This window comes from Streptomyces sp. DvalAA-43 (genome assembly GCF_900091725.1).
Lineage (GTDB): Bacteria > Actinomycetota > Actinomycetes > Streptomycetales > Streptomycetaceae > Streptomyces > Streptomyces pulveraceus.
This window is the reverse complement of record NZ_FMBW01000060.1, coordinates 1-56003: the sequence shown is the minus strand read 5'-3', so window position 1 is coordinate 56003 and position 56003 is coordinate 1. Positions and strand designations below refer to the sequence as shown.

Genomic DNA, 56003 nt, shown 5'->3' with positions numbered 1-56003 from the left:
TCTCAGCAGCGGTTCCGGTCAGGGTGGCCTTGGTGAGGGGCGAGGAGACGGGTCCGCGTGCGGTGGCCGTGAAGGTGCTGGTGGCCGGAGTGACGGAGAAGGCGGTCTCGCCGCTGGTGCCGGTGCCCTTGACCTCGGCAGGGGCGTGGACGCTCTGCGGGGTGACGGCGATCGGGCTGCGGACCGTGGTGCGGCCGGAGGTCCACGTGAGGGAACCTGTGTCGAGGATTCCCGAACGCGCGGTGGTCACATCGAACTTGATGGTGAAGGTGCGCTTCTGCCCGGCGTGACCGAAGTGCAGGACGGAAGGCGAGACGGTGGCCTTGACGCCGGGCAGATCGACCTTGGCCCGGTAGGTGCCGGCCGAGGTAGCGGTGACGGTACGGGTGACTGTCTGGGTACCGAAGAGCTCGCCGACCGCGATGGAGGGGTAGTTGAGGTCGCTGGGATCGATGGCCTCGGTTCCGGTCCGGGTGTCGATGCCGACACCTTCGAGGTACCCCAGCCAGTCCTGCTCGCTGGAGTCGTAGACGAGCCCCGGCCGCAGCATCGCGCGGGCCTCGACCTCTCCGGCGCCCTGGGCGAAGAGATCGCCGTTGTTCTTGCCGTCAGCGGTCTTGGTGGGGGAAGCGGTGGTCATCATGGCCGACTTGATGCTCATCGGGGACCAGGTGGGGTGCTCGGAGAGGTAGAGGGCGGCGAGGCCGGCGATGTGCGGGGTCGCCATGGAGGTGCCGGAGAGGTAGTCGAAGTCGCGGCCTTGGTTACCGGGCGGGGCGACGGCGGCGAGGATGGTGGCGCCGGGCGCGGTGATGTCGGGCTTGAGGAGATCGCCCTTGCCGACGAGGGAGGGGCCGCGGGACGAGAAGCCGGCGACCTGCGGGTAGGTGGCGCCCTTGCCGCCGCTGGTGAGGGTGGCGGTGGCGCCGTCCGTGGCGGCGTAGTCGCGTACGGCGGTGGCCTCCGGGCCGTTCAGGTGCACGGTCGGTATGGAGTGCAGGTCGCCGTCACTGCTCTCGTTCCGCGTGTTGACCAGGACCATGGCGGTGCCGCCGGCCCTCTTGACCTCGGCGGACTTGTCCACGCGCGCGGTGACACCCCGGTCGCAGACGACCGTCTTCCCAACGGTGCGTGCGGGGTCCAGCGTTCCTGCGGCACAGAGGTCGGCGTCGGCGGCGTCGGCCTCGGCGGTCTTGACGGCGGCGGCACGGACGAGCGGTGCGGAGCCGACGGTTTCGTGCACGCTGGTGCTGATACCGGTGTAGCTCTTCCCGTTGCCGAGCGTGACCGTGCCGGTGTGCGAGGCGATGGTTCCGGCGGCTACGGTGGTGGTCCAGGGAGCCGTGTTGTCGAGGCTGGCGGACTCGGGGCCGGCGTTGCCCCCGGCGGTGGCGACGAAGACACCCGCTGCGGCGGCGTTACGGAGCGCGGTCTGGGACGGGTCGTCGTACGCGCTCTCGAACATGCCGCCGAGGGAGTAGTTGATGACGTCCACACCGTCGGCGACGGCTTGGTCGATGGCGGCGACCAGGTCGCTGGTCAGGCCACCGTCCTGCTTGCCGTCCTTGCTCTGCCACAGGGCCTTGTAGACGGCGATGGTGGCGGCGGGGGCGACGCCGGAGACGGTGCCGAGGTCGTGGCCGTCGACGGTGGCCCGGACGCCCGCGTTACCGGCCGCGGTCGATGCGGTGTGGGTGCCGTGGCCCTGGCTGTCTCGCGGGGAGATGTAGCCGGCCCGGTTGGATTCGGGGACCTGCTGGAGCCAGCCGTCGGCGAAGTAGCGGGCGCTGACGATCTTCTGGTTGCAGTCGGCGGCGGCGAAGCTCTCGCCGGTCTGGCAGGTGCCGGTGAAGGTGGTCCCGTCGGCCTTGTGCATGACGGTGGTGGTGCCGTCGAGGTAAGGCCGGTAGAGGTCGTCCTTGGACGGCTTCTTGCCGTGCTTGCCGCCGGGCTTCCTGCTCGTGAGCGCCGGGGCCTTGAACGAGGCGCTCTCGGGCCAGATACCGGTGTCGATGTCGCCGATGACGATACCGCGGCCTGCCTTGGCCGTACCGCCGAGGGCGGCCCACAGACCCTTGTGGCCGGAGAGGCCGAGGAAGTCGGAGGAGTTCCTGTCGTCGGTGGCTTGGTGAATCCGGTCAGGGGAGATGTTGGTGACGCCCTTGGTGCGGGCCAGCTGGACGAGCTGGGCTGCGTTGAGCCGGGCGCTGAAGGTGTTGGTGGTGACGGCGTAGTGCTGGCGGACGGTCGCGCCGACCTTCCTGGCGACATGGCGCTGCTCGGCGATCAGGTGCGTCCGGTAGCGCTTGGCGTCCGAAGCGGTGACGTCGAGCTTCCGGCCCTCGGCGGGGCGGGTGGCGGGGAGGTCGTCGACGTTGCCGTCGTACGTGACGAGGGGCTGGTCAGCCAGCGTGATCAGGTAGTTGCCGACAGCCAGGGGCTCGGCGGGGCCCGTCGCGACGGCTGGGGTGGCGAGCGGCAGGCTGAGTGCGGCGAGGGTGGTGGTGAGCAGGGCACCGATGGTGCCGCGACGGATTCGGGACGCTCTTCGTGGCTGAGGTGTCACAGGATTCCTCACGGATGTTCGGGCGGGCCGGACAGGCGAGCGGGGGTACTCGCCCTGGGTGTGAGTCGGCGACTTGAGTGGCGAACCGCCGTTCACGCAGGGTGATCGATAGGCGATTCGAGAGAAGTGAACGCTGTGCGATCACTTGGTGTCCAGATAACCTGATGGCGTGTTTGGCGCGGTGACCAAAAGCGCCACCTGCGGGGGGACGATCGGCTGGTGACCTGCACTGTTCGCACCTGCCCCAGGCGCCCCGACGCGACGTGTGAGAGCGGAGGCCGGTTGTGCTGGAAGCAGTGGGCGTGAGCGCGTTCGACGAGGGCGTATACCGAGCGGTGCTGACAGGTCCTCAGAGCTCAGTACCTGATCTCGCGGAGAGCGTGGACGCCGGCGCGGCCCGTACCGGGCAGGCGTTGAAACGCCTCGCCGCTCTGGGACTAGTGCGGCGGGTGGGGCGGGGCCGGTGGGAGGCGGTGAGTCCGCGCTCGGCCCTGTCCGCGTTGCTGCACCGCCGCCGGTCGGAGGCGGAGACGGTGTTCGCGGGGGTGGAGACGGAGTTCGCCGATCTGCAGCGCCTGCACCGGGCTGGGCAGTTGCGGTCGGATCCCGGCGCCTTGGTGGAGGTGCTGACGGGCCATGAGGTGATGGCTCGAAAGGTCGAGGAGCTGAGCCGGGCAGTCACCACGCATCTGTGGACGCTGGACAAGCCGCCATATCTGGAGCCGGTGGGAGAGCCGCACCACAACGAGCGGGAAACGGCGACGACTACGGAGTGGCTGGAGCGTGGTGTGGACATCCGGGGCGTGTACTGCCTGGAGTCGATCGAACCGCCAGGGCGGCTGGAGTCGATTCTCAACCTGGCGGCCCTCGGGGAGAAGTCCCGGTTGCTGCCGCATCTTCCCTTCAAGGCCCGGATCGTGGACCGGCGGGTAGCGGTGGTGCCGTTGACCGGGGGGAGCAAGGACTCCATCGTGGTGGTTCATCCGTCTGGGCTGCTGGACGGGTTGATGGAGTTGTTCGAGGCGTACTGGGAGCGGGCCGAGCCGTTGCTCTCCGACGGGCTGGAGGTGGTGGAGGGACCCAGCGAGGAGGAGCTGATGCTGGTCCGCCTACTGCACGCCGGATTCAAGGACCAGGCCATTGCCCGGCAGTTGGGGGTCAGCGTGCGCACGGCGACGCGTCGGGTGGCGGCGTTGATGCGGAGGCTGGACGCGGGGACCCGGTTTCAGGCCGGAGTGAAGGCGCGGGAGCGTGGCTGGGTGTGACAGCTAACGGTGGCTTTTTAAACCGGGGAGTAGAGATCAGGTGGATGGCCTGCGCCGACGGCGTTGACCATGCGGCGCGACCCCGCTGACCGCAGCGCCTCGACGTGCTCGTGCCCAAGGCACGCGCCTGGCTCACCTGCTGTCCTCGCCTCGGTGGTGGGGCCTGCCCAGGCAAGATCGCGGGCCACACCGGTCCGGCGTCGAACTCGGCATCTGGACCAGCCGCCACGTCCGCAAAAGCGGGCTGTTCCTGTCGTGCCGGTTCCGCGAGAGCGAGCCCGACAGCTGGTTCTGCGACGGCGGCCACTGCCGCAACTTCATCCGGCTCCTGCACCTCCTCACCGGAGCGCAGGATCCGAAGCAGGCCGTCAAGCGTCGTTGTCCGTCCCGGCATGCGAGCCCGGGCCCACGTGTGCGACATCGACGCCGCCGTGGCCCCGCTCAAGGCGGAGGGCGGACGAGGACATCGCCCGCCTCTCGCCGCTCTAGCATCGAGACTTGAACGTCTTGGGCAGGTTCGAGCTGGAGATAGCCGCGCACCTCGACATCACGCTGTCCCACCGCGCCCGGCCCCCGCGCCGCTCAGGATGCCGCAACCGGTGCCGGACAACCGGCACCGGACCATACGGAGACGTGGCTCACCGGGGCAGGCGCAAGTTTCAGCAGCTGGTGCCCCGGGCGCCGTCGTAGCGGACGAGAGCCGGGGCGTACGTCTCGGGGGCCGGGCGCCCCGGCCTATCCGCCGCCCGGCCGACAGGTCGTCACGGACTGAACTCGGGATTTGTATCGGGCGGGTATCAGGAAACGCTTCATTGCCCATCGAATCAGCCGGTGAGCCCGGCCGCGGCGAGGGGAGGCCGCGAGCCGACACGCCGTGGACCCGGCATCTGCCGGAGCCGTTCCACCCCATCCGGCCTGGAGGTTTACGGGTGGAAGGGGTGGTGAGGGTGCGACGCGGGTCCGCCGTGTGACGCGGTTGCCGGGTCTGGTGTCTGCCTTATCGTTCCTTTCAGGTCGCCGATCGCGCGTTCAGTGCGTACGGGACCGATGCCTCACCTGAACCGTCTGAAGTGTCTGAGCAGGAGTGATCCGCCCGTGTCCTCGTCCGCCCCGGCTCCGGCCTCTTCGCGCCCTGTCCGTGTGTTGCTGGTGGAGGACGACGACTTGATGCGCCGGTCCTTCACCGTCGCGTTGGAGCGCTACGGCTACGAGATGGCGGCTGCGGCCGACGGTCTCGCGGGCCTTGAGCTCTTCCGCGAGGAGAGCTTCGACCTGCTGATTCTGGACGTGATGCTGCCCGGTCTGGACGGGATCGGTCTGTGCCGCAGAGTCCGGGAGACCAGCCTGGTGCCCGTCTTGATGATGTCCGCTCGCGGCGACGGGCTCGACGTCGTCGCCGGTTTGGAGGCCGGAGCGGACGACTATGTGGTCAAGCCGGTGGAGACCGGCGTGCTCGTGGCCCGCATCCGGTCGCTGCTGCGGCGGGCGGCCTACGCACCACCCGCACCGGAGCCCGGGCGGGCCAGAGGCGACGAGCTGCCACCGGCTGAGGAGGAGGTGCTGGTTTTCGGGGACCTGACCATCGACACCGGCGGCCTGGAGGTGTCCGTCTCGGGAAGCCCAGTGGCGCTGACCCCGACCGAGCTGAAGCTGCTCCTGAAGTTCGCCGCCCACCCGGGAATCGTCCTTGAGCGGCACACCCTGCTACGGGACGTGTGGGAGTACGGCTGGGACGGCGACAGCCGGGTCGTGGACCTGTGTGTGCAGCGGCTGCGCCGGAAGCTGGGCCGGAACCGGATCGAGACGGTCCGCGGCTTCGGCTACAAGCTCAGGCGCTGAGGCCGGTGCATCCCCACCGGCTGCGTCCGGCCCGTGCGTCCCTGCGCTGGAAGATCGCGGGGCTGGCCGCGGCCACGGCCTGCCTGGTAGCGGCGGCTGTGGGCGTGCTCGTGCACATGTGGATCGCGCGGGACATCCACGACCGGGCCGAAGCACAGGCCACCAACAGCGTGTACGCGGCCATGGACGCCTACCGGCGCACCGGAACCCTCACCGACGGTGCCGAGCTCGATCCGGCCGACCTTCCCGCCGCGCTGCGGCACCCGGCCGACAGCAATCGGCACACGGCCTACGACGGGGTCGTCGACGGGAATGTGGGCCCGAGCGTCTGGGGCGCCCAGCGGGTCGACGGTCCGGGCAACCGGGTGCTGGCCGTCCGGGTCAACATGAGCTCGGAGCTCCACACACTGCGCCGGCTCGACGCGGTCATGGTGGCGGCCTCGCTGATCGCCCTCGCGGCGGCCGTACCCCTGGCGGTCTACGGAGCCGGGCTGCTGGGGCGTCGGCTGCGGAGGGTCTCCGAGACCGCCGTCCGGATCTCCGCCGGGGATCTGGATGCCCGCACCGGGCGTACCAAGGGCCGTGACGAGGTGGCGGACATCGCCGCAACCGTCGACCTCATGGCGGACAGTCTCGGCCGACGGCTGCGCACCGAGCGGCAGTTCACTGCGGACGTGGCCCATGAGCTGCGTACCCCCGTCGGCGGTCTGCTGGCCGCCGCCGACCTGCTGCCGCCCGGTGAGACGGAGGATCTGCTCCGGGCCCGGGTGCGCGACCTGCGCGGCCTGGTCCAGGACCTCTTGGAGATCTCCCGGCTCGACGCCGGGGCTGAGCAGCCGGTCCGCGCCCGTGTCCCGCTCGGGGCGGTCGTGTCCGAGGCCGTGACGCGCATAGGCCTCGACACCGAAGTCACCGTCGCCGACGCACTGGGCGAAGAGGCCGCGCGGACCGTGGAGACCGACCCACGCCGCCTCGAACGGATCGTCAGCAACCTCGTCGTCAACGCCCACCGGCATGGGGGCACCCCGGTACAGGTCACGGTCGAGGGCCGTACCGTCGTCGTCCGCGACCACGGCCCCGGCTTCCCCCCGGACCTGCTGCGCGACGGCCCGCGCCGCTTCCACACGGGCGCGACGGAGCGCGGCTCGGGCCACGGCCTGGGCCTGACCATCGCCTTGGGCCAGGCCCGGCTCCTCGGCGCCGAACTGCGCCTGGACAACGCCCCGGACGGCGGTGCCGTCGCCACCCTGCGCCTGCCGACCTGACCGCCCGGTCCCTGCTACAGAGCCGATACGAAGAGGAGTGGCTGCCGATACGCGGTGGCCCAGACCCCGATACGTTCCCCGGACACCCTTCGAAGTGCACCTTCCGCACCCGAAGAGGAGTCCCCTGTGACCACCCACTCCCTTGCCCCGCACGAGCTGCGTACGACGACCGGGATCGCGGCCGCCACCACCGACCTGTCGAAGGTCTATGGCAGCGGTGACACCCGTGTCGTCGCCCTGGACCGGGTCAGCATCGCCTTCCGGGAGGGCGAGTTCACCGCGATCATGGGTCCGTCGGGCTGCGGCAAGTCCACCCTGATGCACTGCGCCGCCGGGCTCGACTCGCCCAGCTCCGGCTCGGTGTGCGTCGGCACCACCGAACTGAGCACGCTGGGCGACCGACAGCTCACCGCGCTGCGCCGCGACCGGATCGGCTTCATCTTCCAGGCGTTCAACCTGCTGCCGACGCTGACCGCCCTGGAGAACATCACGCTGCCGCCGACCATCGCCGGTCGTCGCCCCGACCAGCAGTGGCTGGACCGTGTGATCTCCATGGTCGGCCTCTCCCAGCGCCTTGACCACCGGCCCGCGCAGCTGTCCGGCGGGCAGCAGCAGCGCGTAGCGGTGGCCCGCGCCCTGGCCTCACGGCCCGCGATCATCTTCGGCGACGAGCCCACCGGAAACCTCGACTCCCGCTCCGGCGCCGAGGTCCTCGGCTTCCTGCGCGACTCGGTGCGCGAACTGGGCCAGACCGTGGTCATGGTCACCCACGACCCGGTCGCCGCCGGCTACGCGGACCGCGTGGTCTTCCTCGCCGACGGCCGCCTGGTCGACGAGATGGCACAGCCCACCCCGGACCGGGTCCTGGACCGGATGAAGGACTTCGACACCCGTTCGCGCACCAGCTGACGACCAGCTCGTACGCGACGGCCGCCTGGTCGACGAGATGGCACAGCCCACCCCGGACCGGGTCCTGGACCGGATGAAGGACTTCGACACCCGTTCGCGCACCAGCTGACGACCAGCTCGTACACCGGCACCGCACCAGCCAGCCCATCCGCTCGGCCTCCGTCGAGCCGGCCTCCCAGGATCCGCACCCATGCTCCGTACCGCCCTACGCAACGTGTTCGCGCACAAGGCCCGCCTACTGATGACCGCATTCGCGGTCATGCTCGGCGTCACCTTCATCACCGGCAGCCTCGTCTACGGCGACAGCCTGAACCAGGCCACCACCGCCAAGGCGACCGACGGCTACGAGCGCATCGCCGTCAACGTCTCCGCCGATGCCGGCCCCGCAAGCCGCGGCCGACCGGGCGACCTCGACGCCCGCACCGCGACCGCTCTGGCCAAGCTCCCCGGCGTCGCCGCCGCCGCGGGCCGGGTCGACGGCTTCGCCGCCGTCGCCGACCGCGACGGCAAGCCCCTCGGCAACGGCAAGGACGCCCAGGGCGGCAACTTCGCCCCGGCGGCGGACGGCAAGGACCCCGCGTACCGCTTCACCGAGGGTTCCGGCCCGACCGGCAAGGACACGATCGCCCTCGACGAGGCCACCGCCGCCAAGGGCGGCTACCGCGTCGGTGACACCGTGCGCGTCGGCACGAACAAGGGCGCCTCCTCCTACACCCTCAGCGGTATCTTCCGCACCGACGGGACCAAGCTCCCCGCCGGGGGCAGCCTGACGCTGTTCGCCGGCGCCACCGCCCAGAAGTTCTTCCTCGAACCTGGCCGCTACAAGAACGTCGAACTCACGGCCACACCCGGCACTGACGTGACGCAGCTCCTCAGCCGCGTCGAATCGGTGCTGCCCAAGGGCACCAGCGCGGTCACCGGGGCCCGGCTCGCCCGGATCAAGGCGAACCTCGCCACCAGCGGCACCGACACCATGAGCCAGATTCTGGTCGGTTTCGCCGCGGTCGCCCTGTTCGTCGCCACCTTCCTCATCTCCAACACCTTCACCATGCTGGTCGCCCGGCGCACCAGGGAGCTGGCCCTGATGCGGGCCGTCGGAGCCACACGCGAGCAGGTGCGGCGCATCCTGCTCACCGAGTCCCTCCTCGTCGGCGCGATCGCCTCCGTGGCCGGCCTCACCGTCGGCACCGGGGTCGCCGCCCTGCTCCAGACGCTCTTCGCCGACACCCCGGCCGCGCCGCTCGTCCTCACCCCGACCACCGTGATCATCTCCATGCTGGTCGGCACCCTCCTGCCCATCGTCGCCGCATGGCTCCCGATCCGCCGGGCCGTGGCCATCCCGCCCGTCGCCGCGCTCAGCGCCGCCGAGTGCACGGCCCCCGCACGCCCCGGCTCCCTGCGTACCGGCCTCGGCGCCGCACTGGTGCTCACCGGCACCGCCGCCGTCGTGTACGGAGCCCTCACGACTGGGAAGGACGCCCGGACCGTCATCGGCCTCGGCGCGGCCATCGCGCTGACCGGGACGATCGGCCTCATCCCGCTGCTGTCCCGGCCGGTCGTCACCCTGTTCCGGCCGCTGCTGACCCGCCTGGCCCCGGTGCACGGCGACCTCGCCGTCCGTAACACCATGCGCGACCCGCGCCGCACCGGCGCCACCGCTGCCGCGCTCGCCATCGCCTTCACCCTCGCCTCGGGCCTGTCCGTCCTGGGGGCCTCGGCCACCCAGTACCTCGACCGCGCGACCACCCACGCCCTCAGCGCCGACTACGTGGTGAGGTCCGTGGGCGGCCGACGGATGACCCCCACCACCGCCGCGCCCCTGAAGAAGCTGGCCAGCGCAACGTACAGCCCGCTCGACCAGTCCACCGGATACCGCCTGGGCGGCAGCGAGTCCGTCCTGACCGGCGTCGACCCCGCCACCATCGGCAAACTGCTGCGGTACGACGTGATCGAAGGCTCCCTCGACAGCCTTGTCCAGGGCCAGATCGCCGTGGCCGACTTCAAGGCCGAGCAGACGGGCTGGCACGTCGGGCAGACCCTGCCCCTGGAGAGGCGGAACGGCCAGCGCGGCAGCCTCACCATCGGCGCCATCTACCAGGCGGACGAGCAGAGCGACCTGATGCCCAGCATCACCGCACCCGACTCCCTCATAGCCCGCTACGACTCCACCCCGAGCACCGCCGGGATCCTCGTCGCCACGGACGGCGGACCCAGCCGGGCCGCGCTCGCAGGCGTCACCCACACCCTCGGCGACAACCCCACGCTGAGCGTCCTCGACCAGGCAGACATCCGCGCCCAGGACAGCCGTGGCATCGGCGACCAGCTCAACGTCTTCTACGCCCTGTTGAGCATGGCCCTGGTGATCGCCGCACTGGGCATCGCCAACACCCTCGCCATGTCCGTCCTCGAACGCCGCAAGGAGCTCGGCACGCTGCGCGCCCTCGGTCTGGACCGCGCCGGAGTGACCCGGATGATCCGCCTGGAAGCCCTGCTCCTCGGCGCGCTCGGCGCGACCCTCGGCACACTCATGGGCGTCTTCCTCGGCTGGGCACTGGGACGCACCCTCCAAGCGAACGTGGCGGGCTACGAGTTGGTCCTGCCCTGGGGCCGCCTCGCCCTCACCGTCCTGATCGCCCTGGCTGGCTCGCTGCTCGCCTCGTTCTGGCCGGCCCGCAGGGCCGCCCGCGTCGACATCCCCGCCGCGACAGCAGCCCAGTAAACCCCGCCAGCGGCCTGCCCCGCAGGGAGGAAACCGAGCGTCCGGAGCGGTCCAGACGTGGATCGCTCTTGGCCTCAAGCCATGTTGAGGTTTCAGACTTCCGCCCAAGGGGCGTCCCGACCGATGCGCCGACAGCAAGGAGAACAGCATAAATGCTGACCGCGGTTTCTACTCGATCATCGACTACACCATCGACTGCCGTGAGACTCAGGCCGCGCTGGTGAAGGTCTTCGCCGAGATCCAGGATCAGTGGGTGAGCTTCTACCCTGGCTATTGCTCGGCCCGATTCCATGTGAGCACGGACGGCACCCGCGTCTACAACATCGTGCACTGGGCGAGCGAGGCTGACTACCGCAATTTCGTCGAGAGCTCCGACACCGAGGGCCGGATGGCGGCCATCGAGAAAGCGCTGGAAGGGCTCGTCGGCAAAGCCGAACCCCGCATGGGCGGAGTCCCCACCTACACGGTCGTGCGTGAAGTGGGACCGCGGACGCGTGACTAGTTCCGGTCGCAGCTCCGGATCGCGTCGCCTCCGGGCGAGAGACTCACTCAGCGACCGCCGACGAGAGGGAGGAAGTCCGTGAGGGTCGAGGTTTTCGGGGATGCGCTCTGTCCGTGGTGCTACATAGGGAAGAGGCGCATCGAAGCGGCCGCGAGCCAGGTCACCGAAGCAGGCCGAGTGCAGATCGTATGGCGAAGTCATGAACTTGATCCGGGTGCAGGGCGAATCCTCGGCCCGACGGCGGCCGAGGCGATGTCGACGTGGTGAGGAGAGAAAGCGCCGGAGCGGATCGCCCAAATCCAGACGGAAGGCAGACTCGAGGGACTGGAGCTCACCCTGCATGCTGCGCGTCCGGTGAGTTCGTTCGACGCACACCGTCTGATCCACTTGGCCGCCGAGCACGATCTGGCCGGCGCAGTAATGGAAAGTCTGCTGCACGCCTACCACACTGAGGGCCAGAACATCGCCGATCCGCAGGTCTTGGAACAACTGGGCGTGAAGGCCGGATTGCGTACGGTCGATGTTCGGGACGTACTGGGTGGTGAGGCCCACGCCCTGAGCGTGAAGGCGGATGAGCGCCGTGCCGCGGCACTGCGCGTCACCAGCGTCCCTTCGGTAGTCATTGATGGCGGCCCCCCTACCTCGGGGACTCAGCCGTCGGCTCGGCTTCGTCTGCTGCTGGAAGAGGCGCTGTCCGTGTCTCATGGCCCGGGGCGCTGATTCATCGGTCAGTCAGGGCTTGCCGGTGGTCGGAGCCCGCCAGCCTCGGGCTGCGACCACCGGCTGCTGTCGCATCTCCGTGTCAGAAGCTGGAGACAATGAGGCCGATGCGCTTGCTGTCGAGGCGGAAGGTGCCGTGCGGGTTGCCGTTCGACCAGAACAGGGCCGTCAGCCCGCACCGGTCTCGTCCATGACCTTCATGATGCCGATCCGCCCGAGGCCGGCTCAGGCGGCTTGGCCGAGACCGGCGGCGGTCGGTCCTGGTCTCGGAGCTGGGTGAAGTCGACGCCCAGCTCCGGGTCGTACGCATCGGGCTGGATGCCGAGTTCGTGCGTGCTGTACTCGCCGAACCGGTTGATGTGCTCGGTCAGGTAGGGCGAGATGTGGGCCAGGTCCTCGGGGTCGATCTCCCGTCTTTCTTCCAGTAGTTGCCGCACGATCTCCGCGATGTCCAGGACATTGTGGAAGATCACCGCGTTCGTGAGCAGCGCGTTGAACTTCATCGCCTTCTCCTGCTCGATGGGGTCGTTGTCGGCGATGACGCCACGGTTGCCGAGGCCGGTCCACTGGGAGAGCGCGTTGAACGACTCCGTCCTGTCCGTCGCCGCGGTCACCCGTCGGCGAAGCGCCGGATCGGAGAGGTAGCGCAGCAGCTGCACGGTGCGGATCACGCGGCCAACCTCTCGGAGGGCGGCTTAGGTGGCGTTCTTCCTGGAGCCCGAGCGCAGCCGCTTGAGCGGCGTGGACGAGGAGATTGCTCCCTACCGTACGGAGACCGCGACCTTCATCAGGTGCCGGAACCGGGACTCGATCAGGTCGAAGTCGATGACGTTCTTGCCCGGCTCGCCGAACAGTGCGTCGATGTGCGCGTACTCGGTGGTCTTGCTGGGCCGGCAGAAGGTCAGTTCCTCCCAGTTCATGAGTCTGGGCATGAGATCGAAGCCCAACAGCTGCGCGAGCGTGAACACCGGCTGGGACTGGCCTTGGGCGTCCGCGTGCACCGTGGTCGGCTTCGCCTCGGAGGAGTTCTTCAGCAGGCCCTCGATGATGCAGACGGCTTCCCACACCCCGCACGGGATGAAGTGCGTGAACAGCGCGATGTAGGTGTCGGAGATGTGGTGGCGGGCGACGCCACCCGGCTTTCCGTACCGGACGCTCGTCTCGGACAGCAGGTTGTCGAGGTAGGTGTCCATGTGGGTGCCGTCGGCGGCCACGGCGGTGCCATCGCCCCACGCCTGCGAGATGTCGAGGCGGGCGTGCGCGTTGACCAGGTCGGCGATCGCCTCGTTCAGCAGCACGATGGAGAAGTGCTGGTTCGCCGTGTACGACAGCTCGTACCCCTGCCTCAGACGATCTTGGGATGCGGCACTCAGCCTTCTCCAACCTGAAATTGCAGGTCACGGGGCTGGAGTGGGACGGGAGCGGGGTGCTCGGGCTGGTCGGGTCCTTGATCGACAGCATGTGATGGTCCGCCAGCGGGAGGATTGCGCTGACACGCGGATCGTGCTGCTCTTTCGCGTGCCCTACCAGTACGTGGCCGGTCCCGTGAGGACCCGGCCGGCGTCGGTGGGCCTGACCCGGAAGCCCAATGCCACTCGATTACCTGCGCGCGGTAGGTGATCTCGACGTAGAAATTGCTGCCGGTGTGGCCCCAGTGGAAGTCCGCGAGATTGATTTCGCCGAGCCAGGACAGGTCCTGCTCCCACTCGTCGGCAGCAGGGCTGCCGCTCGCCTCGCCCTCATCTGCACTCGCTTCGACGGAACCGGTCCACAGCGACTTGAGCACATGTCGGACCGGGTGGTCATCGATGAGCTGTTCGGCCTCAGGGATCCTCCCGGCCCGAACCAGGCTGAAGTAGCCGTGAACGACCGCTTCGACGTCGGTCTCAGCAGGGTGCTCCGACCAGATCTTCACCGCGAGATCGTACGAGTACGGTGACGCCACTGAGCGGTTTCACCCTGGACATCGCGGGCGGCGGGGCTGGGGTGCTTCCCCGAGCACCCCAGCCCCCGTCCCACGCCAGCCCCCGAGTTCTGGCACCACTTGGGGGCTGGCTGCCCCGTCGGGCTGTATCTCGGCTGCCCTCTGTCCCTGTTGTCTCATACACTCAGCCGATGGAGACAGCACTGATACTCGGCGGCAGCGGGGTCGCACTGCTCTTCTTGACCATCTTCGCCGTGGTGCTGCTGTGCGGGCGCCGAGTGCGGCGCGGCCGGAAACTCGGCCGCTACCCATACCGTGCCAAGCCCAACGGCACCTACGACAACTGGTGGTAGATGAGTTTTCGACTAGTAGTGCTTCGTTACCTTGGGTGATCTTGCCTGGCGGTGGGCATCTTCAGGGTGTGAAGCTGGGGGATGTCGAGCGGCTCCGGGGTGAGTTGGCGGAGTTCGTGGGTGATGTGTTCGGGTCGCTGCCGCGGCGGGATCAGCGACGGGGAGTGCATATTGTCTGCGGGGCCTGATGCTGGACGGTCGGCGTAAGCCGGTCCAGCCGATGGCTGGGCGACTGCCGGACGGGAACGTGCAGGCCCTGCAGCAGTTCGTGAATCAGTCGCCGTGGGATCCGTTGCCGGTGCGGCGGCGGATCGCCCGACGGCTGTCCGAGGCGATCACGACACAGGTGTGGGTGATCGACGATGTGTCGTTTCCCAAGTGTGGACGGAGCTCGGCCGGTGTGGCCCGTCAGTGCTGCGGAGCCCTTGGGAAACGGACGAACTGCCAGGTCGCGGTCAGTGTCCACGCCGCGACCGATGCTGCGTCCGGTCCTGGACCGGCAGTTGTATCTGCCCCGAGAATGGACGGACGAGCCGGGCCGTTGCCGCCGGGCCGGTATCCGGGACGGCACCGTCCATCAGGAGAAATGGCGGCTCGCGCTCGGGCCGCTGGACAACGTGACCGAGTGGGGCCCGAGAGCCCCGGTGGTGGTCGCCGACGCGGGTTACGGCGTCAGCGCTCCCTTCCGCCATGGCCTGGAGGAGCGGGGCCTGTCCTATGTGCTGGCTCCGAACGGGAAAGAAGTCGCGCCCACGAGCTGGACATCGCGAGCCCCGGCAGCCGGATTACGCAGGACTGGGTCCACCGACGCCGGCCCGGTACCGAACGGCGCCGCGGTCTCTTTCTCTTCACGCTGCCGATGTCGATGCCGCTGCCCCGGCCGCTTTGCCGAGGTGGCCTGGCGGCAGGGCGGCCAGGGCGGCCAGGGCCAAGATCTCGCGGTTCGCGGTCCTGACCCTTCGGACAGCGGGAATGCAGTCGCTGGCCGCCACGCAGGCGGCGTCGGAGGTGCCGAGCACGGCCGGCGTGACCGGCCCGGCCTGGACGGTGACCGACTCGTCGGCCGGCCAGTCGCCGAGGATCCAGGGACGCCCGCTGGGGCGGTGTGGGGCACGGCACTCGGCCGTGCCCCACACCGCGGCCGTCGCGGACCCGGCTTCGGTGTCCGGAAGGCCCACGAACCAGGTCCGCCGGTGACCGCTCATTGGCCCGGTTCCTCAGGGGGCGAGGTAGTAGCCGTGGGCGTCGGACTGGTTGCCGATGTCGAAGCCCCGGGTGAGGTCCCCGAAGTCACCGAGTTCGATCAGCATCGGGGGCTCGTACACGTCGGTCATGACGATGTCCTCTCGTTCACAGGGGAGTTGAACGGAATCATCGGCCGGTCGTGTACAACTGTTCTCTGCCGACTCCCTGATGGACAAACGGTGCCGGAGGCTTCGGCCGGAACCTGATGGTCTCCCACCTGGGGGGCCGGTGCCGCTCCCGGGGCTGCCGGGCACGTGAGTGCCGGTCCACGCGGACGGAGGGCGGAGGGGCTGGATCCGGCCAGAGGGGAACGCGGGAGGACGAGGCCCCCGGTGGCCGCGGCCGCCGGCGGGCGCCGCAAGGCCCTCGGAGCCCCGGACGTCACCAGACGACCGGCAGGCTCCGCAGGCCGAACACGATGTCGTTGTGCTTGAAGGCGGACTCCGCCAACGGCTCGGCCAGCCGTAGCCCCGGCACGCGGCGCAGCAGGGTGGTCAGCGCGACCTGCAGCTCGATCCGGGCCAGTTGCTGGCCGATGCACTGGTGCGGACCGAAACCGAACGCCAGGTGCGTGCGGGGCGGTCGGCGCAGGTCGATGGTGTCGGGGGCCGTGAACACGGCCTCGTCCCGGTTGCCGGACGGGATCGCGGCGACCAGCCAGCTTCCCGCCGCCACCGCGGTGGCGCCGACGGTGACGTCTTCGGTGGCGTACCGCAGCAGCCCGAACTGGATCACGGACAGGTAGCGCAGCAGTTCCTCCACGGAGGTGCCGATGGTGTCCGGGGCGGCGCGTAGCGCGGCCGTCCGTTCCTGGTCCGCCATCAGTACGAGGGCGCTGAGCGCGATCATGTTGGCGGTCGACTCGTGCCCGGCGACCAGGAGCAGTACGCCGAGCGTGGCCAGCTCCGGTACGGTCAGCGGCCGGTCGGTCGCCTTGCCGCGGACGATCAGCCGGCTCAGCAGGTCGTCCTGCGGCTCGGCCAGGCGTCGGGTGATCAGTTCGCCGAGGTAGCCCTCCAGCCGCCGGGTGGCCGCGTCGCGGGTGGCCTCGTCGGCGTCGAAGCCGATCAGCACCTCGCTGTCGCGCTGGAAGGCCCCGTGGTCGTCGTAGGGCACGCCGAGCAGCTCGCAGATCACCAGCGACGGGATAGGCAGCGCGAAGTCCCGTACCAGGTCGGCGCTCGACCCGGCGAGCATCGCGTCGATGTGCCGGTCGGTGATCCGCTGGACGGACGGTCGCAGCGCCTCCATCCGTCGCATGGTGAACTCGCCGATCAGGAGCCGTCGCAGCCGTGCGTGCTCTTCGCCGTCCAGCTGGATCATCGAGCCCGGGGACGGGTCGCGCCCGTCGTAGGAGGGCAGCATGTGCATCGATCCCGCGCCGCGGGAGCTCAGCCGGGGATCCGTGAGCACACTCCGGATGTCCTCGTAGCGGCTGACCAGCCATGCGTCCATCCCGGCCGGGCAGCGCACCGGGGACACGGGCGAGTGGGCGCGCAGCCGGGCGTAGGTCTCGTCGGGGTCGAAGGTGCGGGAATCCGGCCGGGTGACCGGGAATTCGGGGACTTCGGATGCCGGGTCAGGGCGGGGTTTCGTCATGGGTGACGGCTCCAGGATGACGGAGGGAGGGCTCATCGCGCCGACGCGTACGGGGCCGGCTCTCCTCGTGGACCGAGACGGGTCCGGCGCGACGGCCGCGCGGCCGACTGAAGCGTCGGACCGCCGGACGTTCGACCAGCGTGTAGAGGGCCGCCGCGAGGGCGAGGCTGATTGCGGCGGTGAGCAGGATGTGCACCGACCTCGTCGACGGGGTGGCGGTCACCACTTCGCCCGTGGCGTGCACGCCGTCGATCGGGCCGTACTGGATGACGAGGTAGTGCACGAGGTAGAGGGCGAACGAGATCTCGCCGAGCCACACCATGGTCCGACCGCTGAAGGGCGTGCGCGCGGTGCGTACGTCGGCGGCGGCGCCCGCCGCGATCAGCAGGGCGAGTGCGGACGCGGTCGGTCCGGCGCAGAGTCGGAACACGCCGGGCAGGTGGGACTGGACCACCACGCAGGCGATCGTGAGGAGGAACGCCGGCGTCATGCCCAGGCGGATCCACCTCCCCGAGATCACGATGCGCGCCATCAGGATGCCGAGGACGAATTCGAGAATCCTGGTGAAGGGCAGGCTGTAGGCGAACCAGGACTGCAACTCGGCGATCGCCGGGTCCCATGAGGTGGCCGGCCGCGTCGGTAGCGCCTGGGCGGCGAACGGGACAGCGATGATCGCGAGAGCGACGCCCGCCGCCCACGACCACAACCTCGGTGGCCGGATGCGCCCGATGAGGCGGATGAGCCAGGGGAACGCGAGATAGAAGACCAACTCGCAGCCGAGGGTCCAACTCGGCACGTTGATTCCGGTCAGCCCGCCGAGGGCGTCGAAGTCGGGGATCCAGGGCTCGATCAGCAGCAGCGGCGGAATCGTGTTGATCGCCGTGATCCGCACGCCCGCGGCGGCCATCAGCGCCACGGTGGCCGCGAAGGTCACCAGGTGATTCGGAAAGATCTTCACCAGGCGTCGGCGCCAGAACAGTCCGGCGGTGTCGTTCGGGTCGGCGACCCAGGTGAGGATGAAGCCGCTGAGCACGAAGAAGAACGCCACCCCGACCGGTCCGAGGGTCGTGATCAGGTACGGCAGACCGGGGTGTATCGATCCGACGATCTGACCGGCCAGATGGGATACCAGCACGGCGAACGCCGCGATGAACCGCATACCGGTCAACGACGGCAGGCGGCGCGGACGAGCGGACGGTTCCGGCGCCTGCATCACCGCTCCCCTGTCGACGACGACATCCACGCCACCAAGGCTTCTCGGGTGGCGTTCAAACATGTGCGTAGACCGTTGGGCCACTCTCGGATGGCCCCGTCGGAACGGTCAAGTAGTGTCTCTCCGGAGCATTAGGAAGCGGCCGGTGGTTCCACCCGGGCGTACGTCTCCGGCGGCACCGGGAAGCGCCTCACCAACTCCTCCATCCAGGCAGCCGGATGGGTGGCCAGCGCCGCACCGCCGGGGAGGGCACGCGCTTTGCGGATGCCCTCGATCTGTGCCTCGACGGCGGCCTGGGTGGTGTACCGGTCGGCGACCCACTGACGGCCCGCCTGCCGCACCTCGTCCTGGCCGGGCAGGTCGAGCAGCTCAAGGGCCTTGTCCGCCAACCGATCCGTTTCGAGCTCCGGAATCCGCCACGCAGACGGCGAGTCGAACAGTTCCGCTCCGCCGCCACCGGCGTAACCGGTCACCAGACAGCCGCTGGCCATCGCCTCGGCCGGCGGCAATCCGAAGCCTTCGCCCTCGGGCGCTCCCAACGCGATGAACACCGACGTGTCGGACAGGACGCGAGCGACCTCCTCGTGGGGAACCGCGTGGATGTCGTGCAGGTCGACGCCCTTGGACCGCGGGTCGGCGTGGAACAGACGGCGGAGCAGCGTGCTTTCGATCGGGCGTTTGCGGGACATCCACGCGATGCGCCGAACCCGCTCGGTCGATGCCGGTCGGAACAAATCGGTGTCAATGACGTTCGGCACCAGGTGCGGTTCGAACTCAGGCAGGGCGCGGCGGAACATGTCGACGCCCGCCTTCGAGATCGTCCACAGAGCCGGCCGGACCGACCAGCCCGGATACGGGCCGGGGTCGGGGCAGGTCAGGAAGTTGACGTAGTGCCCCTGCGAGTAGATGACCTTGTGGCCGCCGGGTGCCGGGTCGTGGTCGGGGACCACGCTGACCTCGTGCAGCACGAGCACGTCCTCGGGCCCGAGGTCCAAGGTCATGCCGGACAGCGTCGGCACGTCGTCGTCGAACCACGTGTAGCGGAATCCCGGCGTGGGCGTCCAGCGGAACGCCTCGACGCCGACGGCCCGCAGCAGCGAGACCTGTTGGTTCAGCACGCGAATGCCGCCCAGCGGGAACTGGAACTCGAACGACGCGTAGATCACTCGGCCGGTCATCGTGCCTCCCTGAGAATCTACGATCGGTGAGACCAGACCACGGGGGTTAAGGGCGTGGGTAGTTGGGCCAGGGAGGTGGCGTCGCCTTCCTGGAGCCGTGGAGCAACGTCCGTACTCAGAAGCTGGGCCTTCCCCGTACTCATACGCTCAGGGTGGCAGCAATGTCCTCCTGTGTCACCGGCCCGACGCGGTCGAGGGGCGTCATCCGGCTACCAGGGCGTTCTCCAGGCTGCCGCCCGCGCCAAGGAGTGGGACGCAATCACCGGCCGGTCGAGTACAACCGTTCTCTGCCGACTCCCTCATGGACAAGCGCCACAGCGGGTTTCGGCCGAAACCTGGCGGTCTCCCACCTGGCGGGCCGGTGCCGCTTCCGGGGCTGCCGGGCACGTGAGTCCGGTCCACGCGGACGGAGGACAGAGTGGCTGCACGCGGGCACCGAACCCCGTCGCGGCCAGGACCGGAAGGCGACGCCGTCGAAACGCCCTACGGCCCGGAAACACCTATGCCCTGTTCCCTTCCGACCTTCGCGCACTCGCCGATGATGCCCTCGCCCGCATCGCCGACGACGAGGATGGGCCCAGCCTCGGACTGGGTCGGCCCGGAGGGCTGGAAGCAGTGGCGAGCCGTACTCACGCCCTTCGCGCGGTGCTTGCCCCGCCGCCCCCTTCCATCGCTCTCTTCGATGTCCAGCTGTAACGGAGCGTCACTCAGCCCGAAGTTGAGCCAGAACCCATCGATATGTACAGAGCCACTGGCTCGCCCCGACACCGCCGGGCCGCGGATCGCCACCTCAGCCGGACCGGACGGCACGATCGGCCGCACCGTTGTCCGGGAACGGGAGCACACCCCGCCGAGATCAGCAATCTCCAGCAGAAGATCATCGCCCGGGACGCGGAAGCTGTCGCCCGCCACATGGAGCAGTGCGAGGGCCGAGCTTGTCCTCTTTGGTCCCACCCGATCACGGGGTGACGGTCTCGGGTCGCCTGATGTTCTTCCCGGCGGCGTGGCGGATGGCGAGGTGCCGACAGTACGCCTTACGAAAGCCCGGGCGACCGTAACGAACGAGCTCAGGGCTGTCGGCGGTAGATCCCGAATGTGTCGTTGAACAGCACCACAGTCGCGGCCACATCCGCGACGAACCGGGCGACCTGCTGCTGTGCCTGCCCGGCCCGCTCCTCCCGGCCCGCCGTCAGCGCGGCGGCCCGGCTGTCGAGTTCCGCTGTCCGCTGCTCCAGCCGCGCCCCGCCCCAGCGGGTGCGGGCCCGGCCCCGTAGCTCATTGGCCCGGCCGGGCAAGCCCGCCAGCTCGGAGGCGTCGGGCAGCGCGCTGTCCACAGCGTTGACGGCAGACATCTGGGCCCGGTACAAGGCCGGCCGCACCGGACCGACCGCCAGCAGAAACGCGTCGCTCCCGAGCTGGTGTCCCTGTGCCCGGGAATCCCTGGCGATCCGTACGTCCTGCTCGAAGGAGGTGATGTGCGGATTGCGGTTGTCCTCGAACGTCAGCTTCGTCCGCAGGATCCGCCCGGCCAGCTCGACATCGGGCGGAGTGCCGGCGACCGCGTCGGCGACCAGATCCCAGTTCCGGGATCCGGTCTGCAGGAGGTCGGCGAACGTCCGGACACAGCTCTCGTCCGCCAGGACCGCCGGATCGTAGCCCTGTCGCCGTATGTCGGCGATCGCCGCTTCCAGTAGTTCGGCCACAGACATCAAGGCCCTCCAGACCGGTACACGGGTGCGACGGACGGCGAGCCCACCGGCCCTGCCGCACGTTCGGCACTGCGCCCGCACCGCCCCAATGGGCCTAGTTTGCCTTCCAGTTGCGAAAAGACCAGCCCGCGAGCCTGTTTGCTCCCCTTACGCTTCTGGTCCTAGAGGGCTTTCGACCGTGCCGGGCCCGGGACGGCCGCTTTCGACGCCATCGGCGGAAGTGCCAGGCCGAACCCGTGAGTAGCACATCCGGCCATCCCTTCCGGTCGTATCCCTGCTGGCTCTCCATACGAGAGAGTCCGAGGTCCGCCACGAGCGGGCCGCGCGCCGACTACTCACCTGCACAGGGGGCTGCGCGCGGCCCGACCCGTCACCGCCGTCCGATACAGCAGCCGCCCGAACCAAGCCGGCCCGACCGGCGCCCTGCTCCTGGCCGCCACCGCGGCAGGAGAACAACGGTGCGCGACTGCTCCGGGGTACGCCTCCCAGGGCCCCCAGCTCCCCCACTGCAGCGTGCTCACCTGGGACAACGCCCCCTCAATCCCCTAGACGGATCAGACATTCGACGACATCGAGCCTTGCCGGGTCCCGGATCACCTGAGGGCATCTGGGAGCCTGGGAAGTCACTCGGAGTGATCTCCCGGGGCAAGGCGACCCACATGCCGAAGTGCTCTACGACATCTGCCGCCGCACCTGCGCAGGCCCGCGCTACAGGACATCACCGTGCCAGTGGTGTCCCACGAGCAATTGTCGAATCCTGTGGATTGGCGCCCCATGGCAATAGATCTCGACCGTTTGCCAAGTGATCTTGACTGGTCTCAGGCTTCTGCCACTTGATTTTGACTGGCCTCCCGGCGTCGTCTGGCAGCCGTCCGAATTTCTGCCAGGGCGCGCTCACGGTCGACCGGTGGAGGCTGGAACTGGCCCGGGGCCGGCCGGACGTGCTCCTGCCAGGAGTCCCGCCAGAACTCCACAGTCCAGTCGGGCCATCGCTCTGGCATCTCGTATGCTTCGGCCGACGCCCCGAGCACCCACCAGCCGACCCGGCGCTGCAGCGGATCGATGTGGATTCCGGCATCGGCGGATACTCGGCACATTCCGTGCTCGAGGCCGCCCGACAACCGGTGGAGCAGTGCGGCTCCCTCCAGGATCGGGTGGTCGGCGACATTCGCCACTACGTAGCAGCGGTCCGAGCCGACGGTCACCACTGCAGCCATCGGCTCGGGGCCGACCAGCTCCTCGCATCAAGAACTCGGCCTACGTCGACTCCTCTTCACGTTCAGGACACACCAAGCGCCAGATGTACGGCCGGGCGAAGCCGGACTTCCACCGCTGCCAGGTCCTGTACGCCTTATATCGCCACCACGGTCAGTTATCGGTGCACGCTTGCCGTGCCAGAGCCTCGGGACGTCAGCGGAGCCTGCCACTGGATGTCAGCGGTTCTGCCATGAGGTGTGTCAGTAAGTGCAGGCGTCGTCGTTGGTGAGGCGGAGGCTGTACCGGATGTCGTCGGCCAGTACGGCGGTGCCGCTGTCGGCGCGGGGCGGGAGCCCGGTGTCGAGCAGGCCCGGGACGGTGGCCGCGGTCGGCTCCTCAGGGTCGGCCGCAGCCCCCAGGACCCGGTGAACATGGTCGCCGAGCTGCGCAAGCGAGAGATCGGCTTCATCTCCCTGCATGAGCGGCTCGACACCACCACCCCGAGCGGCAGGCTGATCTTCCGTATCCTCGCCGCCTTGACGGAGTTCGTCCGGGAGCTCATCGTGCAGGGCATGAACGAGGGCCTGGCCGCCGCACGGACCTGCGGCCGCGTCGGCGGCCGGCCCAACGTCGTCAACGACAAGCTGCCGCGCACCGCCCGCGACATGCTGCCCGGCCCGGAGAACAGCATCGAGACCAACGCGGCTCCGCTCGGCGTCTCGGTCGGCACCCTCTACAACCACATCCCCGACCTCAAGGAACTGCGGGCATCCCGCGTTCCGCATCAGCTCGAAAGCGGTCAGCGGTAGCTATCGGGCAGCAGGTGACACCGGCCTGCTACTGGATCAGGGACTTGCCCGTCTCGGTGGACGCGTCACGCAGCCCCAGGCGCAGGTGCTCGACATGGAAGAGGGCCTGTTCCAGGAGTTCGGCGACGTGGTTGTCGTAGAGGGCGTAGACGATGGAACGGCCCCGGCGTTCTCCGGTGACGAGCCCGAGATTGCGCAGCAAGCGGAGCTGGTGGGAGCAGGCGGAGGCTTCCATGCCCACGGCCTCGGCGAGGTCGCCGACCGCGCAAGGGCCTTCCTGGAGGCGGGCCAGGATGTACAGCCGCGAAGGGGTCGCGAGGGCCTGGAGGGTGGCGGCGACGTCGGTGGCCCCCGCCGCGTCCAGGCGCTCGCGGGGGGTGGCGTGGTTCTTGTCGGCTCCGTGACCCATGGCTCCCATCCTACCGGTCACATATGAAGACCTGTTCATGTGTTCCTGTACGGTGGATGTGTTGCCTCGCTTCCGCCCTGAAGGGTTGTTCTGTCATGCCTTCTGACCTGCTTCAGCGGCCCGGACGGGCCGCTCCGGCCGATTCCCGTACGGCGCCGAAGCGCCGTACGCGGGTGTTCGCCCTGGCAGAGGCGCGCTGGGCCGCCGCGGCGTTGGTGCTGTTCCTGATCGCGCTGCCGCTCCAGCTGACCGGCGCACCCGCCTGGGCGTGGGGGCCGCTGTACGCCGCCGCCTACGTCACCGGTGGGTGGGAGCCGGCCTGGGCGGGGCTGACGGCGCTGCGGGAGAAGACCCTGGATGTGGACCTGCTGATGATCGTGGCCGCGATCGGCGCGGCCACGATCGGGCAGGTGATGGACGGCGCGCTGCTGATCGTCATCTTCGCCACCTCCGGCGCGCTGGAGGCGCTGGCCACCGCCCGCACCCAGGACGCGGTGCGCGGTCTGCTCGACCTCGCACCCACCACGGCCACCCGCCTGGCCGACGACGGGAGCGAGGCGACGGTCCCCACCGAGGACCTGGTGGTCGGGGACACCATCCTGGTCCGCCCCGGTGAGCGGGTCGGCGCGGACGGCCGCGTCCTTGCCGGAGCCAGCGAGGTGGACCAGGCCACCATCACCGGCGAGCCGCTGCCGGTCACGAAGGAGACCGGTGACGAGGTCTTCGCCGGCACCCTCAACGGCACCGGCGCGCTGCGGGTGAAGGTCGAGCGGGACGCCTCGGACACGGTGATCGCCCGGATCGTGGCCATGGTCGAGGAGGCTTCCGGGACCAAGGCGCCCACCCAGCTGTTCATCGAGAAGGTCGAGCAGCGCTACAGCCTGGGCATGGTCTTCGCAACCCTGGCCGTCTTCCTGATCCCCCTCGCGTTCGGCGCGGACCTGACCGGCTCACTGCTGCGGGCGATGACGTTCATGATCGTGGCCTCCCCGTGCGCCGTGGTCCTGGCGACGATGCCGCCTCTGCTGTCGGCGATCGCGAACGCAGGACGTCACGGCGTCCTGGTGAAGTCTGCCGTGGTGATGGAGCGGCTCGGGCAGGTCGACGCGGTCGCACTCGACAAGACCGGCACCCTGACCGAGGGCACCCCCCGCGTCACCGACATCCACCCCTTGGTTGGCTCCGGCCTGACCGAGGACACCCTGCTGGCGCTGGCGGCCGCCGCCGAGCATCCCAGCGAACACCCCCTGGCCCGTGCTGTCGTCGACGCCGCCCGCACCCGCGGCCTGGCCAACGCCGACATGCGGGACTTCACTTCTGCTCCCGGCGTCGGTGTCAGTGCCACCGTTGACGGCCGCACGGTAGTGGTCGGCGCACCGGTCCGCCTCCTCGATGGCGACGACGGCACCGACGCGGCGCCCGCCGCCACGGTTGCGGCCGACCTGGAGGACGGAGGCCGCACGGCCGTCCTGCTCCTGCGCGACGACGTCCCGGTCGGAGTGCTGGGCATCGCCGACCGGCTGCGTCCCGATGCCACCGCGACTGTCGCCGCCCTGACCACGCTGACCGGCAGCACCCCGATACTGGTGACGGGCGACAACCCGCGCGCCGCCACCCGCCTGGCCGCCGAGGTCGGCATCACCGGCGACGAGGTCCATGCCGGTCTCCTGCCCGAGGACAAGGTCGAAGCCGTACGGCGCCTGGAGGCCCGGGGGCGCAAGGTACTGTTCATCGGCGACGGCGTCAACGATGCCCCGGCATTGGCCGCCGCCCACACCAGCATCGCCATGGGCCGCGTCGGCTCCGACCTTGCTCTGGAGACCGCTGACGCCGTCGTCGTCCGCGACGAACTCGCCACCGTCCCCACCGTGATCGCCCTCTCGCGGGCGGCCCGGCGTCTGGTGGTCCAGAACCTGGTGATCGCCGGAGTGTTCATCTCCGGCCTGGTCATCTGGGACCTGGTGGGCCACCTGCCGCTGCCGCTCGGTGTGCTCGGCCACGAGGGTTCGACCGTCATCGTCGGCCTCAACGGGCTGCGTCTGCTGCGCGACGCCGCCTGGGCCCGCGCCGCGAAGGACATGCGGTGAGCCGCCGTACCAGGAAGGCCGCCTCTCATCCGGGGCGGCCCGGCGCACCGTCACCGTCTGCCGCGGCTGCTGCGGCACCCCGGCCAAGCGCACGGTTCGGCTGAGGCGGACGGCGGCTGCCGTGGCGGCGAAGGTGAACGAGGGAACGATCACCTCGTCGCCGGGCCCGATACCCAGGGCGAGGAGGGTCAGCCAGAGGGCCGAGGTCCCCGAGCCGACCGCGATGCAGTGACGGCCGTCGACCAGGTCTGCGAACTCGTCCTCGAAAGCGGCGACCTCGGGGCCCTGGACGAGCCGGCCGGATTCGAGGACGCGGACCGCGGTGGCGATGTCGGCGGCGTCCAGGCATGGCGCGGCGACGGGGATCGTTGGTGTGCTCACGAAGAGGGGTCCCTTCCGATGGACGCCAGGCGCCGGTGCCGGAAGGGCCGGCGGGCGTCAGGTGTGGTGTCGGGTGGGGTCGAATCCGTGGTGCAGGTAGAGGGTGGTGTCGTGGGTCAAGGCTCGGGCGCAGGCGTGAAGGCGGCGGGCCGTGTGCGGTGGGAGGAGGGTGTCCCACTCATCGGGTGCTGCCAGCGTCCACTCGGTCAGTTCGTCGGTGTCGAGGTGTACCTGCTGCTGGGCCTTTTCCTTGGTGGTCAGGCCGCCGTCGAAGATGAAGTTGCACAGCGGGGGGCGGCCGTCGGGCTGTTCGGGTACCCAGTCGACGACCAGCAGCCTGCCTGGGGGGAGGTTGAGTCCCAGCTCCTCCTTGATCTCGCGCTGGAACGCTTGCCTCGGGTCCTCCCCCAGGTCCACCCCGCCGCCCGGGACCTCCCAGTAGTCGCGGTAGGACGGCTTCACCAGGAGGAACCGGCCGGCGGTGTCGCGGATGACCCCTCCTGCCCCACTGATGATCTTGGGGAGGGTGGCGTAGTACTCGGCGGGAGGCATATGCGTGGCGCTCATGGGGCGGGACGCTATCCACACCCCCTGCGAGGACCGACACACATCCTCCGGTCTGGCACAGAACAGTGACAAACCGGTGTGATTCTCACTCCAGATGCGGATCCTGCTTCTCGGCCAGTCCGTCCCCATCGTGCCAGCAGGTACGCCGGCAGGTGGTGCAGCGCAGTGCCGCGTCCAGGGTGCGGCCGTACCGGCATACCCAGCCGACCTGCCGGGCGGGGTTTCCGATCACCAGGCCGTGGGCGGGGACGTCGCGCAGGACGCCCACGCCGACCACAGCCAGGCTCTGAGCCTGCGAAGCGTTGGGCTCGTACCACCAACCCGGCCCCTCCGGCAGGACCGGGATGGCCTGGGCCAGTGCCACCTTGATCGGGAACTCCACGGAACCGACCCTGCGAGCCCTGCGCCCCTGGAGCGCGCCGGGCGGTCCGAACGGCCCTACCCGCCGGCCGGCCCCGTCTGCGGATTGCAGATCTGGCACGGCTCGATATCCGGCTCGGCCAGCGCGATCAACGCGTCCCGCGCGCTGGGGCTGGATCTTCCACGACTGCTCGGCCTGGGGAACCTGCGCGCGGATATCGGCAGCTCTGCTCGCACATGGCGAACAGGTCCCCGAGTGGATCCTTGTGGCCCAGGAGGAAATCGGAGTTCCCGGACCGTCGTTTCGCGCCCGCTTGTCCAGCGCCCGCTGAGTGTTCCGCCTCACCACCATCACCCGTTCCGCTTCGCTCTACGCGGCCGCCCCGTGTCTCACCTGCGCCGCAGCGTGGCCGAGTACGTCTCGGTCCGGCCGCGCCAGATCGCGCAGCCCCGGGAACGTCACCCTGACTGAGGCCGTCTCACTGCCCGCGGACGGCACCACTTCGCTCACCGCCCTGCGCGACAAGGCCGGTCTGCGGGCGGAGGAACCCCCGCTCGTGCGTGGGGCGTCCGGCGGCGTCGGCAGCGTCGCCGTCCAGCTCGGCAGGGCCCTCGGTGCGCATGTCACCGATCTCGCGAGCGCGAGGAACCTCGTATCCGAAGCACAACCTGTTCGCCGAGTTGACCGCGTGGAACAAGGCAACCTGCGTCCCGTCGTGGACGCGGTTCATCCGCGGTCGGAAATCACCGCCGCCCACCGCGTCTTGGAGGCGGGTGGGGTGCGGGGCAAGCACGTGATGCAACTGATGTGACACGGCCTTCCGCGTGCGCGTTCCCGCTGCGCGGTCATGCGCCGGACCGTCAGATGATGCGCGGGATGACCTCGTTGCGCTTGGTGGACCAGTTGGTGACGATCGGCTTGTCCACGGTGGGCGCGTCGGGGAGCTCGACCTCGGCGGGGTTGGGGTCGTCCTCGCTGGTGGCGATGGTAACGAACTCGAACTGCGTGCCGCCTTCGCCCTCGGTGGTCTTGACGTTGATACCGGCATACGCGACGGAGGAACCGGAGAGCTTGATGGGGTCTTCACCGCCCTGCCCGACGGGCGAGGCGACGCCGTCGGCGCGGGATCCGAAGGAGACGCTCGGGGTGTTGACGTCCAGGTAGCAGGTGATGCCGGACTTGGCCTTGGCGGTGACGAGGTAGTAGCTGATCGGCTGGGCTTCCCAGGTGACCGTGAAGTCCAGGTCGTCGGTGCCGCAGGACTGCCCGTAGCCGCTCTTGTCGCCGTTGCTGGACTCGCCCTTGTCACCGGTGCCGCCGCTGGTGGAACTGTTGGCGGACAGGCTGTTGCCGACCGTGGCCCTGCCGTCGGAGGGAGCCTCGCTCTTGCCGCCCTCGGCGGAGGAGGAAGCAGCGGAGGGCACCGCGGAGGCGCCGGTCTCCGTGGCGTCTGCGGTGCCGCAGGCGGTGGTGCCGGCGAGGGCTGTCACGGCGGCGGCGGCCAGGACGAGACGCGTAGAACGGGCGGCGAGACGCGAGCGCATCATGATCTCCAACGGTGTCGTTTGCGGTGCTTCCTGCTGACAACGACGACGTTAAGGCCGAGTCGATCCTGAAATGATTGCGCGATTGTCCAGGTTGTGTCCCAGCGATTCCGTTCCAAGACGGAGGTGCTGAGTTTGCGCCAAGTACCAGCCCACGGGGCTTGTTCGGAGCCAGAAACCAGAATTGAGGCATCGAAGGACCGGCCGACTTCGCGATGTGCGCCCCGTCCACCTCTCCTGAGAACACTGACTGACGCAGAGGGGCAGGAGCGCGGCTGAGCACCGGACGGCGGTATGGGTGGTTCGCCCGGTGCTGCCGGCCGGTGCTTCACACGGTGACCGGTGGCGACGTCGGCGACGAGCGCACCGCGAGGGCACGCGGCGGGTACGCCGGCTCTAGCCGGAGATCCCCATCGTGGGCGAGGACTTCGACCGTATCCGGCCCTGAGTGCGTGGGTACCCCAGCCGACCTGCCGCGCATCACCGAGCCGCTGACGGGCCGCGTCCACGGTGTCGAGGACACCGCCAAGGTCCTCGGCGAGAATCTGGTCCGGTCCCTGGCGGAGGTCTGGGACTCCGGAGCGTGAGCGTGCGTCGTCCGATCAGTGAGACGGTCGTCGGGGCCGGGCCGCGCGGCACCGCCGTACTCGAACGGCTGATAGCCAACCTCGGGCCACACGGGCCCTGGCGGGTCCCCGGCCGGGCTGCACGTCGTGGAGGACCACACGCCAGGCGCGGGTCGGGTCTGGGAACCGCGCGGCCCGAGCGATGGCGGTCGCTCACCCCTGAACCGCAAAGAGTTCTTCACAAAGAGACCTTTGCGAAGAACTCTTTGCGGACTACGGTATGCCGCATCAGCTGATGCTGTGGAGAGGCCGCATGGCCCGAGCACTGAGGATGACTCGGTTGTTCTGGATGCCAAGGGGCTGCGTGCCCTGGCTCATCAGGTGCGCGTGCAGGTGGTGGGGCTGCTGCGGAAGTACGGCCCGTCGACGACCACCTGCCTCGCGGAGCGGCCGGGTGTGAATTCCGGTACGGCCAGCTACCACCTCCGGCAGATCGGCGCGGCCGGTTTCGTCGGGGAGGACACCGAACGCAGTAACGCGCGAGAGCGCTGGTGGCGTTCGGTGCACCGGACGATCTGGTTCAACGATCCGGAGCCGACCGGGCGGGAGCCCGAGGCCGCGCCGGCCTACGAGCAGTCCGTCGCCGCCATCTACACCCTGCGCACGCAGCAGACCCTGAACGGGCTTCAGACGATGCCCCGCGTATGGCGGAACACCTTCGACATGGGCGACTGGGCCCATCTGCTGGTTCTGGCCGCGCTGATCGGCGCGGCCCGGGGGCCCGGCGACCTGGCCAAGGAGGTGACGGTTCCGGAGGCGGCCGAGCGCGGCCGGGTGCCGCTGGAACGGGCCACCGGTCTGTCCGGCGTGACCGAGCGGCTCGCCGCCACCGTCGGCCTGGCGGCCGGCGGATCCCTGGTGGCGCTGCTCGACCCCCTGACCGGACTCGCCGTCAACGCGGGCCGCTTCGCCCTCGGATCAGTGATCGTCCAACTCGCATTTCCTCGCGGCACGGGGCACGCCACCGAGGAAGCCCCCTCGCAGACCGGGGAGACGGGACCGGGCTACTGGCGGCGGTTCGGCGAGGGCTTCACCCTCCTACGCCGCGAGCCACTGCTGCTCACCGTCATCGTCATGGTCGGCATCACCAACCTGCTCGACGCGGCATTCACCTCGGTGCTCGTACCCGTCTGGGCCAGGGAACCCGGCAATGGGCCGACCGCATCGGCCTGACAGGCAGCGGCATGGGGCCGCAGCGGCAAGCGGGAGTCTGATCGCCGCAGTGGTCGCACACCGGCTGCGGCGGACGGTGGTTCTCACCGGGTTCCTGCCGGCCGGGGCACCGAGGTTCCTGATCCTCGCCCTCGACGCCCCGCTGTGGACGGTACTGCCCGTCCTCGCGGTCAGCGGGTTCGTGGCCAGCCGCCGCATGGTCAGCCGGTCCACGCCTTCCTCGGTCACGATCCGGCGGGCCGTCCCGATGGCCTCCTCGCGGGAGATACGGGAAGGTCGGCCAGGGGATTTGCGCGGTGCGGACGGCTGCGGCATGCCCCCATCTTTCCTCAGGTGTCGACAACGGCGATCCCCTGACGCTAGTTTCTTTACGTGTATAAAAACTTACGGGGGCGACCCGGGGTGGTGCTGGCAGCGGCGGCTGTCGCCCAGTTCGTCTTCGCCCTGGACATGTCGGTGGTCAATGTCGCGCTGCCCACAATCCGCATCGCGTTGGGATTCGCGCCGCTCGATCTGTCGTGGATCGTGCACGTCTACGCGCTCATCTTCGGCGGACTCCTGCTCCTGGGGGGCCGCGCTTGTGACCTGTACGGTCATCGTCGGCTGTTCGTGGGGGGCCTGGCCGTCTTCGGGTTGTGCTCGCTGGTGGGCGGGCTGGCCGAGGCGCCCTGGCAGCTGATCGCTGCCCGCGCCGGTCAGGGGCTGGGTGCTGCCGCGGCCGCCCCAGCCGCGCTGGGAATGCTCACCACCACTTTCCCTGAGGGCCCTCGGCGTGTCCGGGCGCTCGGGGTGTGGAGCGCGGTGAACGCGGCAGGGGGAGCCCTGGGCGTGCTGGCAGGTGGTCTGCTTACTCAGTACGCGGGGTGGCGCTGGGTGATGCTGGTCAACCTGCCCATCGTGGCGGCGGCTCTCGCGCTGGTTCTGGCAGGCGTGCCCGCCGGAGCACGGCCCGATCGGCGCGAGAGGCTGGACGTGCCCGGCGCCGTCCTGGCGACTGGAGGAGTCGGGCTGCTGGTGTTCGGTGTCGTCCGTACCGACGCCCGAGGATGGGGATCCCTGGCCACCGTGGCGACCCTCGCCGCTGCGGTCGCGCTCTTGGCCGCCTTTGCCTTCGCCGAATCCAGGGCCCCCGAACCGCTGCTGCGCCTCGGCCTGTTGCGCAGTCGCTGGGTGGCCGGTGCCAACGTTCTGGTGTTCTTGGCCGCGGCTGGGCAGTTCACGGCGTTCTACTTCGTGTCCCTGTACATGCAGCAGGTCCTGGGCATGAGTGCCGCCGCGACCGACGCCGCGTTCCTGCCGTTCTCCGTGAGCCTGGTCGCGGGCACCGTCATCGCGACCCGCCTCACCGCGGCTCGCACCCCCCGAGCCGCCCTGGTGCCCGGCGCTCTGCTGGCCGCCGTGGGCCTGGCCTGGCTGGCCTTCATCAGCCCCGGCGGCGGCTTCCTCACCGACGTGCTCGGTCCCTGCATCGTCTCCGGCGTCGGCGTCGGACTGGTTCTGGCCCCGGTCGCCGCCGCCGCGACCACCGGCGTCGCCTCCCGCGAGGCCGGCATGGCCTCCGGCCTTTTCAACAGCTCCCGCCAACTCGGCGGCTGTGTCGGCCTGGCCGCCCTGGCCACCATCGCCGCACTCCGCACCGGCACAGCCACCGACGCCGCCGCCCTCAACGACGGCTATGCCCTGGGTCTGGCCGTCACCGCCGGCCTCTTCGTACTCGCGGCAGTCGTGGCGATCGGGGTGTTGCCCCGACGCCAGGCCACCGTGCCTGACCCGCGACCCGCCGTCCCCACAAAGAACCGACTGGAAGGCACGCCATCATGACGACGACCCCCATCGACCTGTTCGCCTCCGCGCTGCAGTTCCGCCCCGACGGCGATGTCCGAGCCGCCGACCGGCAGATGACGAGCAGCGACTCCGGCGCCTGGCAAATCGCGACCTTCCACGTGGAGACCGACGCCGACGTCCACGCCGACCACTGGGAGATGCACCCGGAGGCCGAAGAGGCAGTGTGCTGCCTGACCGGCGGCGTCCGCCTCTACTTCCGTGCCACCACGCCCGGCGGCGCCGAGGACATGGTGCAGTTGCAGGCAGGCACCGCAGTGATCGTCCCCCGCGGCCGCTGGCACCGCCTGGAGCTGAACGCCCCCAGCGACCTGATATCGATCACCCTTCGCCACGGCACTCGCCTCGAAAAGCGCACCGACACTCACTGAGCGGGAGGTGGCACGACAGACTCGCTGCCGGGCCACCACGAGCCTCGCCCAGCCCTCACGGAGTTCCAACAGTGCGCCGTTTCACAGCCCTCGACGACTGCACAGGGATCCCACACCGAGAAGCTCGCGTATTCAACTGTCGCCGGTTCCCCTGTCTGGCGGACCTGGACATGACCGCCATGCGCAGGGGTGCCACGGGCAAGGCCACTGGGCATCCAGTCATCGCCTGAACGGATCGTCCGACGTCGCTACCGGGCCCGCCACCCCGCCGGACTGCTTCGTCGATGTTCGTGCGCCGTATACAGCTGTGCTTCTACCGTCCAGCCCCCGTACCGATCACGGGGCATGCGGAAGAGGCCGCCAGTGGGGCGGGATCCGGGTCTGGCCACCACGACCACCGCACCGGAACCGCGCCAGATCCGAGAAATGATGTCGCTCGTGTCAGAGAACGCCCATCGCGAAGCGGCGACAGACGTGCACGCGGGCGAACTGCTCGCGCATGAGCTGTTCGTCCTCCAGGCCGGCGTGGAGGAAGGAAGCCATCGGCCTCAGCCCCGGCCGACGTTCGCTGATGGCCCGGTCCGGTTCGCTGGGGTCAGCGTAATAGTTGGCGTAGACATGGAGGTAGTGCTGGCTCTCGGCGAAGCCCATCACCCGATACCAGCGCAGCGTCGCGGGGTCGTCCCTCGTCCAGGCATCCAACGTCGGCACACCCAGCGCGCTGACACGGGCGCGTGCCTCGGTGAGGAGAGTACGGCCAAGGCCCTGGCGCTGGTAGTCGGGGTGGACAGCGATGGTGTCGATGGTCGCCAGTTCGTCGTCGACAGAGACGTCAATGATCCCGGTGACGGTTTCCTGCCCGGCCGTTGCGACCAGTGCGAAGCCCGGGGCGGGTGTCTCGGGCTTGGCTGTCAGGACGTCATCGAAGTAGGGGGTGTCCAAGAACGAGAGCACCCGGCAGCGCAGCCAGGAAACCTCGTCGGCAGGGCGGTACTCACGTATGACGTGGTTCACGGCGGTGATCCTCAATGTGCGTGGCGAAGTTCGGACGACGGTGGTCACGGCATTGAAGAACGGCTGGAGGTTCAGACGCCAATTCGACGCACTCACCTGGGGAGTTCCTGGGGGCACGAAGGGATTGTTGAGCGTGCGGTCAAGTACGCGTTCGTGTACGGCACCGATCACTGCGCTCAGCTCACATCGTGCCTTGGACCTCAGAGCATGGAGTGTGATCTCCAGCAGAGCGCGGACGTGGTAGTCGCCGTTGCGGAGGTCTGTGCAATCGCGCGCTCGTAGAAAGGATCGAGGTCTCCGCGTGGCCGGCGGACAGACGTATTCCGGCGGCGGAACGAGAGTGCGACTTCACCCGCGGGGAGGCCGTGGCCTCGTTCGAAGACGGCGATCTGCCTGTTCGCCGAGGTGGGCAATCCGCGGATCACAGGTGCCCGCCGATGGCGCGTTCGGCGTTGCGGAGCTGCATCCTGATCTCGCCCGGTGACCGGCGAGGCATGAACACTTCGAAGAGGTCGAGGGCGAAATGACCGTCCACCACGTCCTGGAACGCTGGCCCGACGGCAGCTGATGGCTGTTTTCGGCTCCGCGAATGAACCCCGACGGCAACCGACCGCTGACCACGCACGCCTACCGGGGCCGGCTCGCCATCTGGCTGGAACAGTGCCAGGTAGGCGACGAGCATGGCCGGCCCCGTTCACCTGACGCCCCATCAATGGCGCCGCACTTTTGGAACCGGGCTGATCAACCGGGACGTCCCGCAGGAAGTCGTACGCGTTCTGCTCGATCACTCCTCAGGCGAGATGACCGCGCACTACACCCGGCTGCACGACACCACGGTCCGCCCGCACTGGGAAAGGGCCCACAAGGTCAACATCAAGGGCGAGAACGTCACCTTCGACCCTGCCGGGCCGCCGGCCGAGGCCACCTGGGCCAAGCAGCGGCTCGGCCGCGTGACCCAGGCCCTGCCCAATGGCCAATGCGGCCTGCCGGTGCGGAAGACCTGTCCGCACGCCAACGCCTGCCTGGCCTGCCCGCTGTTCATCACCACCCCCGAGTTCCTGCCGCAGCACCGCGAACAGCGCCAGCAGTTGCTGCAGATCGTCTCCGCCGCCGAGGCCCGCGGCCAGGCACGGGTGGTGAAGATGAACCAGCACGTCCTGGGCAACCTGGATGGGATCATCACCCCGCTGGAAGCCGACCCCGAAGAGCCGGAGACCACCGCTGATGCGAGCTGGCAACAGCCAACACATCGTCGAGGCCGCCCGCCGCCGCAGCGAGTACACGCGCTCCAAGGACATCCGGGCACTACGTTCCCTCGACGCGGCCGGAGAGCCGGTCACCTTCGATGCCGTCGCCAGGCAGGCGGGCATCTCCCGGTCCTGACTATTCTGGCTCGTTGCCTGGCGTGGTGTCGCCTGCCAGGTCGCCCACTCCGAGCTCTTCAACGCGGGGCGGCAGCCGGAGGGCTGCGGATCACGACGCCCCGGGCTGAGGCTCCTCGCCGTCGTAGGCCGCCAGCGCAGCCTGGCGGCATTCCAGCAGGTCGCCAAGGTCCTCGTGGGTCACGTGCTCCTGAGTCAGCGCCACCATGGCCCTGGCCTCGACCGAGGCCCATGCGTGCCGGGCGCGTTTGTTGGCGCGGCGCCTGGTGTCGCTGCGCAGGAAGCCCGCTCCCGCCGCGAACCCGGCAGAGGCCAGAGCGGCGAGGGCGGCGGGAACGCGCACGTCCGCCGAGGCCAGCCCTGCCGCTCCCGCCGTGCCCGCGAGCAGGGCCGCGGGGAAACCGAGGGCGATGTCCGTCTTGGTCCAGAACTCGGCCCGGCGGTGGGCGAGTTTCCTCTGGCGCGTCGCCTCGTCTCTCATCCGCTCGATCTCGGCACGCAGGCGGTGCGCGAACTCGTCCGGGCTCAGGCGCGTGGTTCCGTCAGCGGAAGTGACCATAAAGGCATTCCAACACGCCTGCGTCAGAAGGTATTTGGCGATCCCGGACAGCCTTCGGGCGCGGTGGACGTGAGCTTCCCACAATGGTGTGCCGCCAAGGCGTGCAGCCGATCTTGCCGGTGCGGTGGCAGGCCATCACCGAACGCGGCATCCGTATCCATCACCACACCTACGACCATGATCTGCTGGGCCCCTACCGGGGCCAGGACTCCGAAGTAGCAGCCCGGGGAGGGAAAAGGGAAACAGGAAGTCCACATCAACCCTCACGACGTCCGCCAAATCTGGGTCCGGCTCCCCGACGAGGAGCTCGCCGGGATCCCGTGGATCCACCGCGAGCACTCCCCCATCCGTTCAACGACCGCACCTGGCAGTACCTCCAGACCATCACCTCTCATCGTACGGACCACGACCAGTACGAGGCGGACCTCGCCGAGCCGTCGACCAGCTCATGCGCCGCGCCGTCTGCAGCCCATGTCGTCTCGGAGAGCTGTCATTTCCTCCTTCGCGATCACGGCGTCACGCGGGCGCGGCTGGTCCCCTAGGAAGCGATCGACGACCGCGATCGCGTCCAAAAGCTGCCCCCGTAGCGGTCGGCCCGGACGGCGAGGCCAGTCGGCGAGGTCCGTGCGCCCCACGGCCCTCACCCGGGGGCGCACCGCCACCACTACGTCATCGACCACCACCGCCGCTGGCCCGACCAAGCCCTCACCGACACCACCCCGCACGCAGCCACCGGCGCCCGGCCACATCGTTGACACCGGCTCGATAGCCCCATCCGCCTCCCGCTCAGCTTCCGTGAGGTCGAGGAGCTGATGCTCGAGCGCGGTGTCATCGTGTCCCACGAGACCGTCCGCCGCTGGTGTGCGAAGTCCGGGCAGTCCTATGCCAACGCGCTGCGCCGCCGGCGTGTGCAGCTGGGTGACAAGTGGTACCTGGACGAGGTCTTCATCAAGATCGACGGAGAGCGGAAGTACCTGTGGCGGGTCATCGACGCCGACGGCACCGTGCTCGACATCCTGGTCCAGAACCGGCGGGACAAAGCCGCAGCCCGGCGTTTCTTCCGCCGCCTGCTGAAGACGACCTGCTCGGTGCCGCGGGTGATCGTCACCGACAAACTCCGCTCCTACGCGCGGCCCACCGCGAGGTGATGCCCTCGGTCGAGCACCGCTCCCACAAGGGCCTCAACAACCGGGCCGAGAACAGCCATCAGCCAACCGGCAGCGCGAACGCGCCATGAAAGGCTTCCGCGGCGTCGGCGGAGCCCAGCGGTTCCCGGCCGCGTTCAGCGGCATCCCACCCCACTTCCGGCCCCCGCCGCCACCTGATGACCGCCCCCGGCTACCGCGCCGAGACAACCACCCGCTTCGCCGTCCGGGAGCAGATCACCGGCGCCGTCGGCCTGCCTGCCGCGGCCTGAGCACGGAACCGGAACCCGCCCCCTCCACACCCGGCACACCATCAGGCACTCACTCCCTCAACAACGTGACAGCACCCGCCCGGCGTGAGGCTCGGCGCCGGGCGACCATTTCTACCCGTCTGCGGTGCCGAAGGTCGCCAAGAAGGTGCGGATGGCGGCGCGGGCGAGCTGATGCAGCTCAGCGTCGTCGATCTGACGGGTGCCCATCCGGGAGCGCGCCTCCAGTGGACCGGTGAGCAGGGCGATGAGTTGTTCGGCCGCCTGGTCAGGGTCGTTGGCGCGGAGGCGGCCGGCGAGAGTGAGGCGCGCCAGCCGGTCGGCGAGAGCCTGCGTTAGGCGGTGCGGTCCGTTCTCAACGACGATGTCGATGAGGTCGGGGAACTGGGTGATCTCCGCGTAGAGCAGCCGCCGCAGCGCGCATGAGCGGTCGTCGGTGTGCAGTTGCAGCAGTCGGTGACCGACGTCCTCCAAGGTGGCATGTAGATCGTCGGGTTCTTTGAGCGGTTCGAGCGCGGCAAGCCGCTCGTCCAGCACAACTTGGGCTGCGGCCTGCACGGACTGCCGGAACAGCGTCGCCTTGTCGTTGAGGTGGTTGTAGACGGTGGGCTTGGCCACCCCCGCCTCGGCGGCGACCTCCTTGACGCATGCCTGGGCGTAACCACGGCGAGCGAACACGGTGAACGCGCCCTCCAGGATCGCCTGCCGCCGATCGGCCTGTCCTCGCGTGATGGTCATGGATTCGATTGTACTCATAGGTCCAGGTTCCTGAACGCATTGGTTGCATGTGGCCGCATGGGGCCAATAGCTTGTACCCATGAGTTCAATCATCGATGACCGTCTCGACCGCCGGTTATTGGCAACGATCGGCGTGGTGCTGCTCGGCGGGTTGCTGGGCATCCTCAACAGCTCGATGGCCGCGGTCGCCACCGACACACTGGCCGCCGCCTTCCACACCACCCTGAGCACGGCCGGGTGGGCCTCCACCGGGTTCCTCCTCGCCGTCACCGCCACTATCCCGTTCACCACCTGGGCCGTTGACCGGTTCGGCGGCAAACGGCTGTGGCTGATCGGGCTGACGGTGTTCACAGGAGGCGCGCTCGCGGCGGGGGCCGCCTGGAACGTCGGCAGCCTCAGCGCCTTCCGCAGCCTCCAGGGCGTCGGCGCTGGGATCCTCGACCCGCTCGTGCTGATCCTGCTGGCCCGCGCCGCCGGTCCACAACGCGCCGGACGCGTCATGGGCCTGATGGGAGTCGTGCTGTCCCTGGGCCCCGTCCTCGGACCGATCGCCGGCGGCGCTGTTCTGAACGGCCTGTCCTGGCGCTGGATGTTCCTACTCAGCGTGCCGCTGGGTGCCCTCGCCTACCTCCTCGCGATGCGCATGATCCCGGCCGATCCCCCCGCCGATCCGCAGGCGCACCGACAGCGCCTCGACGTCCTCGGCCTGGCCCTGCTCGCTCCGGGTTTCGCCGCGCTGGTCCTGGCTCTGTCACAGACGGCCGAGCACGCCGCGTTCACCGCCTGGCAGGCGCTGACTCCACTGGCTGCGGGCATCGTGCTGCTGATCGCCTACTGGCTCCAGGCCCGACGCGCCCGACGCGTCCCGCCCCTGATCGATTTGAGGTTGTTCACCAGCCGCAGCTTCACCGCCAGCGTCGCCATCATGGGCCTGGGCGGCCTGGCCAACTTCGCTGCCCTGTTCGTGCTCCCGCTGTACTACCAGCAGGCCCGTGGGCACGGTGTGCTGCCCTCCGGGCTCCTGATCGCCCCCGCCGGACTCGGCGGCGCCATCGCCATGCCGCTGGCCGGACGGCTGTCAGACCGGCTCGGCACACGTGGCCTGGCCTGCGGCGGCGCGATATTGGCCCTGCTCAGCGCACTGGCCTTCACCTTCGTCGAAGCCCACACCCCCGAGACGGCGCTGGTCCTCGCGGCCCTGGCTCTCGGCCTGGGCATGGGCTGCTTCAGCGCGCCCACCATGGGCTCGCTGTACCGCACCCTGCCCGCCCCAATGGTCGCGCAGGGCAGCTCGGTGCTCTACGTCCTCAACCAGCTCGGCGCGGCCGTGGGTATCGCCCTGGTCACCCTCATTCTGCAAATCTCCAGTGGCCCGGTCTCCGGCCTCCATGGCGTGTTCTGGCTGGTCGTCGCGATGCTCGCGATCGTGCTGGCCGCCACCCTGCTGCTGCCCGACCACCGCTCAGCCCCCGCTGCCCAGGAAGAACCCGCTCTGCTCGGAAAGGCATCCTCATGACCACGATCGTGATCACCGGTGGCACCGACGGGATGGGCCGAGCCTTGGCCCGCACCTACCTCGACCGCGGCGACACCGTCGTCATCGTCGGCCGCGACCCCGCCAAGGCCGCCACCCTCCCCCAAGCGCACTTCATCGCCGCCGACCTGAGCCTGGTCGCCGAAAACCGGCGCGTCACCGAGGAGATCAACGACCGCTACCCCGCCGTGCACGCGCTGGTGCTGTGCGCTCGGTACTTCCGTTCCACTCGGTTCGTCACAACCGAAGGCCTGGAAGGCACCTTCGCGCTGGAATACCTCAGCCGGTTCCTGCTCAGCCACGGTCTGGACCGGCCGCGCGTCATTGTCAACGTGTCAGGGCCTGTGCCTGGCGTCCCCATCGGCCGTATCCACTGGGACGACCTCATGCTCGAACACGGCTACGACGGCGTCGCAGCTCAGATGCAGGCGGGCCGCGCCAACAACCTGCTCGGCCTCGCGTTCGCCAACCAGCACGCCGACGGCCCCACCCGCTATGTGCTGATCAACCCCGGCCCCGTCTCGACCAGCTTCGCCGGCCAGTACGACCCGGCCACCGCGGCCCACGTCTCGGCTCTTAAGAGGCACGGTGTCCCCGTCGAGGAAGGCATCAATCCGATCATCGCCCGCATCGACACCCCGCTCACCGAACCGCTCAGCGCCTTCCTCCCGGCCGACCGAATCAGCCTGGACAACCCGTCGTTCGCCCCCGGCGACGCCGCCCGCCTCGATGACCTCACCCGCCGTCTGCTGCACTCCCAGGAGCAATGAACCCATATCCAAGGCATGGACCACCGCCTTCCGATCCGCCCCGTCAGCCCATATGAGCCCACGCCGCTTGTCTACCCCTCCTGCGGCTTCGACGACCAGGCCCTCCGCCATGTCGTTCGCGTCCGTGGCGGCGGCGACCGCCTACGGATACGGCTGAGCAATCTGTACGGTAAGGAACCGCTCACCATCGCGCGCACCCGATGCGCGCTCCACACCACCGGATCCACTTGCCCCCGGCACCGACGCCCCAGTCACCTCGGTGGTACCACCGAGGTGAGCGTCAACGCCGGGCACGAGGCCGTCAGCGACCCGGTCGACCTCGCCACGACCACCGGGACCGACCTGGTGATCAGCACCTACCACGCGACGCCGTGCGAACCGGCCACCTGCACCAAACCCGTTCAGTCCTCGGTCCGGTGAGTGACCGGTGCGTCGGTGCGATCGCCGGGGAACTCGTACCAGCGGCGCCGCAGACACACGAACTCCACGTCGGCGCGCACCAGCCGCATGAACCCGCAGATGATCTCGGCGAGCCGCTCCTGGGAGCCGGGGTGGGCGAGTCGGCCGTCCTCGGTGAAGCCCTCGTGCGCGCGGGGCAGGCTGAACATGTCGGGGTAGACCCGTGTCCCCAGGTGCTCCAGCGGGACCCTCAGCGCCCACAGGCCGCGGTTGCCGCCGATCATCGACGGGGAGGACGAGAGCAGCAGCGCGTGCTTGGTCTTGAAAGGCTGCGGCCGTACCCGGGAGACCCAGTCGATGGCGTTCTTCAGCAGTCCTGGGACGGAGGCGTTGTACTCGGGCGACGAGATCACGAACGCATCGCAGCGCTTGATCCTTTCGCACAGGGCCAGGGCACCAGCAGGCAGCCCCTCGGAGTTCTCCACATCCCCGTCGTACAGCGGCATGTCGAAATCCCGCATCCTGGCCAGGTCGACCTCGGCACCGATTTCGGCGATCAGGTTCGACGCCAGCGAGGCGAGCTGCGCGTTGGTGGACCCGGCGCGCAGTGCAGCGCCGAATACCAGGACCCGAACGGGAGCCGGCTGAGCATCGGTGTTCATCGTGTGGTCCCTTTCGCCGGGCGGTCGTCCCCGGCATCCAGTCTCTTTCCCAGCCCGGTCTGCCGCATGAGACGACACACTGCGACTCGTGAGCAGTGCCACAGGGAGCCGAGCAGCACATGCTCTGCTGGCGGCGCGCGACGGTGGTGTCGGTACCGGTGACAGTGGGAGTTCTCGCTTCCGTATCCGGGATGGTTCTCAGTTTGATGGCGGCCTTGGGCACTGTCGGCCGGGCCGATTCGGGTGACATGGTGCCCTTATCCTCTATTGTCAATAATCAGAAGATGACTGATGGGACATGTGATGGCGCAGCGAGTCGGCGAGGGCCCGGTCGCCCGGTGGAGGGGCTTCTTCGAACGGCCGACCGTCGGGAAGGCCGTTGGGGTGACCGTTGCCTATCTGGCCTACTACCTGCTGGTCGGCCGTGTCGTCGCCGCCGTCTTCGGTGACGAAGTGGACAAGGACGACCTGCTGTCGACCGGCGCCAGCATCTTCTTCGGCCTGGTGCTGCCGATCGCGGTCGGCGCCGTGACCCTGGTCGGCTTCACCGCCTCCATCGGCTGGCTGCGCCGCGTCTTCGGCCGGCAGGACGTGGCGGGGCGCCAGCCCTGGATGTGGGTCGGTCCCGCGCTCGTGATCATCGCGATCATCAGTCATGCGGCGGCCACCGACTGGAGCAGCTGGCAGCCGCAGCAGATCGCTCTCATCGCTCTGCTCGGCGTCTGCGTGGGCCTGGCCGAGGAACTCGTGACGCGCGGCCTGGTGGTTCAGATGCTGCGCGGCGCCGGCCGCTCCGAACGGTTCGTGATGGGGGTGTCCTCGCTCCTGTTCGCCCTCATGCACATGACCAACATGCTGTCCGGGATGAAGGCGGGCACGGTACTCGTCACCATCGTCTACACCTTCGGCTTCGGCGTCTGCATGTACCTCACCATGCGGGTCACCGGCACCATCTGGGCGGCGATCGCCCTGCACGCCTTCACCGACCCGACGACGTTCTTGGCCAGCGGCGGGGTGGACGAAGCCGTCACCGGGCAGACCGGCGCATGGTCGCTCCTCGCCTCGATGGCCACGATCCTCATGATCGTCTTCTCGTTCGTCGCCGTCTTCCTGGTCCGCGGCAACCGCCGGTCCCCTGCGGTCGACTGACCGCCAAGGCCCCAGGGCGGCCCCCTCTCACCGTCGTTCATCCGCCCTCGGCAGAGCCGCGCCGGGATCCGCCGAGCTTCGGCCGGACCCGGCGCGACTTCGCCGTCGACGGCCGTGAGTACGCCTCGGCTTGACTCTGGCGGGGATCTTGGAGTTTCCCGGTGCGCTGGCACGATCAGCGGGCGTGCTCGGGGCTGTTCCGAAGGCCGATGCAGCAACCGAGGTGTCCGTTGTCCCTCCACCCCCGTCCCGGTGAGCAAGTCCCTTCTCCGACCACGCAAATCGCACGGGCGAGCAACCCAGGCGGTACGACGCCGATGTGGGAGAGAGACCGGCTGGACGGGCTGTGGTGCGACAAGGACTTCGTGGACTGGTACCCGCGCGACGGACGCCCCGGCGTTTCACCGGCCCAACTGGCCACCGTCTGCGTTCTGCAGTTCCTGCTGGGCATGTCGGACCGGCAGGCGGCGGAGACGGTCCGCCGCCGCATCGATTTCACGTACGCCATGCACGGCCCCGGGGCTCGGACGATGCCCGAACCTGGAACGACGCCGTCGACACGAGCCAACTGCTCGCCTCACCGGCTTCGCCCCCCGCCCGCACCGTGACTTCGACGCCGTCACCGCCGGGCTCACTCTGGAACGGAGCTCCGGCCGCCGAAGGCTCCGTGAACCGCATCAAGAAGATCAAGAGGCAGCTCCACGGGCGAGCCGGATTCGAACTCCTCCGCAAGATGGTCCTGCTTCAGCAGCCCACTACGACGACCGCACCGGAACTGCGCCAGAACCACTACTGCTCGATGAAGCCATGGGTCCTCTCGCGTGTGCCCGTCAGTCCATTCCAGGGGTGCTGGGCGGGTGCCATGGCGCTCTGTGCGCCACGTCGTCGCGGTGAACACCGAGGCAGTGGCGCACGGCGCCGCCTCGGCCGCCGTTACGGATCTGCGTCTGGGATCAGGTCTGCCGGATGTGGTGGAGGGCGGTCCGGAGCCGGTGGCCGTCGGCCGTGTCCGGAATCTTGAGCCCGTCCGGATTCATCGTCGAGAGCTTCGCGACAGGGTCTTCCAGGCCGCGCCCCCGCAGGTGTGCGACGTGCAGGCGGTACAGCGCTCTGTAGCGCGGGGTCGAGATCCCGAAGAACGACGTGATGACGAATGGAGGGAGCGTGGTCGGCAGGTCCGGTACGGGTTCCGCCGCCCGGCCGGCGGCTCGCCGTCCGCACGCCTTCTGCCGACAGGCGGCGGCGTTGTACGCGGAATCGGCACGCCCAGTCGTCACGGGCACGTGAGGTCACCGCGCCCTGACGTTCAGGACATGCGGAGGGCCGGGGCGTACGTGCCGCTCTGGCGCGCGGTGCCCCGGGCGGCGTGGCCATGGACTGCTTCTTCGGCACGGTCGGCCCCGGCCTGGCAAGCTCCCACGCTCCCGCCGGCACGGACAAGGCCGGACGGTCTTCTGCGCTACTGCGCCGTCCCGCAGGGCCTTGGCCGACTGTGCCCCGGGCGGCGTGGGTGTTCGGGGCGGCAGCGAACCGCGGTAGACGTCTGGCCGTGGTGGTGGCGCTGCTGGGGGCCGTGCCGGACAAGTACGCAGTCCTGGCCGCCCATGCCTGGGTGGCCCAGGCTTGAGTTGTCGGCCCGGCAGACCCCCGCAGTGGCCGCCGATGGGCGGCCACTGCGGGGGTCTGCCGGGCCGAATTCGCGTACAGAGAGGTCGAGCACCTATACGGCAGCCGGCAGTGCGCCGAGTTGCTGCATCAGCGAGAACAGGTTCGCGACGCCCCAGTGCTCGGTGATCTTTCCGTCGCGCACCCTCATGGCATCCACGGTTTCGAAGCTGATTTGCTTGCCGGTCGGCGCGATGCCGAAGAACTCGCCCTTGTGGGTGCCGTGATACGTCTTGTACGTGGTGACGAGGTCGCCGTCGGCGGACTGCCAGTGGATGACGGCGTGGAAGTCGCGGAAGGCTTCGCGGAGCACCTGGTACAGCTGGCGTGTGCCCGCCTTGTCGGCCGTACGTCCCGGCTGCGGTGTGTGGTCGAGGAAGTCGTCGGCGAACAGTTCATCGAAGAGGGCGAAGTCCCCGCCGCTCTGTACCTCCTCGGTGTTGCGACGGACGACTGCCTTGGCGGCTTCGCTCGGATTGTTCTCGCTCATGGGACTCCTTCGTGGAAGGTGCTGTTGGTTGGTTCGTCTCACACCGGTCTGGAACAGGTGTCAGATCATCGAGATCGGGCCACCGTCGACGACGAGGGCGGTTCCGGTCGCACAGGTCGGCAGATGCGATCCGAGGTAAGTCACGGCGTCACTGCTCTCGGACGGCTGCCCAGGACGCAGTAGCGGCGCGGTTGTCCGGCCGGCGCACGGGTGAGTGCTGAGCTGTCTTCGAGCAGGCGGGCACCGGAATCCAGGTCGCCGACGAAGGCGGGGTCGTAGCCGGCGTCCCGGAGTACTCCGGGAACCACGTGCCGCTGACGGCCCGGCACTGGCCGTCCTGGTCCACGCCCTGGACCACGGCCTCACGGGTGTCGCAGGTGCTGTACTGGGTGATCCAGTGCGGGAACTTCGCCCTGCTGTAGCCAGGGACGTCGTCCTCGTCGGCCACGACCAGGTCCCCGAGCAGCTCACGCGCCTTGACCGCATCCGGCGGTTCGGAAAGCTCGCGCAGGGACGGGACCTGACCCACGGATGCCTGACGGGCGGGGGCGTGAGAAGAGGCCCAGGTAGCGGTGGCAGGTGCGGCAGTCGGCGCGATCCCGGCAACAGCCGAAACAGCCGTGAAGAGCGCGGGACGGCGCAGATGATGACGAGTCATGCCGCTCATGCTCCGGGCCCGGCCGGCGAAGAACCATTGCTGCCTGGCAAGAGTCACCCTGGTGGGTGGGAAGTCGTACCGGGTGCCGCAGCAAGGCGTCGTGACAGTGGCGTCGGGGCCCGTCCCCGCGCGCCTTCGCGTAGCCGGTTCCGGACCCGGATCGTCGTACGTGGGTGGCGCACGGGCTCCGGGGCGCCTCGGCGTGGTGGGCCGGGCGCGCGGCCACGACGGGTGGAGGTGAGCCGCGCGATGGTGCACGGCGGGCCCTTCCACGTCCGACGGGCGCACCACCTCGGTGGGGGACGCTGGCGATGCGCAGGTTCCTGCGCCCCGTCTGCTACCAGAACCTGCCCGCTGGGGCTCCTCCCGCCGGAGCTCTCCGACGACAATCCCTACGGCCTGTCCCGGAGGACGGATGGCATCAGGGGGACCATGCCACCTGAACGGTGCCGGGTGTCGGACCGATACGGCGGCACTCGCCGGGACAGGGCCCGCTGCGGCCCATGCCGGGTGGCGGGCGGTGACGACTGTGGGGTCGGGAGGCAAACCTGGTCCGGTGACGCGCGTGCCACAACGCGCCGATCCACGCGACCTGCTCGGCCGCGCGCCACGCACTCCGTGATGGCCGGCGAACTCTCACCGCCGAGACTACGACCGCTCGGCTCCCGCTCGCCGCCGCGTCGACTCCCGCTCCAGCAACTTCGCTGGGACCAGGCGGTGTTCGGGGGTCGCGCCGGGCTCCGGGAGGTTGCCGATGACGTTCATGAGGAGTTCGGCGGCCTGGCGGCCGATGGATTCCGGGGCGAGGTCCAGGGCGGTCAGCGCGGGGCGGGAGCCGCGGGCGAACTCGCCGTCGGCGCCGACCACGATCTGGACGTCCTCCGGGACGGACAGGCCCAATTCGCGGCAGACGGCAAGCGTCGCGAAGCCGAACTTCTCCATCACGACGTAGAGCGCGTCGGGCCGGCCGGGGCGGGTGAGCAGGCGACGGGCGGCGGCCGTCGAGTCAGTGCCCGGCTCGGCGCGGTCGAGCAGCACCGGACGGCCGGTGCGCGCGCACCAGTCGCGGTAGGCGCGGGCCGCATCCTCGTCGTAGGACTGGCCGGTGGAGCCCGTGAGGAGGCCGACGCGCTGCGCGCCGGTCGCCGCCAGGTGGTCCAGGGCGGCCTGGGCACAGGTGGAGAGTTCGTTGTCCACCCAGGGGAAGGCGTCCTTGCGGGACAGGTCGCGGCCGGTGGTGACGACGGGGACACCCATCGCGGACAGGCGCGTGAGCAGCGGGTCGTCGGTGAGCGGGTCGATGACGATCGTGCCGTCGAGCGGGAGTGACTCGAAGGGGCGGCCGTCGAGCGAAGGCGGGACGAGGACGAGGGAGTAGTCGCGGTCCAGCGCGGTCCAGGTCGCCGCGTTGACGATCTTGACGAAGTACTCGATGTCGGTGATGCCGCCCTCGACGGAGGTGCGGTGCGTGATGCCGAGGAGTCCGGTGCGGGCGCCGCGCAGGCCGCGGGCGTTGGGGTTGGCGCGGTAGCCGAGGTCGCGGGCGACGGCGAGGACGCGTTCGCGGGTGTCGGCGCCGACCCGGCCGACGCCGTTGAGCGCGTGCGAGGCGGTGGTGACGGAGACACCGGCCCGGCGGGCGACCTCGCGCAGGCCACCACCGCCGCCCGCACCCCGTCGGCCTGGCTTCCGGTCGACCCCGTGCGGTCCGTGCGGCTCTGTGACGTCTGACATGACTGTGAGCTTACAGATTGACTGCCAAAACGTTTAGGCAGTACCTTCCGGACCATCGCCAAAACGTTTGGGCAATGACGCCCGGCCCGATGCCAAAACGTTTAGGCACCCCGCTCACCCCGCAAAGGACGCCTGCCGACCATGGCCGAGGCCACCCGCTCCGCCCCACCCGCATCCCCCGAGCCCGCCGACCCCCCGAAGACCCCGGAGGGCTCCGCCTCCGTCTTCACGGTCGAGCGTCGAGGCATCGACGCCGTCCCCGACGCCGAACGGCAGGGCGGCCCGAGCCGCCTGTTCGGACTGTGGGCCGGCACCAACACCACCGTGTTCACCGTGGTCTACGGAGCGCTCGTCGTCTCCTTCGGCCTGTCGTTCTGGTACGCGGTCGCGCTCATCGTCGTCGGCAACATCCTGGGCTTCGCCGTCACCGGCCTCACCAGCCTGCAGGGCCCGCGCACAGGCACGTCCACCCACTCCGTCTCGCGCGCCGCGTTCGGCCCGCGCGGCGGCAAGCTGCCCGCGCTGCTCAGCTGGGTCATGCTCGTCGGCTTCGAGGCCGGCGGCATGGTGCTGATCGTGCTCGCCGGGCTCGCCCTGCTCGACCAGGCCGGCATCACCACCGGCACACCGGTGAAACTGCTGGTCATCGCGGTCGCCGCCGGGCTGCAGATGCTGCTGCCGCTGTCCGGCTACCACCTGATCATGAAGGTCCAGAAGTACTTCGCCTGGATCTTCGCCGCGATGTTCGCCATCATGGCATTCCTCGTCGTCCCCAAGGCCGACTTCGGTACCCACGGCGACGCGCCGTCCCTCGTGACGGTCTCCCTCGTGCTCGCCATGGTCACCGCGTCCGGCGGCCTGTCCTGGGCCGACATGGGCAGCGACTACTCGCGCTACCTGCCCGCCGACTCCGCGCCCCGCAAGGTCTTCGCCTGCGCCGCGCTCGGCGGCATGGTGCCCAACATCCTGCTCCAGGTCCTCGGCGCCGCCGTCGCCACAGCGACCACCAACGCCGCCGACCCCGTCTCCGGGCTCCCGGATATCCTGCCCGGCTGGTTCACCACCCCGTACCTGCTGCTCGCGATCGTCTCGCTGCTCGCCGTGAACACCACGGACATGTACTCCTCAGGCCTGAACCTGCTCGCCGTCGGCATCCCGATCAAGCGCTGGATGGTCGTCTTCGTCGACCTCACGCTGTGCACGGCCATCACCCTGTGGGCCGTCTTCTCCGCCGACTTCTACACGCTGCTCTCGAACTTCCTCAGCCTCATCGTGCTGTGGCTCGGCCCTTGGGCCGCCGTCTACCTGACCGACTGGGCGCTGCGCCGCGGCCGCTACCACGTGCCGTCCCTCTTCCCGAAGGAGAGCGGCAGCGAAGGCATCTACTGGCACAAGGGCGGCATCCGCCCCGCCGGTCTGATCGCCGTCCTGCTCGGCTTCGCGGCCGCCGTGCTCTGGGTCGACTCGACCGTCTTCACCGGACCGCTGTCCGACGCCGCAGGCGGCCTGGACCTGTCCGTCTTCGCGGGCGCGCTCGTCGCCGGCGTCACCTATTGGCTGCTGGCACGGCGCACCGTGCGCGCCGAGGCCGAGCTGACCGCCACACTCTGACCTCCCCGACTTCCTCACCCACGTACGCCCACTGGAGCCGAAACACCATGAACCAGCCCAGCCTCCGCCAGCTCATCGATGCCGGTGAGGGAGTCGTCAAGGCCGACCGGATCATCCGCGGCGGGCAACTCGTCAACGTCTGCACCGGCGAGATCTACCCGGCCGACGTAGCCATCACCGGCGACCGCATCGCTGCCACCGGCGATGTCGCCGCGTACGAGGGCCCGGACACGGAGATCGTCGACGCGACCGGCAAGTACCTCACCCCCGGTCTCATCGACGGCCATCTTCACCTGGAGTGCTCCAAGCTGTCGGTGACGATGTTCGCCGACGCCGTCGTCCGCTACGGCACCACCTCGGTGATCTCCGGACTTGACCAGTTCCTTGTCGTCGCCGGGCTCGACGGGGTGCGTGAGGCGCTGCGCGAGGCCGACGCGTCGCCGATGAAGATCTTCTGGGGCGCGCCGTTCAAGACCCCGTACACGCTGCCCGAGACGACGGTCGGTTTCTCCTTCGGGCCCGACGAGCACGCCGAGACCCAGGAGTGGGCGGAGTGCTTCGGCGTGTGGGAGACCGTCGCCGAGTTCGTCCTCAACCGCGACGAGAAGGTGCTGCGCGCCCTCGAACTCGCCCACCGGAACCGCCTGCCGATCTTCGGCTGCGCCCCGATGGCCGCCCCCACCACCATCAACGCCCTGGCCGCCGCCGGTGTCCGTCTCGATCACGAGAGCTACACCGCCGAGGAGGCCCTGATGAAGCTGCGGGCCGGCATGTCGCTGCTGATCCGCGAGTCCTCCGTCGCGCACTTCATGAACGAGAACGTGCGTACTGTCACCGAGTTCGGCGCCCAGTCCCGCCGCGTCGGCTTCTGCACCGACGACATGCACGTCGCCGACATCCTGCGCGAGGGCCACCTCGACAAGCTGGTCCGCATGGCGATCAAGGCGGGTGTACGACCCGTCGAGGCGATCCAGATGGCCACCCTCAACTGCGCCGAGATGTACCGCATCGACCACCTCGTCGGTTCCCTCACGCCCGGCCGCTACGCCGACGTGCTGATCGTCGACTCCCCCGAGTCCTTCCAGGTCGAGCGGGTCTTCGCGCGCGGCGAGCTCGTTGCCGAGGGCGGCCGCACGCTGAACGCCCCGCAGGCCCCCGAGCGCTCCGCCGCCCTCTCCCCGGCCTTCCAGGTCGCCCCGGTCACCGCGGACGGCATCGGCGTGCGCGCCGAGGGCGACAGCGCGGACGTGCTGGTGGTCGAGATGGACCGCACCGTTCCGTTCGTCCGCAAGGGCGTGCCGATGACGCTGCCCGTCGTCGACTGCACGGTCCGCGCCGACACCGACCACGACGCCCTCTATGTCACGGTCTCCGAGCGCTACGGCAAGAAGGACGGCGCCACCGTCACCGCGATGATCAACGGCTTCGGGCTGCGCTCCGGCGCCATCGCCTCCTCCGCCGCGCCCGACGACAACAACATCATCTGCGTCGGCGCCGACCGCACCGACATCGCGCTCGCCGTCAACCATCTCTCCCAGCACGGCGGCGGCCAGGTCGTCGTCGAGAACGGAGAGATCAAGGAGTTCCTGCCGCTGCCCGTGGCCGGCATCGTCTCGGACCTCGCGCCCGAGGAGATGGCCGCGGCCGAGGACCGCCTGGAGGCCGCCGCCCGCGCGCTCGGCTGCGAACTCCCCTCCGCCTTCGGCTTCCTGATCTTCCTGGAGATCACCGCGATCCCCGAGTACGCGGTCACCGACCTCGGCGTCGTCAACTACCACACGCAGGACGTCGTCGACATCCTCGCCCCGGCCGCCGGCTGACCTAGAGAACCCAGGAGTTGAGGACCTCATGACCACGACCATCGACGCGTTCATCGCCGGGCTGCCCAAGTGCGAGCTGCACCTGCACATCGAGGGCACCCTGGAGCCCGGTCTCAAGTTCGCGCTCGCCGAGCGCAACGGCATCGAGCTGCCGTACACCGACGAGGCCGCGCTGCAGGCCGCGTACGACTTCGACGACCTGCCCGGCTTCCTCGCCGTCTACTACGAGGGCATGTCCGTGCTCCGTACCGAGCAGGACTTCTACGACCTGGCGGCGGCCTACGCGGCCAAGGCCCACTCCCAGAACGTGCGCTACGCGGAGATCTTCTTCGACCCGCAGGCGCACACCGCGCGCGGCGTCTCCTTCGACACCGTGATCCGCGGCCTGACGCGCGCCCTGGACGACGCCGGGCGCGCGACCGGCTTCACCGGCCGGCTCGTGATGTGCTTCCTGCGGGACTTCCAGGCCGAGTTCGCGATGGCGACCCTGGTGCAGTCCCTGCCGTACAAGGACTGGATCGTTGGCGTCGGCCTCGACTCGGACGAGGCGGGCAACCCGCCGGTCAAGTTCCGCGAGGTGTTCGCGCGGGCCCGCGCCGAGGGCTACCGCATGACGATGCACTGCGACGTGGACCAGAAGAACTCCACCGAACACATTCGCCAGGTGATCGAGGAGATCGGCGTCGACCGCATCGACCACGGCGTCAACGCCCTGGAGGACCCGGCGCTGATCGCCGCCATCCGCGAGAAGGGCCTCGGCCTCACGGTCTGCCCGATATCCAACTCGCATGTCACGGACGGTCCGAAGGCCGCCGAGATCCGGGCCTTGCTCGACCAGGGCGTCAAGGTCACGGTCAACTCCGACGACCCGGCCTACTTCCCCGGCTACGTCGCCGAGAACCTGGCCGTCCTGCGCCCGGCCCCGGCCTCCCTCACGGACGCCGACCTGGTCCGCCTCCAGCGCAACGCGATCGACATCTCCTGGGCGGCCCCGGCGATCCGCGACCGCTTCCTGGCGGAGCTCGACGCTTACGCGAACCGCTAGGACCGGCTCCCCCTGGAGCCGGTTCACCCCCAGACCCCGGCAAGGGCCTTCCTTGCCGGGGTCTTCGCGTCGCCGGAACCTTCGCACAGCCCGAGCGGACCATGCCCGGCGCACGGTAGGCACAGAAGCCGCCTCATGGTGGGCGACGCTGCCTCCGACGATCACCAAGCGGGTTCTCCGCCAAGGCGGATGCGCATCATCAGGAGCGTGGTGAGCAGGATGGCGCGGACGCGCTGCTTCATCGGGTCGGTCTTCCTGTCGGCTGGGCGGGGGCGGTGGGGCGTGGGGCAGTGCGTGAGCCGGCCGCAGTCGCGGCCCGGCACGGTCGAGGAGAGAGGGACCAGCCGCCCGCCGGGTGCTCCTGATGGTGCCGCGCATCGTCGTGCCGACGGTCTCCGGGGCCGAGGCGGCGCATCGGCAGCGAGTCATGTCGAACCTTGAAAGGCCGGGACCGTTCACGTTACATACCGACCGCCCCACGCCGCATAGGTCAGGCCATGGAGGCGGGGCCGGGCGGCAGGTGGACGGTCATGATCAGGTGGCAGGTTTCGGTGCCGACGCCGCGGTAGGCGCGGGGGGAGTCGCCGTCGAAGGCAGCGGTCTGCCCGGCTTCGACGGAGTGCTCGGCGCCGTCGACCACCAGGGTCATCCCGCCGGAGTGACACTGACGGTCTCGACGGCCCCGGCCTGGTGGGGATGGCTGGGATATTCCTCGCCCGGCCGAAGCTGCCGCCACCACACCTCGACCGGGGCCGCGCCGGATGTCGTCAGCATCAGCCGGGCTTCGCCGCCTTGCTCGCCGGTCCACAACGGCATCACGGTGTGGGCGGAGACGACGCGGACGCTGTCCGCGGCCGGCTGGTCGGGCTCGGCACCGTTGCCGTTGCCGTTGCCGTTGCCGTCAGCCTCCTCGCCCTGCCCTGCCACAGCCCACCCTCATCGATCGCGCAAGGGGGGCCTGACCCCGGACGTTGGACACGGGGTTATGCGGTTTCGGGAAGTGTAGTTGGGGGTGCGAAGAGCGCGTTCTCGTAGGCGATCGGGGAGCGTTGTCCGAGGCGGGAGTGCCGGCGTCGGGTGTTGTAGCGGCTGGCCCAGTGGAACGCCGCGAGCCGCGCGTGGCGAGCGGTGGGCCATGCCTTCGCGCCCTTGAGCGTCTCCCTCTTCATGGACGCGTTCCAGCTCTCCGCGGCGGCGTTGTCCGCGCTGCTACCGACCGCGCTCATACTCCTTCTCACGCCGGCTCGTTCGCAGGCGTCAGCGAACACGGCACTCGTATATTGCGAACCGTGGTCGCAGTGAAAGATCGCGCCGTCGAGACTGCCGCGGGTCCACGCGGCTGCGGCCAGGGCGTCGACGACGAGTTCGGCCCGCATATGGTCGGCGATCGCCCATCCCGCCAGGCGGCGTGAGCACAGATCGATAACCGTCGCCAGGTAGAGCGGCTTCGCGCCGCTCACTGGCAAGTACGTGATGTCACCGACGTACTTGGTGTTCGGATGCTCGGCGGTGGAGTCCCGTCCGATCAGGTCCGCGGCCTTCACGGCAGCCGGGATCGTGGTGCGGTGCTTCTTGCGCAGGCGCAGGCCGGCGAGCCCGATGGTCCGCATGACGCGGGCGACACTCTTGTGGTTCACGCGTTCGCCGTCCTCGCGGAGTTCGGCGGTGACACGCGGGACCCCGTAGGTGCCGTCCGACTCGGTGTGCACGGCCCGTATCCGCCGCGCGAGCTGGTGGTCGGCGGCCTGCCGGGCGGCCCGCGCGGGCGCGGTCCTGCGCCAGTAGTAGAAGCTGGACCGGGCGATCCCGATGATGGTGCACAGCCGCTTGACGCCGTAACGGCGCTGGTGGTCGGCGACGAACTGGCAGCGGGTCACCAGCGCGTCTCCCCGGCGAAATACCGGGCAGCCTTGCGGAGAATATCGCGTTCCTCCTCCAGCACGCGGATCCTCTTGCGGGCGGCGGCGAGCTCTGCTTCCACCGGGCCCGGGACCTGGGTCGGAGCCTGGGCACGCGGCGCAGAGTGCGCTCCGGGGCGCCGTCCCTCAGCGGCCCGGATCCAGTTGCGCAGTGTCTCGGTGTTCACGCCGAGATCGGTGGCGACCGACTTGATCGTCGCTCCCGGCCTCGAGCGGTACAACGTGACCGCGTCCGCCTTGAACCCGGCGGGGTAGTGCTTCATAGCCATCTGTGCGGGACTCCATATCCACCCGGACCATCAAGATCCAAGTGTCTCTGGTGTCCAAAACCCGGGGTCAGGGCCCAAGGTCTCGACGAAGTCGAAGATGTCGGTGCGGACGGTGGCCCGGTCGGGCCAGAAGCGGGTGCCGATCTCCTCTTTGAGCACGGCCCAGAAACTCTCCGCGGCGGCGGCGTCGTCGAAGCAGCTGCCGGTCCGCCCCATGCTTCTCCGACACTCCAACTCGCCGATTGTCATGCGGAGTTGGACGGAGGTGTGTTCCGATCCGCGGTCGCTGTGGATCACGCAGCCGGGCTCCAGGCGGCCCAGCGCGGCAGCCATGTCCAGGGCATCGACAACGAGTTCGGCACGATGGTGGTCGGCCATCGAGTAGCCGATCACCTCCCGGGTCGCCAGGTCCAGCCACGCGGCGAGGCAGAGCCAGCCCTCGGCGGTGGGGATGTAGGTGATGCCCCCGACGATCTCCGTACCGGGGCGGGTCGCGGTGAAGTCCCGGCCGATCAGATCCGGCGACGGGGCGGCCCTGGTGTCGGCCTTGGTCAGGCCGCGGCGTCCGGTGCGCCGGCTGTGCCCGGCGATGCCGTGCTCCCACATGACCCGCTCCACCCGCTTGCGGTTGATCAGTCGGCCCTGTCGGCGCAGTTCGGCGGTGACGCCGTAGTTCCGCCGGGAAGCCAGTTGGATCACCGTGATCTCGTGGGCCAGGGCCTCATCCGCCCGCCGCCGCGCTTCGCGGACCTGCCGCCCGGCCACCCACGCGTAGTACGTGGAGCGGGCGGTCCTCATCACCTTGCACAGCAGCGTGACCGCATAGTTCGCCTTCTCCGCGTGGATGAACCGGCATATCTTGCTCACCGGTCGCTCTCCTTCACGAAGAAGGCAGTCGCCTTTTTCAGGATCTCGATCGTCTTCGCCTGCTCGGCGGTCAGCTTCCGCAGCCGCTTCAGCTCCTCGTCCCGATCGTCGGCGGCCCGCCCCGCTCGCACGGAACCAGGTCCCGATCCGGTGTCCTGGGCAGCGCGGTCCTTCTTCACCCAGCCCCGCAGTGACTCCGAACTGACCCCGAGCTCCCGGGCGACCTCGGTCACCGTCCGTCCCAACGACCGCACGCGTTCGATCGCGTCCCGCTTGTACTCCTCTGAGTACCGCTTCGTGTACTTGCTTCCCACCTGGCACTGCTTCCTCTGGGCTCTCACGTCCCAGGCTCCAGGTGTCCACGATCAAGGGGAGGGTTCAGCCTCACCCTGCCCCACCACAACGGCCGGACAGAAGGCGTCAATACCCGAACCAAGAAGATCATGCGGCAGATGCACGGCCGAGCAGGATTCGACCTCCTCCGTCACCGCATCCTCCTGCAATAAGGAGAACGCACCGTCACCACCGACTACTGAACAGAGCCGAACGATTTACAGTCCCGGCCGGCCCAGGGGGGCGTCGGACGCCGGGCGGTCCGGATCGTGCACTGATGCCCACTCCCGGCCGGTACTCAGCCGGGGTCCTCAGGCCCTCGTGCCGCGGCGCCGGTGGGGTTGCGCCCGTCCGGGTGGTCACGGGCGCGTCCGGTTCCGCTGTGCTCATCGCGTGGCTACGTTGCTGGCAGGGGGCCCGGCTTTCGTGAAGGACACTGATGACCATTCCCGCCCTGGACCATGCGACGACCCGTTACTCCCTGCCGCACGCCTACTGGATGGGCCGTGCGGCCGGGCTGGCCTCGCTGGACCGGGACGGCATCGAGGCCCAGGCAAACGCTTGGGGTTTCGACCGGGTCCGGTACTTCGAGTCGACGCACAAGATGCCGTTCCCGATCGAGGACACCCAGGCATACGTCATGGCCAGCGACCGGATGATCGTCACGGGCTTCCGCGGTACCGAGGTGGCCAAGATCCGCGACTGGCTCACCGACGTCGACACCCCGCCCGTCCCCGGACCAGGCAACAAGGGCTTCGTCCACTACGGATTCCACCAGGCCCTGCAGTCCGTCTACCCCCAGATCCTCGACACCATCGCGGAGTTCCGCGACCAGGGGCAGAGCATTTGGTTCACCGGCCACAGCCTCGGCGCGGCACTGGCGATGCTGGCCGGGACCCGCCTGTACTTCGAGCAGCCGCGGCTGCTCGCCGACGGGGTCTACACCTTCGGCCAGCCCCGCACCTGCGAACGGCTCCTGGCCGCCGCACACAACAAGGCGTTCGCCGACCGCTGCTACCGCTTCGTCAACAACAACGACATCGTCCCGCACCTGCCGCCCGAGCCCGCCTACACGCACGTCGACGCGCTACGCTACTTCGACGCGGCCGGCCGGCTCCACCAGACCATGCCGCTGATCGCAGCACTGAAGGACCGGGCCAAGGGCGTCGGGGCCGACCTATTCGCCCCCGAGACCGACGCCATCAGAGACCACCACCTGTCCAACTACATCGCCGCGTTCGAGAAAAACCTCATTACCACCAGCTGAGCACCCCGGCTGGGAGGAGCGTGGTCGGGGTGCTGACATCCCCTCTGCGCACCCCCTGCCGCCTACCGAACGAGAAAAGGTGAGGGAGGACGGGCGGGCGGGAGCGCCTCGGAAATCGGTGGCCGGCCAGTCCCCTCTCGCGCGTCGGCGGGGCCGCGGGCGCCGGTGCCTTGGACGGCAACGCGACGCGGGTGCTTTCCGCTGTCACCTATGCAGCCGCCACCACCGACCCCAATCCGAGAGGCCGTACTCAGGGGGTGCCGGTCGCCCATACGAGGAATGCCCCCCCGCCGGGACGGCGGGGGGGGTGAGGTGGCTTGTGGCTTCTGCG

General features: G+C 69.4%; 50 protein-coding genes and 9 pseudogenes (1 of these 59 running past the window's edge). 30 read left to right on the top strand and 29 right to left on the bottom strand.

Annotated features, from left to right (window positions below; all coding sequences use genetic code 11):
- Positions 1–2566 carry the 5' portion of a S8 family serine peptidase gene (locus GA0115234_RS24580; RefSeq protein WP_256088799.1) on the bottom strand. It extends 443 nt beyond the left edge of the window, so only the first 2566 of its 3009 coding nucleotides appear in the window; the start codon lies at positions 2564–2566; its stop codon lies off the left edge, out of view.
- Between the two features lie 302 nt (positions 2567–2868).
- Between GA0115234_RS24580 and GA0115234_RS24575 the strand changes: the two genes are divergently transcribed.
- From GA0115234_RS24575 to GA0115234_RS24545, 7 genes and pseudogenes are all read left to right on the top strand, one after another.
- Positions 2869–3831: a helix-turn-helix transcriptional regulator gene (locus GA0115234_RS24575; RefSeq protein ID WP_256088798.1), complete on the top strand. Its 963-nt coding sequence runs from the start codon at positions 2869–2871 to the stop codon at positions 3829–3831.
- A 1140-nt stretch (positions 3832–4971) separates the two neighbouring features.
- Positions 4972–5670, top strand: a complete 699-nt coding sequence (gene cseB / locus GA0115234_RS24570) for a two-component system response regulator CseB (protein ID WP_218107188.1) — start codon at positions 4972–4974, stop codon at positions 5668–5670.
- Positions 5671–5675: 5 nt separating this feature from the next.
- Positions 5676–6935, top strand: coding sequence for a sensor histidine kinase (locus GA0115234_RS24565; protein ID WP_093545522.1), 1260 nt, complete (start codon positions 5676–5678; stop codon positions 6933–6935).
- Between the two features lie 156 nt (positions 6936–7091).
- Positions 7092–7844, top strand: a complete 753-nt coding sequence (locus tag GA0115234_RS24560) for an ABC transporter ATP-binding protein (protein ID WP_093545596.1) — start codon at positions 7092–7094, stop codon at positions 7842–7844.
- 190 nt (positions 7845–8034) lie between these two features.
- A complete protein-coding gene (locus GA0115234_RS24555; protein ID WP_093545519.1) occupies positions 8035–10563 on the top strand; it encodes an ABC transporter permease in 2529 nt (842 codons plus the stop codon).
- Positions 10564–10711: 148 nt separating this feature from the next.
- A complete protein-coding gene (locus tag GA0115234_RS24550) occupies positions 10712–11065 on the top strand; it encodes an antibiotic biosynthesis monooxygenase (RefSeq protein ID WP_093545516.1) in 354 nt (117 codons plus the stop codon).
- Positions 11066–11143: 78 nt separating this feature from the next.
- Positions 11144–11785: pseudogene (locus GA0115234_RS24545) on the top strand (DsbA family oxidoreductase).
- A gap of 197 nt (positions 11786–11982) precedes the next feature.
- Here GA0115234_RS24545 and GA0115234_RS43685 read toward each other — a convergent pair.
- Positions 11983–13116, bottom strand: a pseudogene (locus GA0115234_RS43685) (transposase).
- A gap of 257 nt (positions 13117–13373) precedes the next feature.
- On the opposite strand from GA0115234_RS43685, the gene GA0115234_RS42465 reads away from it, so the two are divergent.
- The 3 genes and pseudogenes from GA0115234_RS42465 to GA0115234_RS44415 form a co-directional block, all read left to right on the top strand.
- Positions 13374–13724, top strand: a complete 351-nt coding sequence (locus GA0115234_RS42465; RefSeq protein ID WP_161275655.1) for a hypothetical protein — start codon at positions 13374–13376, stop codon at positions 13722–13724.
- Between the two features lie 176 nt (positions 13725–13900).
- A complete protein-coding gene (locus GA0115234_RS42460) occupies positions 13901–14062 on the top strand; it encodes a hypothetical protein (RefSeq protein WP_176729262.1) in 162 nt (53 codons plus the stop codon).
- A gap of 187 nt (positions 14063–14249) precedes the next feature.
- Positions 14250–14919, top strand: a pseudogene (locus GA0115234_RS44415) (IS701 family transposase); the annotation flags it as partial.
- Here the strand turns inward: GA0115234_RS44415 and GA0115234_RS43670 are convergent.
- The 8 genes from GA0115234_RS43670 to GA0115234_RS24495 form a co-directional block, all read right to left on the bottom strand.
- Entirely contained in the window at positions 14911–15267 is a 357-nt protein-coding gene (locus GA0115234_RS43670) for a hypothetical protein (protein ID WP_107405805.1), read from the bottom strand. The pseudogene GA0115234_RS44415 and the gene GA0115234_RS43670 sit on opposite strands and share 9 nt — an antisense overlap.
- Before the next feature lie 12 nt (positions 15268–15279).
- Positions 15280–15396: a lasso RiPP family leader peptide-containing protein gene (locus GA0115234_RS41470; protein ID WP_107405804.1), complete on the bottom strand. Its 117-nt coding sequence runs from the start codon at positions 15394–15396 to the stop codon at positions 15280–15282.
- Positions 15397–15688: 292 nt separating this feature from the next.
- Complete coding sequence (locus GA0115234_RS24520) at positions 15689–16906, bottom strand: cytochrome P450 (RefSeq protein ID WP_093545505.1); 1218 nt, start codon at positions 16904–16906, stop codon at positions 15689–15691.
- The gene (locus tag GA0115234_RS24515) at positions 16887–18149 is read right to left on the bottom strand and encodes an acyltransferase family protein (RefSeq protein WP_161275654.1); all 1263 of its coding nucleotides are present in this window, start codon (positions 18147–18149) and stop codon (positions 16887–16889) included. The genes GA0115234_RS24520 and GA0115234_RS24515 overlap by 20 nt, the downstream gene beginning before the upstream one ends.
- 101 nt (positions 18150–18250) lie before the next feature.
- Complete coding sequence (locus GA0115234_RS24510) at positions 18251–19297, bottom strand: glycosyltransferase (RefSeq protein ID WP_093545499.1); 1047 nt, start codon at positions 19295–19297, stop codon at positions 18251–18253.
- A 483-nt stretch (positions 19298–19780) separates the two neighbouring features.
- Positions 19781–20209, bottom strand: a complete 429-nt coding sequence (locus GA0115234_RS42450; protein ID WP_161275653.1) for a hypothetical protein — start codon at positions 20207–20209, stop codon at positions 19781–19783.
- A gap of 155 nt (positions 20210–20364) precedes the next feature.
- On the bottom strand, positions 20365–21006 hold the full coding sequence (locus tag GA0115234_RS24500; protein ID WP_093545496.1) for a hypothetical protein: 642 nt from the start codon (positions 21004–21006) through the stop codon (positions 20365–20367).
- A gap of 818 nt (positions 21007–21824) precedes the next feature.
- Positions 21825–22214 (bottom strand): hypothetical protein, encoded by a 390-nt coding sequence (locus GA0115234_RS24495; protein ID WP_141718467.1) that lies wholly within the window; start codon positions 22212–22214, stop codon positions 21825–21827.
- Positions 22215–22460: 246 nt separating this feature from the next.
- Between GA0115234_RS24495 and GA0115234_RS24485 the strand changes: the two genes are divergently transcribed.
- A complete protein-coding gene (locus tag GA0115234_RS24485) occupies positions 22461–23012 on the top strand; it encodes a recombinase family protein (protein WP_256088797.1) in 552 nt (183 codons plus the stop codon).
- Positions 23013–23040: 28 nt separating this feature from the next.
- On the opposite strand, the gene GA0115234_RS24480 is transcribed toward GA0115234_RS24485, so the two are convergent.
- Entirely contained in the window at positions 23041–23421 is a 381-nt protein-coding gene (locus GA0115234_RS24480) for an ArsR/SmtB family transcription factor (RefSeq protein ID WP_093545484.1), read from the bottom strand.
- A 95-nt stretch (positions 23422–23516) separates the two neighbouring features.
- Between GA0115234_RS24480 and GA0115234_RS24475 the strand changes: the two genes are divergently transcribed.
- Entirely contained in the window at positions 23517–25508 is a 1992-nt protein-coding gene (locus GA0115234_RS24475; protein WP_093545480.1) for a heavy metal translocating P-type ATPase, read from the top strand.
- 102 nt (positions 25509–25610) lie between these two features.
- Here the strand turns inward: GA0115234_RS24475 and GA0115234_RS24470 are convergent.
- From GA0115234_RS24470 to GA0115234_RS42445, 3 genes and pseudogenes are all read right to left on the bottom strand, one after another.
- A pseudogene (locus GA0115234_RS24470) lies at positions 25611–25889 on the bottom strand (aminotransferase class I/II-fold pyridoxal phosphate-dependent enzyme); the annotation flags it as partial.
- 57 nt (positions 25890–25946) lie between these two features.
- Positions 25947–26456, bottom strand: coding sequence for an NUDIX domain-containing protein (locus GA0115234_RS24465; protein ID WP_093545477.1), 510 nt, complete (start codon positions 26454–26456; stop codon positions 25947–25949).
- A gap of 85 nt (positions 26457–26541) precedes the next feature.
- Positions 26542–26838, bottom strand: a complete 297-nt coding sequence (locus GA0115234_RS42445; protein ID WP_093545474.1) for a hypothetical protein — start codon at positions 26836–26838, stop codon at positions 26542–26544.
- Between the two features lie 381 nt (positions 26839–27219).
- On the opposite strand from GA0115234_RS42445, the pseudogene GA0115234_RS24455 reads away from it, so the two are divergent.
- Positions 27220–27628, top strand: a pseudogene (locus GA0115234_RS24455) (zinc-binding dehydrogenase); the annotation flags it as partial.
- A 49-nt stretch (positions 27629–27677) separates the two neighbouring features.
- On the opposite strand, the gene GA0115234_RS24450 reads toward GA0115234_RS24455, so the two are convergent.
- Positions 27678–28361: a DUF4232 domain-containing protein gene (locus GA0115234_RS24450; RefSeq protein ID WP_176729264.1), complete on the bottom strand. Its 684-nt coding sequence runs from the start codon at positions 28359–28361 to the stop codon at positions 27678–27680.
- Positions 28362–28813: 452 nt separating this feature from the next.
- Between GA0115234_RS24450 and GA0115234_RS43665 the strand changes: the two genes are divergently transcribed.
- The 4 genes and pseudogenes from GA0115234_RS43665 to GA0115234_RS24425 all read left to right on the top strand — a co-directional run bounded on the left by GA0115234_RS43665 (position 28814) and on the right by GA0115234_RS24425 (position 32373).
- The gene (locus GA0115234_RS43665) at positions 28814–28948 is read left to right on the top strand and encodes a hypothetical protein (RefSeq protein WP_256088796.1); all 135 of its coding nucleotides are present in this window, start codon (positions 28814–28816) and stop codon (positions 28946–28948) included.
- 279 nt (positions 28949–29227) lie between these two features.
- Positions 29228–29662, top strand: a pseudogene (locus tag GA0115234_RS24445) (ArsR family transcriptional regulator); the annotation flags it as partial.
- Positions 29663–30562: 900 nt separating this feature from the next.
- Positions 30563–31981 carry an MFS transporter gene (locus tag GA0115234_RS24430; RefSeq protein WP_093545471.1) on the top strand — a complete coding sequence of 473 codons (1419 nt, stop codon included), beginning with the start codon at positions 30563–30565 and terminating at the stop codon, positions 31979–31981.
- Positions 31978–32373: a cupin domain-containing protein gene (locus tag GA0115234_RS24425; protein ID WP_093545468.1), complete on the top strand. Its 396-nt coding sequence runs from the start codon at positions 31978–31980 to the stop codon at positions 32371–32373. The genes GA0115234_RS24430 and GA0115234_RS24425 overlap by 4 nt, the downstream gene beginning before the upstream one ends.
- A gap of 441 nt (positions 32374–32814) precedes the next feature.
- On the opposite strand, the gene GA0115234_RS24420 is transcribed toward GA0115234_RS24425, so the two are convergent.
- Positions 32815–33483 carry a GNAT family N-acetyltransferase gene (locus GA0115234_RS24420; protein ID WP_256088795.1) on the bottom strand — a complete coding sequence of 223 codons (669 nt, stop codon included), beginning with the start codon at positions 33481–33483 and terminating at the stop codon, positions 32815–32817.
- Positions 33484–33808: 325 nt separating this feature from the next.
- Positions 33809–34069 (bottom strand): hypothetical protein, encoded by a 261-nt coding sequence (locus GA0115234_RS42835; RefSeq protein ID WP_202554128.1) that lies wholly within the window; start codon positions 34067–34069, stop codon positions 33809–33811.
- On the opposite strand from GA0115234_RS42835, the pseudogene GA0115234_RS43655 reads away from it, so the two are divergent.
- Positions 34068–34157, top strand: a pseudogene (locus GA0115234_RS43655) (hypothetical protein); the annotation flags it as partial. The gene GA0115234_RS42835 and the pseudogene GA0115234_RS43655 overlap by 2 nt on opposite strands.
- Positions 34158–34178: 21 nt before the next feature.
- Here GA0115234_RS43655 and GA0115234_RS43650 read toward each other — a convergent pair.
- Positions 34179–34625: a hypothetical protein gene (locus tag GA0115234_RS43650; protein WP_237541681.1), complete on the bottom strand. Its 447-nt coding sequence runs from the start codon at positions 34623–34625 to the stop codon at positions 34179–34181.
- On the opposite strand from GA0115234_RS43650, the gene GA0115234_RS42440 reads away from it, so the two are divergent.
- Positions 34612–34770, top strand: a complete 159-nt coding sequence (locus GA0115234_RS42440) for a hypothetical protein (protein ID WP_161275652.1) — start codon at positions 34612–34614, stop codon at positions 34768–34770. The genes GA0115234_RS43650 and GA0115234_RS42440 overlap by 14 nt on opposite strands.
- A 90-nt stretch (positions 34771–34860) precedes the next feature.
- On the opposite strand, the gene GA0115234_RS24410 is transcribed toward GA0115234_RS42440, so the two are convergent.
- Positions 34861–35328: a hypothetical protein gene (locus GA0115234_RS24410; RefSeq protein ID WP_176729261.1), complete on the bottom strand. Its 468-nt coding sequence runs from the start codon at positions 35326–35328 to the stop codon at positions 34861–34863.
- Positions 35329–35648: 320 nt separating this feature from the next.
- Here GA0115234_RS24410 and GA0115234_RS42435 point away from each other — a divergent pair, with 320 nt between their 5' ends.
- A complete protein-coding gene (locus GA0115234_RS42435) occupies positions 35649–35870 on the top strand; it encodes a hypothetical protein (RefSeq protein WP_176729260.1) in 222 nt (73 codons plus the stop codon).
- A 234-nt stretch (positions 35871–36104) separates the two neighbouring features.
- Positions 36105–36642: pseudogene (locus tag GA0115234_RS24400) on the top strand (IS6 family transposase); the annotation flags it as partial.
- A gap of 214 nt (positions 36643–36856) precedes the next feature.
- Here GA0115234_RS24400 and GA0115234_RS24395 read toward each other — a convergent pair.
- Positions 36857–37480, bottom strand: coding sequence for a TetR/AcrR family transcriptional regulator (locus GA0115234_RS24395; protein WP_093545462.1), 624 nt, complete (start codon positions 37478–37480; stop codon positions 36857–36859).
- Positions 37481–37559: 79 nt separating this feature from the next.
- On the opposite strand from GA0115234_RS24395, the gene GA0115234_RS24390 reads away from it, so the two are divergent.
- The 3 genes from GA0115234_RS24390 (at position 37560) to GA0115234_RS42430 (ending at position 40204) form a co-directional block, all read left to right on the top strand.
- The gene (locus tag GA0115234_RS24390) at positions 37560–38996 is read left to right on the top strand and encodes a DHA2 family efflux MFS transporter permease subunit (RefSeq protein WP_093545460.1); all 1437 of its coding nucleotides are present in this window, start codon (positions 37560–37562) and stop codon (positions 38994–38996) included.
- Positions 38993–39784: an SDR family NAD(P)-dependent oxidoreductase gene (locus tag GA0115234_RS24385; RefSeq protein WP_093545457.1), complete on the top strand. Its 792-nt coding sequence runs from the start codon at positions 38993–38995 to the stop codon at positions 39782–39784. Before GA0115234_RS24390 ends, GA0115234_RS24385 begins: the two co-directional genes overlap by 4 nt.
- A gap of 273 nt (positions 39785–40057) precedes the next feature.
- Positions 40058–40204, top strand: a complete 147-nt coding sequence (locus GA0115234_RS42430) for a hypothetical protein (RefSeq protein WP_161275651.1) — start codon at positions 40058–40060, stop codon at positions 40202–40204.
- Here GA0115234_RS42430 and GA0115234_RS24375 read toward each other — a convergent pair.
- The gene (locus GA0115234_RS24375) at positions 40186–40845 is read right to left on the bottom strand and encodes an NADPH-dependent FMN reductase (RefSeq protein WP_093545451.1); all 660 of its coding nucleotides are present in this window, start codon (positions 40843–40845) and stop codon (positions 40186–40188) included. The genes GA0115234_RS42430 and GA0115234_RS24375 overlap by 19 nt on opposite strands.
- 384 nt (positions 40846–41229) lie before the next feature.
- On the opposite strand from GA0115234_RS24375, the gene GA0115234_RS24370 reads away from it, so the two are divergent.
- Both GA0115234_RS24370 and GA0115234_RS43645 read left to right on the top strand, forming a co-directional pair.
- On the top strand, positions 41230–41994 hold the full coding sequence (locus GA0115234_RS24370; protein WP_202554126.1) for a CPBP family intramembrane glutamic endopeptidase: 765 nt from the start codon (positions 41230–41232) through the stop codon (positions 41992–41994).
- 317 nt (positions 41995–42311) lie between these two features.
- Positions 42312–42602, top strand: coding sequence for a transposase (locus GA0115234_RS43645; RefSeq protein WP_237541680.1), 291 nt, complete (start codon positions 42312–42314; stop codon positions 42600–42602).
- A gap of 345 nt (positions 42603–42947) precedes the next feature.
- Here GA0115234_RS43645 and GA0115234_RS24360 read toward each other — a convergent pair whose 3' ends face one another.
- The 4 genes from GA0115234_RS24360 to GA0115234_RS24345 all read right to left on the bottom strand — a co-directional run bounded on the left by GA0115234_RS24360 (position 42948) and on the right by GA0115234_RS24345 (position 46541).
- A complete protein-coding gene (locus tag GA0115234_RS24360; protein ID WP_141718466.1) occupies positions 42948–43277 on the bottom strand; it encodes a hypothetical protein in 330 nt (109 codons plus the stop codon).
- A gap of 437 nt (positions 43278–43714) precedes the next feature.
- Positions 43715–44149 (bottom strand): ester cyclase, encoded by a 435-nt coding sequence (locus GA0115234_RS24355; protein WP_093545442.1) that lies wholly within the window; start codon positions 44147–44149, stop codon positions 43715–43717.
- 148 nt (positions 44150–44297) lie between these two features.
- Positions 44298–44807: a hypothetical protein gene (locus tag GA0115234_RS44410; RefSeq protein WP_176729259.1), complete on the bottom strand. Its 510-nt coding sequence runs from the start codon at positions 44805–44807 to the stop codon at positions 44298–44300.
- Between the two features lie 648 nt (positions 44808–45455).
- Positions 45456–46541 (bottom strand): LacI family DNA-binding transcriptional regulator, encoded by a 1086-nt coding sequence (locus GA0115234_RS24345; RefSeq protein WP_093545439.1) that lies wholly within the window; start codon positions 46539–46541, stop codon positions 45456–45458.
- 141 nt (positions 46542–46682) lie between these two features.
- On the opposite strand from GA0115234_RS24345, the gene GA0115234_RS24340 reads away from it, so the two are divergent.
- Genes GA0115234_RS24340 through add form a run of 3 tightly spaced genes read left to right on the top strand, consistent with a single transcriptional unit; the run spans position 46683 to position 51017 of the window.
- The gene (locus GA0115234_RS24340; protein WP_093545436.1) at positions 46683–48152 is read left to right on the top strand and encodes a purine-cytosine permease family protein; all 1470 of its coding nucleotides are present in this window, start codon (positions 46683–46685) and stop codon (positions 48150–48152) included.
- A gap of 47 nt (positions 48153–48199) precedes the next feature.
- Positions 48200–49972, top strand: coding sequence for an adenine deaminase C-terminal domain-containing protein (locus GA0115234_RS24335; RefSeq protein ID WP_093545433.1), 1773 nt, complete (start codon positions 48200–48202; stop codon positions 49970–49972).
- A gap of 28 nt (positions 49973–50000) precedes the next feature.
- On the top strand, positions 50001–51017 hold the full coding sequence (gene add / locus GA0115234_RS24330) for an adenosine deaminase (RefSeq protein WP_093545430.1): 1017 nt from the start codon (positions 50001–50003) through the stop codon (positions 51015–51017).
- A gap of 490 nt (positions 51018–51507) precedes the next feature.
- On the opposite strand, the pseudogene GA0115234_RS24325 reads toward add, so the two are convergent.
- The 4 genes and pseudogenes from GA0115234_RS24325 to GA0115234_RS42420 all read right to left on the bottom strand — a co-directional run.
- Positions 51508–51866 (bottom strand): annotated as a pseudogene (locus GA0115234_RS24325) (cupin domain-containing protein); the annotation flags it as partial.
- A 134-nt stretch (positions 51867–52000) separates the two neighbouring features.
- Positions 52001–53205 (bottom strand): IS3 family transposase gene (locus GA0115234_RS24320; RefSeq protein ID WP_370804560.1). Its coding sequence is split into 2 segments (ribosomal slippage): positions 52001–52911 and positions 52911–53205, totalling 1206 coding nucleotides; the frame shifts between segments, so codons are not numbered across the junction.
- Between the two features lie 30 nt (positions 53206–53235).
- Complete coding sequence (locus GA0115234_RS24315) at positions 53236–54072, bottom strand: IS3 family transposase (RefSeq protein WP_093545424.1); 837 nt, start codon at positions 54070–54072, stop codon at positions 53236–53238.
- Positions 54069–54386 carry a transposase gene (locus tag GA0115234_RS42420; RefSeq protein WP_161275650.1) on the bottom strand — a complete coding sequence of 106 codons (318 nt, stop codon included), beginning with the start codon at positions 54384–54386 and terminating at the stop codon, positions 54069–54071. The genes GA0115234_RS24315 and GA0115234_RS42420 overlap by 4 nt, the downstream gene beginning before the upstream one ends.
- A 458-nt stretch (positions 54387–54844) precedes the next feature.
- On the opposite strand from GA0115234_RS42420, the gene GA0115234_RS24305 reads away from it, so the two are divergent.
- Complete coding sequence (locus tag GA0115234_RS24305; protein WP_093545421.1) at positions 54845–55672, top strand: lipase family protein; 828 nt, start codon at positions 54845–54847, stop codon at positions 55670–55672.
- Positions 55673–56003 lie beyond the last annotated feature (331 nt).

What these genes read in the sequence shown, in the direction of transcription:
- GA0115234_RS24555 (WP_093545519.1), top strand. Translation starts at nt 8,035, where the DNA reads ATGCTCCGTACCGCCCTACGCAACGTGTTCGCGCACAAGGCCCGCCTA.
- GA0115234_RS42465 (WP_161275655.1), top strand. Translation starts at nt 13,374, where the DNA reads ATGCCACTCGATTACCTGCGCGCGGTAGGTGATCTCGACGTAGAAATT.
- GA0115234_RS42460 (WP_176729262.1), top strand. Translation starts at nt 13,901, where the DNA reads ATGGAGACAGCACTGATACTCGGCGGCAGCGGGGTCGCACTGCTCTTC.
- GA0115234_RS43670 (WP_107405805.1), bottom strand. Translation starts at nt 15,267, where the DNA reads ATGAGCGGTCACCGGCGGACCTGGTTCGTGGGCCTTCCGGACACCGAA.
- GA0115234_RS41470 (WP_107405804.1), bottom strand. Translation starts at nt 15,396, where the DNA reads ATGACCGACGTGTACGAGCCCCCGATGCTGATCGAACTCGGTGACTTC.
- GA0115234_RS24520 (WP_093545505.1), bottom strand. Translation starts at nt 16,906, where the DNA reads ATGACGAAACCCCGCCCTGACCCGGCATCCGAAGTCCCCGAATTCCCG.
- GA0115234_RS24510 (WP_093545499.1), bottom strand. Translation starts at nt 19,297, where the DNA reads ATGACCGGCCGAGTGATCTACGCGTCGTTCGAGTTCCAGTTCCCGCTG.
- GA0115234_RS24500 (WP_093545496.1), bottom strand. Translation starts at nt 21,006, where the DNA reads ATGTCTGTGGCCGAACTACTGGAAGCGGCGATCGCCGACATACGGCGA.
- GA0115234_RS24480 (WP_093545484.1), bottom strand. Translation starts at nt 23,421, where the DNA reads ATGGGTCACGGAGCCGACAAGAACCACGCCACCCCCCGCGAGCGCCTG.
- GA0115234_RS24475 (WP_093545480.1), top strand. Translation starts at nt 23,517, where the DNA reads ATGCCTTCTGACCTGCTTCAGCGGCCCGGACGGGCCGCTCCGGCCGAT.
- GA0115234_RS24465 (WP_093545477.1), bottom strand. Translation starts at nt 26,456, where the DNA reads ATGAGCGCCACGCATATGCCTCCCGCCGAGTACTACGCCACCCTCCCC.
- GA0115234_RS24450 (WP_176729264.1), bottom strand. Translation starts at nt 28,361, where the DNA reads ATGCGCTCGCGTCTCGCCGCCCGTTCTACGCGTCTCGTCCTGGCCGCC.
- GA0115234_RS24425 (WP_093545468.1), top strand. Translation starts at nt 31,978, where the DNA reads ATGACGACGACCCCCATCGACCTGTTCGCCTCCGCGCTGCAGTTCCGC.
- GA0115234_RS42835 (WP_202554128.1), bottom strand. Translation starts at nt 34,069, where the DNA reads ATGCTCGTCGCCTACCTGGCACTGTTCCAGCCAGATGGCGAGCCGGCC.
- GA0115234_RS42440 (WP_161275652.1), top strand. Translation starts at nt 34,612, where the DNA reads ATGCGAGCTGGCAACAGCCAACACATCGTCGAGGCCGCCCGCCGCCGC.
- GA0115234_RS24410 (WP_176729261.1), bottom strand. Translation starts at nt 35,328, where the DNA reads ATGGTCACTTCCGCTGACGGAACCACGCGCCTGAGCCCGGACGAGTTC.
- GA0115234_RS24395 (WP_093545462.1), bottom strand. Translation starts at nt 37,480, where the DNA reads ATGACCATCACGCGAGGACAGGCCGATCGGCGGCAGGCGATCCTGGAG.
- GA0115234_RS24390 (WP_093545460.1), top strand. Translation starts at nt 37,560, where the DNA reads ATGAGTTCAATCATCGATGACCGTCTCGACCGCCGGTTATTGGCAACG.
- GA0115234_RS24385 (WP_093545457.1), top strand. Translation starts at nt 38,993, where the DNA reads ATGACCACGATCGTGATCACCGGTGGCACCGACGGGATGGGCCGAGCC.
- GA0115234_RS24375 (WP_093545451.1), bottom strand. Translation starts at nt 40,845, where the DNA reads ATGAACACCGATGCTCAGCCGGCTCCCGTTCGGGTCCTGGTATTCGGC.
- GA0115234_RS43645 (WP_237541680.1), top strand. Translation starts at nt 42,312, where the DNA reads ATGTGGGAGAGAGACCGGCTGGACGGGCTGTGGTGCGACAAGGACTTC.
- GA0115234_RS24355 (WP_093545442.1), bottom strand. Translation starts at nt 44,149, where the DNA reads ATGAGCGAGAACAATCCGAGCGAAGCCGCCAAGGCAGTCGTCCGTCGC.
- GA0115234_RS44410 (WP_176729259.1), bottom strand. Translation starts at nt 44,807, where the DNA reads ATGACTCGTCATCATCTGCGCCGTCCCGCGCTCTTCACGGCTGTTTCG.
- GA0115234_RS24345 (WP_093545439.1), bottom strand. Translation starts at nt 46,541, where the DNA reads ATGTCAGACGTCACAGAGCCGCACGGACCGCACGGGGTCGACCGGAAG.
- GA0115234_RS24340 (WP_093545436.1), top strand. Translation starts at nt 46,683, where the DNA reads ATGGCCGAGGCCACCCGCTCCGCCCCACCCGCATCCCCCGAGCCCGCC.
- GA0115234_RS24335 (WP_093545433.1), top strand. Translation starts at nt 48,200, where the DNA reads ATGAACCAGCCCAGCCTCCGCCAGCTCATCGATGCCGGTGAGGGAGTC.
- add (WP_093545430.1), top strand. Translation starts at nt 50,001, where the DNA reads ATGACCACGACCATCGACGCGTTCATCGCCGGGCTGCCCAAGTGCGAG.
- GA0115234_RS24305 (WP_093545421.1), top strand. Translation starts at nt 54,845, where the DNA reads ATGACCATTCCCGCCCTGGACCATGCGACGACCCGTTACTCCCTGCCG.